Here is a 54,964-nt window from a genome sequence, read left to right as displayed (position 1 = left end):
CAGGGTCGGTGACGACCCAGCCTTGCACGACCCAGCTGCCACGGTCGGTCTTGTAGAGAGTCGGCGAGTTGTCGGGGATGGAGTCTGGGTCACCGGCGACCAGTGTCAGGCGCATGTCGGTCCTCCTTGGATCGATGATTGCGGTCGGTTGCCGCTGACTACCCTCCGCTTGCGAGTGATTGCGGTCAAGGGGTGTTGCGAGATGTTGCGAGACGAGTTCGAGCGCAGGTCAGCCTTTACATCTGATAGCGGGTTGCTCAGTCGCTCGCATCGTTTCGCAGCGCTGTCGGATTGCCAGTTCTTTGGATGCCTCGAGCGTTGAGCGTGCATGGCGGATGGGCGAGAGGTTCAGCGGGAGCGGCGCGAGTCGTGCGTTGGAGTGAAGATGCCGGAGCGGGTGCCGGTGCTTTATCCACAGGCTGCTCGGGTGCTTCGGCGGATTATCGCCCGGCTGGCGAGGTCGAGGCGTGGGTCCGCTCAGGGGTGCGAAGAAGAGGAGGAGTCGTCGTGAGTGATGGCGATGAGTGGGCGACTTTGGATGAGTTGCTGGGTATGGAGGCGTTGGCGGATCAGCCGGATGGTGGTGGGATCGGGCGGTTGGCGTTCTACGGGCGGTGTTCGACGGAGGACAACCAGGATCCGGCTACGTCGAAGGCGTGGCAGTTGGGGGAGGCTCAGCGGTTCGTGGAGCCGCTCGGGGGTGAGGTGGTCACGGAGTTCTTCGATATTGGGCAGTCTCGGTCGTTGCCTTGGGAGCGGCGGACGGAGGCCAACGAAGTGCTGCGCGCTTTGAAGAATCCGCAGCGCGGGTGGGACGGGTTGGTGGTTGGGGAGGCGACTCGTTGCTGGTTCAGCAATCAGTTCAGTCTGACGTGGCCGAAGTTTGATCGGTACGGCGTGTCCCTGTGGATACCGAGTCTGGGCGGACGGTTCGATCCGGAGAACACGGTGCATGACATGGCGATGACGATCACCGGTGGTTTGTCGAAGTCGGAGCGTCAGCATGTGCAGCGGCGGGTTCGGGCGGCGATGGCTGCGCAGGTGTTGATTGATGGGCGGTATCAGGGTGGGCGTCCGCCGTACGGGTATGTCGTGGTGGATGGCGGGCCGCACCCGCATCCGCGGAAAGCAGCTGAAGGGCAGCGGCTGCGGGTCCTGGCGATCGATGAGTTCGCGGCCACCGTCGTGCGGCGAATCTTCGACCTCTATCTGGATGGGTGGGGGAGGAAGGCGATCGTTGAGCAGCTGAACAGGGAAGGCGTGCCGTGTCCGTCGGCGCGTGCTCCACAGCAGAACCGGCATCGGTCGATGGACGGATGGCAGCACTCGACGGTTGTTGCCATACTCAACAACCCGCGGTACACCGGCTACGCCGTCTACGGGCGGTGGCAGAAGGTCGAAGAGCTTCTTGATCCGGATGATGTTGCCGCGGGCTACGTAGTGAGGTTCCGGCGGTCTCCGCAGGCGAAGATCGTGCGATCGAGGGAGCCCGCGCACCCGGCGATCATCTCGGTGGAGACCTTCACCGCGGCGCAGTTGCGGCGGCGGAAGCGGAAGTCCGATGGCATCCAGAAGTGGTCAGCGGTTGAGCGGCGCCGCACCTCGCCGAAGCGTGTGTACGCGCTGCGTGGCTTGATCAGGTGCGGACTCTGCTCGCGGAAGATGGAGGGGGCGGCTCGACGGCAAGACGTTGTCTACTACCGATGCAACGCGCGGACACTGGTTCCGGGGTCTGCGAGTGCGCAGGCCCATCCTCGGCAGATCTACCTGCGGGAGGACGTCGTGACGCCCGCCGTCAATCGCTGGATCGGATCCCTGTTCGACCCAGTGCATCGCTCCGCGACGATCGAGGCGCTGCTCGTCGAGGACGACGCCGGGGACCACCGGATCGAACATGTCGAGGACCTTCGGGGGCGTGTCCGTGCGGCAAAGATCACGATGGATCGGGTGCGGAAGGCGCTGGATGCCGGCTGGGATCCAGTCGAGCTGCGTGAGCAGTACAACGCGGCCGCGGCGGAGAAGCAGACGGCCGAAAGGCTGTTAGCTTCGCTGCCGACCCAGGTGACGATCACGCGGGCGCAGCTTGAGGCGTGGATCGATGAGCTAGGCGACATCGGGGCAGCTTTGAACGCGGCTAACCCCGAGGAGTTGAACCAGCTTTACGGCTCGCTACGACTCTCGCTGAAGTACCACCACGCCGACCAGATGGTTGACGTTGAGGTCGACCCAATGGGTGACCGTGTGGATAAGGTCTGTGTCCGAGGGGGGACTTGAACCCCCACGCCCTAAAACGGGCACTAGCACCTCAAGCTAGCGCGTCTGCCTATTCCGCCACCCGGACGAGTGGTCGTACCGCCTGGGCGGTGCCGACCGGAGAACAGTAGCAAACTCCAGGGGTGGAATTCACATCGGGGCTCCGGGGTGGTGACGGTGGCGTGTCGGGGGCGTAGTTTGAAATTCAAACAGTGGCCTCTGGGGTGGAGGTGAGGACGCCGTGGACGAGTGGAACGGCATGGCGTACGCGGGTAAGGAGACAATGCTCCGGGTGGTGCGGCAGGAGGCGGAGCTGTTCTTCGGGATGGCCGAGCGGGACGGGGTCTGGGAGGCGCCGACCGGGGCCGGGCACTGGGAAGTGCGGGACGTGGTGGCGCATCTCGCGGACACGACCGAGTCGTACTTCGTGGCGTTCGACGCGGCCCGGTCGCACGCCGAGGTGCCTGCGGCGTACGGGCTGCCGGGGATGGCCGAGCGGGTGGACAAGCAGGCGCTCGCGCTGCGCAGTGTGCCGCAGGACGAGCTGGTGGAGCGGTTGCGGACCGACTTCGACAAGATGATGGGGATGTTCGACGCGCTCGGGCCGGACGACTGGGGCGGGTTCACGGTGCCGCACTTCTACATGGGTCCGCTGCCGGCGTTCTTCTACCCGGCGTTCCAGTTGATGGACTACGGCGTCCACTCCTGGGACATCCGGCAGGGCACCGGCCGCGCGCACGGGCTGTCCGGCGAGGCCGCCGACCTGCTGGTCCCGTTCATGTTCGTGCTGTGGAAGTACACCACCGGCGCGAAGGATCCGTGCGAGCTCGGCATCCGGATCACCAGCGGACCGAACGCGGGCGACACGCGCGTGTCGGTCGGCCCGGACGGTATGGACTACGCGGCCGGCGACGTCGATGATCTGCCGGCGGTGATCGAGTTCGATCCGGGCAGTTTCGTCCTGACCGCGTTCGGTCGCAGCAACGCCGGTACGATCCGGGGCGACCGCGCCGTCGCCGACCGGTACCTGAACTTGTTCTTCCGGATCTGAGGGGGAGTGGATGACCGAGATCGACCTGTCCACGATCGAGGCCGAGCGGGACCGGATCAGGTCGGCGTACCTGAAGCCCGGTGGTACGTCGACGGCGCGCGGCCTGCATCACACGGCTCTGCTGAGTGCGGACGTCGAGCGGACGGTGCGGTTCTACCAGGACGTGCTCGGGTTCCCGCTGACCGAGATGGTCGGCAACCGGGACTACGAGGGGTCGACACACTTCTTCTTCGACATCGGCAACGGGAACCTGCTGGCGTTCTTCGACTTCCCCGGTCTTGACCTCGGGCCGTACGCCGAGGTGCTCGGCGGACTGCACCACCTGGCGATCTCGGTCGAGCCGGCGCAGTGGGAGCGGCTGAAGCAGAACCTGGACGAGGCGGGCGTGGAGTACCTGGAGGAGAGCGGTACGTCGATCTACTTCCGCGACCCCGACGGCGCCCGGATCGAACTGATCTCGGACCCGCTCGGCGAGATGTACGGCCTCAAGGTCCTCTGAGCAACCGCGCGGCCTGCCGGGCGCGCCGCAGCGGTTCGGGCGTCCGGCGGCCGGCGTTGCACAGGTTGATCACCCGCACGGCGGTGGCGAGGTCGGTCCGCCAGCCCGTATGGACGACCAGCGGACGAGCGCCCGGCTTCGTCCGGAGCCAGGTGGCGACCCGCTCGCCGTCGATCGCGAGCGCCGAGGTCGCGCCGGGCTCGTCGGCCGGCCACGGTCCGGTCGCGATCAACGGCCGGTGGGTGACGCCGATGGTGGGGAGATCCAGTACGGCGCCCAGGTGCGTGGCGAAGCCGGCCCGGCGCGGGTGATCCGCCCCGGTGGCGTCCAGCAGCAGGACATCGGGTGCGGGGGCGAGGCGGCGTACGACGTACTCGCACAGCGGCCCGAGGCGCAGCGCCAGCAGCCCAGGAAGATATGGGCCAGACGCACGGCCGCGACGCAACTCCTGCCCGACAACCTCGCGCCTGCGACGCGAGTTCTGGCCGACAACCTCGCCGCCGTCCTGAACCACCGCGGCCGCCCAAGCGGGATCGCCCGCAGCACCAGAACTCGTCAGGCCGCGCTGGAAGCAGATCCAGACGGCGCCGATCAGCAAGCGCTCCGGCGGATTCCACAGCGCTGGTCGCAGCTCGGCCAGCTCGAGCTGCCGCGCTATCAGCTCGTCCTGCTCGGTCGGCCAGGTCATCCGTGCAGGTGGGCCTGGAACCAGTTGCGGGCCAGGTCGGCCACTCGTTCGAGGGTGTCTGGTTCGGTGAAAAGGTGGGTGGCGTTGGGGACTACCTCCAGGTAGTTCGGGCAGTGGAGTTGTTGCTGGGCGTCGCGGTTGTGGCGCAATACGTCGAAGTCGAGTTCGCCGACGATCAGTAGCGTCGGGGCCGTGACGTCGGCCAGGTGGGTTGCGGCGAGGTCCACGCGTCCGCCGCGGGAGACGACGGCGTGTACGTCGGAGCCGCTGCCCGCCGACCAGAGGGCCGCAGCAGCGCCCGTGCTGGCGCCGAAGTAGCCGACCGAGAGGTCGAGCCGCCGTCCGGCCCATTCGTGCGTCGCCCGCAGCCGATCGGCCAGCGCGGGGATGTCGAACACGTTGCGCCGGTCCTGAGCCTCTGTCGGCGTCAGAAGGTCGAACAGCAGCGTGGCGAACCGTGCCCGGTTGAGGACGTGCGCGACGTACTTGTTCCGCGGGCTGTGGCGACTGCTGTCGCTGCCGTGCGCGAAGATCACCAGACCGGCGGCCGCTGCCGGCACTGCCAGCTCACCAGGCAGCTGTACGCCGCGGGCATCGACGACGACCTGTTCAACGTTCATCACGCGATCCGTCGGGGGACGGCTCGCCGGCCGGGTGTTCGACGAGGGCTACGACCCGGGCGGACAGGAAGCGGGCGGTGCGGATCGGCGTGCCGGAGCGGGTCACCTCGACGACCTCGGTGACGCTGCGGTTCGTGGTGACCTCGACGCGGCGGCCGGCCTTGGTGGCCGTGATCTCGTACGACGAGACGCCGTCGCCCGTGTCGACGACGATCTCGACCCGATCGCCCTTCATGGATCCAACGTACTCGTCCCAGCCGTTGACCGGGCCGCCGCGCCGGCGGGATCCTCGTGTCGGGGTGGGGGTGAGATGGGGCAGCGAAGTCCACTGGTGACACTGGCGGCGACCGCCGCGGGGCTGGTCGTCCTGCTCGTCGTGAACAGCACCCAGGCGAGCACCCCGACGAGCGCTCGAACCGGCACCCAAGCCATCAGTCCAACGAGCACGAGCCCACCGCAGACGACCGCCCCGCCGACCACACAAGCACCGGCAACCACCAAAGCACCGGCAACCACGAAGCCACCCGCCGCACGCACAGTCGTGTACGCCGGACGCACCCCGACCCGAGAAGCCGTGGCCCTAGCCGTCAAAGGCACCCGCGCCGTCAGCTACGTCTGCGACGGCCGCACTCTGGAAGCCTGGCTGACCGGAACCGTCGCGAACGACCGAGCCGTCCTCCGTTCGCGCACCGGCGACCACCTGACCGCCACCCTGAGCCCGACAGCTGCGACCGGAACGTTCACCCTGAACGGCCGCACGCTGCGCTTCACGATCCCCACAGCCGGTCCGCCGGCAGGCCTGTACCGAGCCCGCAACAGCACAAGAACGATCGGCTGGATCGTCCTCCCCAACGGCCAGCAGGTCGGCGTCGACGACGACGGTACGCCGGCACCCGCCCCGCCACTCGACCCGGCCAACCGCACATCGACGGTCGACGGCGTGTCCGTCACAGCCCTGACGATCACCGGCGACGAGACGTTCTGAGATGACCACAGCCACAGGCCCCAAGGCGAGCACAGTCGTCGTACCGTTCGCGGCCGGCGCCGCGGTGGCCGTCGCGCTGGGCGTCTACGGCCGCCTGCACGACCCGACCGGTGTCGCGATCGACATCGCCGGCTTCTCGAGCTTCCGGTCGGTGAAGGCCTGGCTGGCAACGGTCGCCGCGGTGCTGGGCCTGGTCCAGGTCCTGTCGGCGATCGCCCTGTACCGCGGCCGACCCGGCCTCGCACCGCTGCACCGCTGGTCCGGCCGGGCCGCCGTCGCCTTCACCCTGCCGGTCGTCGCCCATTGCCTTTACGCGTTGGGCTTCCAGTACGGCGAGCCGCGGGTATTGATCCACTCGCTGCTCGGCTGCTTCTTCTACGGCGCCTTCGTCGTGAAGATGCTGTCGCTCACCCGCACCGACGCACCGCGCTGGCTGCTGCCCGTCGCCGGTGGCGCGGTCTTCACGGGACTCGTCGGCCTGTGGCTGACGTCCTCGCTGTGGTTCTTCACCACGTTCGGCATCATCCGCTGAAGGGAGCAGATGTGGACGCACCAAGCCGCCGTACGATCCTGGCCGGAGCCGCCGCCGGGCTCGCGGGCCTCACGGGGTGCCAGAAGTACGGCGAACCCACGGCGACCCCGGCGCCCGCGCCGGCCAACACCGTCCTCGGCAAGATCGCCGACATCCCGGTCGGCGGCGGCAAGATCTTCGCGCCGAACCAGGTCGTGGTGACGCAGCCGGTCAAGGGCACGTTCAAGGCGTTCAGCTCGATCTGCACCCATCAGAGCTGCCCCGTCGCGAGCGTCTCCGGCGGCACCATCAACTGCGACTGCCACGGCAGCAAGTACGCCGTCGCGACCGGGGCCGTCGTCGCCGGACCGGCGCCGCGCCCACTGCCGCCGAAACAGATCACGATCACCGGCGACACCATCACGCTGACCTGACGCTGACCTGACTCGGCCCACGAACCAGGCGTGGGGGAGGATGGCCACATGACGACCTCCAGTGACCGTACGTCGTACGCCGCCGACGCCGAGGTGGTGGAGCTCTGCAGCGAGCTGATCCGGATCGACACCACGAACTACGGCAACGGCAAGAGCAACGGCGAGCGCGTGGCGGCGGAGTACGTCGCGGCCAAGCTGGACGAGGTCGGGATCGAGTCGACGATCTACGAGTCGGAGCCGGGCCGCGCGACGCTGGTCGCGCACTGGGACGGCGAGGACCGGAGTGCGGACCCGCTGCTCGTGCACGGGCACCTCGACGTCGTGCCGGCGGACCCGAAGGACTGGAAGGTCGACCCGTTCGCCGGGGAGATCTTCGACGGGTGCGTGTGGGGCCGCGGCGCGGTCGACATGAAGGACTTCGACGCGATGGTGCTGTCCGTCGTGCGGGCGCGGCAGCGGGCCGGCGTGAAGCCGCGGCGGCCGGTCCGGCTGGTGTTCACGGCCGACGAAGAGGCCGGCGGGGTGTACGGCGCCCAGTGGCTGATCAACAACCACCCGGACACGGTCGCCGACTGCACCGAGGGCATCGGCGAGGTGGGCGGCTTCTCGATCACGGTCAAGGACGACCTGCGGCTGTACCTGATCGAGACCGCCGAGAAGGGCATGAACTGGATGCGGCTCAAGGCCCGCGGCACGGCGGGCCACGGGTCGATGGTGAACACCGACAACGCGGTCACCAATCTGGTCGAGGCGGTCACCCGGATCGGCGCGCACGAGTGGCCGCTGCGCGTGACGCCGACCGTCCGCGAGTTCCTGAAGACGCTCGAGGACGTGCTCCAGGTCGAGCTCGACCCCGACGACATGACCGCGACGCTGGCCAAGCTGGGCAGCTTCAGCCGGATGTTCGGCGCCACGATCCGCAACACCGCGAACCCGACGATGCTGAACGCCGGCTACAAGGTGAACGTGATCCCGGGTGACGCCGAGGCGCATATCGACGGGCGGTTCCTGCCCGGGTACGAGGACGAGTTCTACGCCACCATCGACGAGTTGCTCGGCGACAAGGTGCAGCGCGAGACCGTCGTCACCGACATCGCGCTGGAGACCGAGTTCAGCGGCGGTCTGGTCGAGGCGATGAAGGCGTGCATCCAGGCCGAGGACGCGCAGAGCCGGTTCGCGCCGCTGCTGATGTCGGGCGGCACCGACGCCAAGTCGTGGAGCCGGCTGGGCGTGCGCTGCTTCGGGTTCGTGCCGCTGCAGCTGCCGCCGGACCTGGACTTCATGGGCATGTTCCACGGCATCGACGAGCGGGTGCCGACGTCCGCGCTGGAGTTCGGCTCGCGGGTCCTCGACCGCTTCCTCGATCAGGCCTGAGGCGTCACCCCTGCAGGTGACTCGGCCGGTGGGTCACCTGCTCGATGTTCTCGGCCGCCGCCAGCACGAGCTGGTGCGAGAGTTCGGACAGCGCCCGCGCCGCCGCCAGTTGGTCGCCGATCCGCGGCACCTCCCGGTCGTGCGGGTGCCGGTACGCCGTACCGCGTGCCGAGAACTGCTCCTCCTGATGGGTGTTCAGCCGCGCCTCGGCCCGTGTCACCCGTTCGTCGCCCTGCTCGTCGATCTCGATGTCCACGACCCAGTTCCGCACCGTTGACATCTCACTCACCTTCGTTCGCTCTGGTCCTTCTTCGAGCGTCGTACGACCACCGGCCGGTTGAGAAGACCTGAGTTCAAGAAGTCCGCTGCGTGCTCGATGTGTTGCAGATCGAAGCGGCGGCCGAACTCGGCTGTCACGTCGGCGGCCGCCTGCAGAAGGTGGCGGTCCGCCGAGAGCGCGTTGGCTGCCGTGTTGTGTACGTCGATGCGCAGGTCGTTCGTGCCCGGGCGCGCGGCGTCGGTGAGGTCGACCTCGTACGGCGGGGCCCAGAGCGAACCGCAGTGGACGTCGTTGAGCCAGATGTCGGCGGCGACGCCGATGGGCGAGGTGATGAGGGCGCGATAGGAGTTGGCCGGGAGGTAGGGCTCGCTGCCCGGCCCGACCGGCTCGCCCGGGCCGAAGTCGAGGAGCAGGTGGTCGGTGGTGTCCGGGAGTTCGAGCTCGGTGCGATAGGTGGCCGAGCCTGAGTGCGTCGCCAACGCCGGGTCGTCCTCCCACCGGTGCGGGAGCGAAACCGGACGTGTCTCACCACCGAAGGCCACCGACCAGTCGCCCTGCACTGCGCTGTCGAGGCGCTCACGCTGCTCCGGTACGTCATCCTCGAGCCCGGTCGGCGTCAGGACAGCCGCCTCGTACGGAGCGAGGATCGTCGTGCGGGTGACGGTCACCATGCCGGAGAGCGGGTTCCAGCGTTCCATTGGGTGCGGGAAGGTGAGGGTGCGGGGCTGAGTGCCGGTGTTGGCGACGAAGTAGAGGTCGCCGTCGGCCAGGCGGCGGTGGACGATGCCGATGTCCTGCTGCGGCTGGATCGGTGGCGGGGGAAGGTGGCCGGCGAGCGTGTTGACGTCGGTGACGACCTGTCCGCCGGACGCCTCGACGGCGGCGAGCCAGCGGCTGGTCTCCGGTGGGGTCGTGGTTCCTTCGGGTACGACGACCAGCGGCGCGTCGGACGGATCCAGCACGGCCAGCGCGTCGTCGTCGACCAGGTCGAAGTCGAGCCCGGCCTCGCGGATGATCCGGGGCACGCTCTCGGGGATCAGCTGCCGCACGACGCGGTACAGGTTGAGCGGCTCGGCGTGCCCGGCGCGTGCGGCGTACGCGTCGTACGTCGGGACGTAGATCTTCACCGGCCGGACCGGTACGCCCTGCTGGAGCACCCAGGAGAGGCGGTGCAGGGAACCGAACAAGGCAGTTGCCGTCGGCCACCAAGGGTTCCGGTCGTCGAGCGCGCCCGCGGCGTAGAAGATCCAGCCGAGGCCCGGTCCGCCGGACGGCGAGTACGGCCATCCGTGGCCGATCAGCTGGTTGACGCCGGAGAGGAAATGCTCGTGGGCCTCGCCCTGCAGGTCCAGCGGCGTGGCGCGGAACGACGGCGAGTGGACCCACGTCCAGACCTCGGCGGACACCACCGGCCGGCCGTGGATGTTCGCGGCCGACGACGCCCAGCGGGTCTCCGGAAGGCGTGTCCAGCCCCAGCCTTCGCCCTCGAACAGGTCCGCGTGGCGATAGCTGCTCATCGTCGCCGGCGGTTCGCCGTAGCTCTGGATCCGGAACGGTACGCCGTGCCCGGCCGCCCAGCGCTGGAAGACCTTCAGGAAGTTGTCCTCGTACAGCTCCGACAGGGTCCGCCCGAAGTCGATCCGCAGCTGCCGCGCGCCGTCGGTGCCGACGAGCAGTTCGTACAGCCGCGGCCGCAGGTCGTACCCGCGCCGCTTCGCGAACTCGTCGAGCATCGTCGCCGTCCAGTCGCCGCCGTACACCTCGAGGCTGTCGCAGAACACGGACCCGAGCAGCTCCGGCGTGGCGGCCTGCACCAGCGGCTCCGCCACCCGCCGGATGTGTTCTTCGGCCGCGGCCGCCGAGTAGTGGTCGAGCGTCAGCCCTTCGGCGCCCGCCGCGGCCCGCTTCACGTTCTGGCCGGTCACACGGGACGTCGCGATCAGCACCTCTCGCGGCTGACCGCCTGCCGGTACGCGGATGATCCCGTCCCGCACCGGCACCTCGACGTACGACGACGGCGCGCCCGCCGACCCGTCACCGACGTACGCGGCCACGAACTCGTCACCGGGCCAGGCATCCACGATCGGTACGTCGTACGCCGCGGCGCCGATCTCGCGGCGGTCCCAGTGCAGGTGCCGCGCAGCCAACGAGGGGCCGATATGCGGGCCGCCGTACGACCATCCGCTGCCGAGCGTCACGTCGAACCGCAGGCCGAGGCGGCGCGCGGTCCTGGCCGCGTGCCCGACGAGCTCGAGGAACTCCGGCGATCCGAACGGCGCGGTCACCGGCGCCATCGGGTAGACGAACGCGACTTCGGCGCCGCCGAGTCCCGCCGCGGCCATGGCTTCCAGCTCGCGGTCGATCTCGTCTCGCTCGACGGACGGACCGAACCACCACCAGCGCATCATCGGCCGCGCCTCGGGCGGCGGGTTCCGGAACTGTCGTCGGACGTCGTCGACGGTCGCCATGCTCTTCACCCCACCGCCGCGGGCGGCGCGCGGTCAACGCCGCTGACCAGTACCGGTCAGATCGTCCTGCGCAGTGGTGACACCTGGGCGTTCACAACAGGTTCAGCGTGGCGCGGAGCTGGGGGAGGTGCTTCATCAGAGGTTGCGGGGGCGAGGGAGTGGTGACGACCGAGAGCGTGAGGCGGTAGTGGAACGGCGCGGGGGTGAGGTGCTCGCCGGCGCGGAGTTCGGTGGCGAGGGCGCTGCGGGGGACCAGGGCCAGGTGCGAGCTGCGACGGGCCATGGCGACGGTGGTGCTGAGGGTGACGCCGCGGCGTGGGATCGCGCCCAGCGCCGCAAGCCGCGAGTGGATGTCCTCGGCACCCCGGTCGTACGTCGAGAACGCGATCTGGCGGTCCTTCAGCGGTCGGCGCCCCCGGCCGGGTGGGCGGGCGCCGGGCGGGACGAACAGGACGAGTTCGTCGCGGCCGAGGCGGCGGGACACAGTGCCGCGCGGCAGCGTCATCTGGTCGGCGATGGCGATGAACGCGGCGTCCATGGTGCCCTCGGCGACGCGCTCGACCAGGAAGTGACCGTGGTCGACCTGCTGCTGGATCTCCAGGTCGGGGAGGTCGGCGTCGAGGACCGGGAACAGGATCGGCGCGAGGCTGGCGAAGGTGCCGATCACGAGCCGCTCGGTGACCGCGGCCGCGCGGGTGGCGTCGTACACCTCCTCGAGGTGGCCGAGGATGTGGTCGGCGCGGCGGCTGAGCTCGGCCCCGGCCCGCGTGGGGCGGGCGCCGCGGGTGTCGCGCTCGAAGAGCTTGGTGCCGCAGAGCCGTTCGAGCCGGGCGAGCCGCTGGGAGGCGGACGGCTGCGAGATGCGCAACTCCCGTGCGGCGGTTCCCACGGCGCCGGTGCGGGTGACGGCCTGGACCAGCCGGAGGTCCTCGACCGATGGTAATGAGGCCATAGGCTGAGCCTATGGCAAGCGAGCAAGATCCGCCGGCTACCTGGGCGCCGCCCGAATGCCAAGAATGCAAGGTGTGAAGGCGCGATCCGAGGCATTGGTCCTGCTGGCCGGAAGTGGTACGGCGGACTTCGCGTTCCGGATTGCCCAGGTCGCGCTGCCGTTGGTGATCCTGCGTGAGACCGGGTCCGTCGCGGCGACCGGACTGGTCGCGGGCGCGGCCGGCGTACCGGTGGTGCTGTCACCGTGGTGGGCCAGGAGGGCGCGGCAGTGCGTCGACTCCGGCCCGCGGCTCGCGGTCGTGGCGCTTGTGTCCGCGATCGCGCTGGCATCGGTTCCCGCGGCCGCCGGATTGGGCAACTTGTCGCCGGAGTGGCTGATCCTGAGTGGCCTGCTGCTCGGGTGCGGCGATGCTTTGTCGAACCCGGGCCGGTCGGCGCTGCTCGCCGACACCGGTGACCGGTGGGGCGATGGCCGGGCGGTCCAATTGCTGACCTGGCAGGACGGGCTACGACGGTTCGGGATGCTGATCGGTCCGACCGTCGGAGCGCTCGCGATCTCCACCGGCTTGACGAACGGGTTGCTCTGGATCGAAGCCACAAGCGTCGCCGACGCCGGACTCCTGGCCTGCGCCGTCCGGTCCGAGCGGGCTCCAGCAGGTCTGGTGACGCCGTCGATCCGCGGCAGTCTGCGCGGGCGCACCGAGGTCGCCTACGGATGGGTGGTCCGCGGCACGGGATGCGTCACGTGGTTCGCGTTCACGCTCGGGCTGTCGGTCGTCGGTGAGGAACGCGGGCAGCCCGGCGTTTACCTGGCCGCGGGCATGACGGGGTACGGCGTGGGGTCGCTCGTCGGCACCGCGGTGTCGCTGGCGGTGGTCCGGCGTACCAGGCCGACAGTGGCCGCGTCGGTGGCCTGGGCCTGGAGCGGGCTGTGCTGGGTCGGGATGGGCGTGTGGACGACGCCGCCGGTGGTCGCCGTGATGGGCGCCTTGTCGGGAGTGACCGTGGTGATCGGAATCGCCGCGATCTCCGTCCTCATCACGCGCACGTCCGTCGGTGCCGAGCGGCGCGCGTTGCTGTCCGGGCAGAGCGTCGTCGTGAGCGCCGGCAGCGCGGCCGGGATGCTTGCCGGCGGGCCGATCATCGGCGCGGTCGGTGCGGAGCTCGCGCTGATCGGGTCGGGGCTCGTCACCGCGGCCGTCGCCCTGCTGGTCCTGGTTCGGTGCCAGACTGCGACGCATGCCCGAGATCACCACGCTGGCCGAGCGGCCTGAGTACCTGGAGCGGATGCACGACTTCGATCTCTAACGCGCGAGCCGTCCGAGCAGCGCCGAAGCTGCGCAGATGCCGGCGATGGCAGCGGCGATGAGGACGGTGAAGTCGAGCAGGTAGTTGGTGGGCTGGCCGATCAGCAGGCCGCGGAGGGCGCTGACCTCGTACGTGAGTGGATTGGCATGCGAGAGCGCGCGGAGCCAGCCGGGCATGATGTCGACCGGGTAGAGGGCGTTGGACGCGAAGAACAGCGGCATCGTGATCGCCTGGCCGATGCCCATCAGCCGGTCGCGGCGCAGCACCAGGCCGGCGATCGTCATCGACAGGCAGGAGAAGAACGCCGCCCCGAGCACGACGACCGCGAGCATCGCGAGCAGCTTCAGCGGGTTCCAGGTGAGGCTGACGCCGAGCAGCGCGGCGACGATGAGGACGACGATCGCCTGGGAGATCGTCCGGACCCCGGCCGCGAACGCCTTCCCGGCGACCAGCGCCGAGCGCGGCGACGGCGTGACCAGGAGCTTGGTGAGGATCCCGGCGTCGCGCTCCCAGATGATCTGGATCCCGTAGAAGATCGCGACGAACAGCGCCGACTGCGCGATGATGCCGGGCGCCAGGTAGTCGAGGTACGGGACGTCGCCGGTCGGGATCGCCCGGATCCGGCTGAACGTCTGGCCGAAGATGACCAGCCACAGGACCGGCTGGATCGCGCGGGTGATCAGCTCGGTCCGGTCGTGCCGCAGCTTCTGCAGCTCGACCAGGCAGAACGTCCCGATCCGGGAGAACAGCCGGAGCGCCGCGCGCGGGCGCGAATCAACCCAGGCGCTGGGCGGTGCGGCGGGTGCCACGGACATCGCGCAGACCTCCCTTCGCCTGACCCTCCAGGCTTTCCCCGGTGTGGTGCCGGAACACATCCTCGAGGCTCGCGCCGGGACCGAGCGCGGCCTTCAGCTCGCCCGGCGTACCGACGGCGCGGAGCCGGCCGAGGTGCAGCAGGGCGACCCGGTCACAGAGGATGTCCGCCTCCTCCATGTAGTGCGTGGTCAACAGCACGGTCATCCCGTACCGCTCCTGCATCTCCTGCACCCGCGCCCACACCGAATCCCTGGCCACCGGGTCGAGCCCGACCGTCGGCTCGTCCAGCACGAGCAGCGCCGGCCGGTTCACCAGCGCCTGCGCGAGCTCGAGCCGGCGCACCATCCCGCCGGAGTACGTCGACGCGAGCCGGTCGGCCGCGTCGGTCAGGTCGACGATCTCCAGGACCTCCGCCACCCGCGCGGCCCGCTCCCGCCGCGGTACGTCGAACAGGCGCGCGAACCAGGAGACGTTCTCGCGGCCGGTGAGCGCGCCCTCGATGGACAGCTGCTGCGGGACGTACCCGAGCATCCGGCGGACCCGCATCGCGTCGGTGCGGACGTCGAGGCCGAAGACCCGGACCGTGCCGGACTGCGGCGGGTAGAGCGTGTTCAGCACCCGTAGCGTCGTCGTCTTGCCGGCTCCGTTGGGACCGAGCAGGCCGAAGCATTCGCCGGGGGAGACGGTCAGGTCGAGGTCGTCGACCGCGAGCTGGTCACCGAACCGGTGACTCAGACCCGCCACCGACACCGCGGGTTCCGCACTCATACGCGCTCCTTCCTGAGCTGCTCCTCGGGATGCAGGCGCTCCGCGAGCCAGGTCAGCACCGGCAGCGCGGCGACCAGCGCGTCGCGCTCGTCCGGCGTCAGGTCGTCGAGCACACCGGACACCAGCGCCGTACGGCGGTCGCGCCAGGCCTCGACCTGTTCACGGGCCGGCTCGGTGAGCGTCAACCGGGCGACGCGCCGATCGGACGCGTCGGGCGTGCGCTGCAGCAGGCCGCGGTCGGTGAGCTGCCCGACGAGGGTCGACACCGTGTTCGCGACCAGGCCGAGCTCGGCGGCGGCCTCGGCGACCGAGATGCCGGGGTTGCGCCGCACGGTGCGGACCAGCTCGGCCTGGGAATCGGTGAGCGCGGACAAGGGGAACGGACGTCCCGCGGAGCGGCGCAGCCGCCGCCGTACGAGCCCGATCGCGGCGATCAGTTCCTCGGCCAGGAGTTCGCTCACGCCGTCCAGAATACCTCTGGGGCAGAGATATTGTGCGCGAGAACGGCCCGGACTTTCCGGGCCGGTCAGAGGGTCCGCATCACGCGGATGATGCGGCGGCGCAACCAGACGCGCCGCGATCCGTCCGGGTAGCGCCGGAGCCTGGCCAGCTCCCACCCGCCGTACTCCGCGTGCTCGGTGAGCAGCTTGCGCACCGCACCGCGCGACTCCGTCCTGGACACCTCGAACTGCTGCAGTTCGTATTCGGCCATCCGCACCTCCAGTACTACGCCCTCAGGAAACATCCTCCAGTGCCGCGACGATGGCGGGCGGCAATGTGAGCTCCTCCACACCCAGAACCGACTTCAGTTGCAGTGCCGTCCGGGCCCCGACTATCGCCGCCGACACCCCCGGCCGGTCCCGCACCCAGGTGAGCGCCACCTCGAGCGGGGTCCAGCCGAGCCCGTCGGCGGCTCGTGCGACCGCTTCCACGATGCCCGAAGCCCGGGCGTCGAGATAGGGGTCGACGAATCTGGACAGATGTTGGGACGCCGCGCGGGAGTCCGCCGGGATGCCCGTGCGATACTTCCCGGTCAGCACACCGCGGCCGAGCGGGGACCAGGCGAGGACCCCGATCCCGAGGCCGGCGGCGGCGCGCAGGGCGTCCACCTCGGCGTCGCGGGCGAGCAGCGAGTACTCGACCTGGTTGCTGACCGGCACCGCGCGCCCCGGCCAGGCCTGCTGCCAGGTGACCGCGCGGGCCGACTTCCAGCCGGCGTAGTTCGACACGCCGACATACCGCACCTTGCCGGAGCTGACGGCGTGATCGAGCGCCGACAGCGTCTCCTCCAGCGGCACGTCGTCGGACCAGGTGTGCAGCTGCCAGAGGTCGATGTGGTCGACCTTCATCCGCCGCAGCGAGCCCTCGAGATCGCGCAGCAGCGCGCCTCGGGAGGTGTCGGTGATCCGCTCGCCCCGGCGGACGCTGAACCCGGCCTTGGTCGCGATCACCAGGTCGTCGCGGTCCACCACGTCGCCGAGCAGCGACCCGATCAGCAGCTCGCTGTCGCCGTCGCCGTACGCCGCCGCGGTGTCGATCAGCGTGCCGCCCGCGGACACGAACGCGGCGAGCTGCTCGCGCGCCTCGTGCTCGTCGGTGTCCCGGCCCCACGACATGGTGCCCAGGCCGAGCCTGCTCACCGCCAGGCCACTGTGACCGAGATAGCGCTGCTGCATGCACCGAGCCTATTGCGAGCCACCGACAACGGCTCGCTAGGCTCGCCAGTCATGCGACTCGGACTGAACATCGGCTTCGTCTACGGCGGCGACGACCATCTGGACCACCTGAGGCTGGTGAAGGAGGCCGAGGCACTCGGATTCTCGGTCACCTGGGCCGCGGAGGCGTACGGCTCGGACGCCGCCACGCTGCTCAGCTGGATCGCCGCCCAGACCACCACGATCGACGTCGGCGCGGCCGTGTTCCAGATCCCGGCCCGGACGCCGGCGATGACCGCGATGACCGCGGCCACCCTCGACCGGCTGTCGAACGGCCGGTTCCGGCTCGGCCTCGGCGTGTCCGGGCCGCAGGTGTCGGAGGGCTGGCACGGCGTCCGGTTTTCTCAGCCTCTGCTCAGGACCCGTGAGTACGTTGACATCGTGAACGCGGCCCTGCGGCGCGAGACGGTGGTGTACGGGGGGAAGTACTTCACCCTCCCGCTGCCCGACGGGCCGGGCAAGGCGCTGAAACTGACCGTGCGGCCGATCCGCGACCACGTGCCGGTGTACCTGGCCGCGGTCGGCCCGAAGAACCTCGAGCTGGCCGGCGAGATCGCCGACGGCTGGCTCGGGATCCTCAACGACCCAGGCTTCCTTGGAGAGCAGTTGGCGCACATCAGGACGGGCCGTGCCGCCCGTCAGAACCGTCAGGAGGACCTCGACGGGTTCGACGTCGTGGTCACCACCCCGCTGATGACCGGGGACGACATCCAGGCCGCCGCCGACCCGGTCCGCGGGTACGCCGCGCTGTACGTCGGCGGCATGGGCAGCCGGGAGAAGAACTTCTACAACGCGCTCGCGGTGCGGATGGGGTACGCCGACGAGGCGAAGGAGATCCAGGACCTGTACCTGGCCAAGAAGCACCGCGAGGCGATGGCCGCCGTACCGTTCGGCTTCCTGGACTCGATCTCGCTGCTCGGCGGCAAGGAGCGGATCGCCGAGAAGCTCACGGCGTACGCCGAGGCGGGCGCGACGACCGTGTCGCTGACGCCGTTCGCGCCGACCGTCGAGCAGCGGATCGCCGACCTGCGGACCGCCGCGGAGGCGCTGGAACTGTCCGGAGCCGGCCACTGATGACGATCTGGGACTCCATCATCCTCGGCATCGTCGAGGGGCTGACCGAATTCCTCCCGGTCTCCAGCACCGGGCACCTGACCATCGTCGCGAAGATGCTCGGGCTGAAGATCGACGACCCGTCGATCACCGGGTTCACCGCGGTGATCCAGATCGGCGCGATCGCGGCCGTGGTGCTCTACTTCCTGCAGGACATCCGGCGGATCGCCGTCGCCTGGGTCCGCGGGTTGGTCAAGCCCGAACACCGCGGCGAGTTCGACCACCGGATGGGCTGGTACGTGATCGTCGGTTCGACGCCGATCGTGATCGTCGGCTTCCTGGGCCGGGACCTGATCTCGGGGCCGCTGCGCAGCCTCTGGTGGGTGGCCGGCGCACTGATCGGCTGGGCGATCGTGATGGTCGCGGCCGAGCGGCTCGGCTCCAAGTCGAGACCACTCACCCGGATCACGATGGTCGACGCGATCGTGATGGGTGTCGTCCAGTGCCTCGCGCTGATCCCCGGCGTGTCCCGCTCCGGGGCGACGATCTCGGCCGGCCTGTTCCGCGGCCTCGACCGGGTCGCCGCCACGCGGGTCTCCTTCCTGCTCGGCATTCCGGCCCTGGTCGGCGCGGGCATCTACGAGCTGAAGGACGCCCTCAGCGGCGACGTCGGCGCCGTCCCGCTGATCGTCGGCACGATCGTCAGCTTCGTCGTCGCCTACGCGTCGGTCGCCTGGCTGCTCCGCTTCGTCGCGAAACACTCGATCGAGGTCTTCGCCTTCTACCGCGTCCTCCTCGGCATCGTCCTGATCATCCTCCTGGCCACCAGCACGATCACCGCGACCTAGGCGCTAGCTAGAGCCAGCCGACCTTTCGGAAGAAGCGGTACATGGTGAAGCAGACGAGGGCCATCAGGAGGAGGACGGCGTAGTAGCCGAAGTGCCAGCGGAGTTCGGGCATGTTGTCGAAGTTCATGCCGTAGATGCCGGCCAGCATCGTCGGTACGGCGGCGATGGCGACCCAGGCGGAGATCTTGCGCATGTCGTCGTTCTGCTGGACCGAGACGCGGGCGAGGTGCGCGTTGAGGGCGGACGTGAGCAGGGTGTCGATCGCCTCGGCCTGGTCGGAGACCCGGCTGAGGTGGTCGGCGACGTCGCGGAAGAACGGGCCGGCCTTCGGACCGAGTCCGCCGCCGCCGTGCGCGAACTGCTCCATCGGCTCCCGCAGCGGGTCGATCGCGCGGCGCATCTCGAGCACCTCGCGCTTCAGCCGGTAGATCCGCTCCGCGTCGCTGGTGCGCTCGGGGGAGAACACCGAGCTCTCGATCTCGTCGACGTCGATCTCGACCTGCTCGGCGACCCGCTCGTAGTCGTCGACGATCGCGTCCGAGACCGCCCAGAGCACCGCGGCCGGGCCGTGCCCGAGCATCGAGGCCCGCTCCTCGAGCTCGTGCCGGGTGGTGGCCAGTTCGCCGCCTTTCCCGTGCCGCACGGTCACGACGTACCGCGGTCCGACGAAGGCGGTCACCTGCCCGGTCTCGACGGCGTCGCCCTCGTCGACGTACCAGAGCGTCCGCAGGACGACGAGCAGCGTGTCGCCGAACCGCTCGACCTTCGGGCGCTGGTGGAGCTGCAGCGCGTCCTCGACCGCGAGATCGTGCAGGCCGAACAGCCGCTGCACCCGCGCCATCTCGGCGTCCGACGGCTCGTGCAAGCCGATCCAGCCGAAGCTGCCGGCCCGGCCGTCGGTGTCCTTGATGGCGTCGGCAACGGTCTCGGGATCCTTGGGCAGGTCCTGCCGTTCCCCCTCGGCGTACACCCCGCAGTCCACGATCACGTCACCATCATGGCATCGGGTACGGCGTCAGGACTTGCGCGGACGGGATAACGTGCACTCCATGCCCACCGTGATCCTGGTTCGCCACGGTCGTAGCTCCGCGAACACGTCCGGCACGCTGGCGGGCCGGACGCCCGGCGTGAAGCTGGACGATACCGGCGTCCAGCAGGCCGCGGCGGTCGCGCAGCGGCTCGCCGAGCTGCCACTGGCCGCGATCGTCACCTCCCCGCTCGAGCGCTGCAAGCAGACCGCGGCCGCGATCGCGAAGCAGCACAACGGGTTGCGTCCGGCAACGGATCGCCGGCTGACCGAGTGCGGGTACGGCGACTGGACCGGACAGAAGATCGCGACGCTGGCGAAGGACCCGCTGTGGGCGGTCGTGCAGCAGCACCCGTCCGCGGTCACGTTCCCGGGCGGCGAGTCGATGCGGGCGATGCAGCAGCGTGCGGTCGACGCCGTCCGCGGGCACGACGCGGAGCTGGCCAAAAGCCACGGTGACAACGCGATCTGGGTCGCGGTCTCGCACGGCGACGTGATCAAGGCGATCGTCGCGGACGCGCTCGGTCAGCACCTGGACACGTTCCAGCGGATCGTCGTGGACACCGCGTCGACCACGATCATCACCTACACCAAGACCCGCCCGTTCCTGGTCCGGCTGAACGATTCCGGCAGTGAACTGGCTTCGCTGGTCCCTAAGCCGTCAGCGAAAGGCAAGCCCAAGAAGCAGTCCTCGGACGCTGTGGTCGGTGGACGGTAATAGGGTCTGGGTATGGCGCGAGTTGTGCACTCCTACGACGACCCCGAGCGGTTCGTCGCCGGCACCGTGGGCGAACCCGGTGCGAGGACGTTCTTCCTGCAGGCCCGGGCCGGGCACCGGCTCACCTCGGTGGCGTGCGAGAAGGAACAGGTGATGGCCCTCGCCGAGCGGCTGGACGTGATGCTGGACGAGGTTGCGCGGCGGTTCGACCGCGACCCGGTCACGCAGACCGCGGTCGACGACACCGCGCCGCTCGAGCAGCCGATCGAGGAGGAGTTCCGGGCCGGCACCATGACGCTGGCCTGGGAGGCCGACGCAGAGCGGGTCGTGATCGAGGTCTTCGCGGTCGTCACCGGCGACCAGGCGGACCTGGAGGAGACGGACCCGGTGGCCGCGGCGATGGAGTCCGAGGACGCCGAGGTGTTCGTCGTCCGGATCACCGAGGAGCAGGCCCGGGCGTTCGCCCGCCGGGCGGTCGCGCTGGTCGCGTCCGGGCGGCCGAGCTGCCCGTTCTGCGGGCGGCCGATCGACGCCGACGGTCACATCTGCCCGCGGGCCAACGGCTACCGCAGGCACCTGCCGGAATGACGCCACGATGAGCGCCGACCCGGAGCTGCTCGCCCTCGGGGAGCTGTCGTTGCACGGCCGCCTGGTCGCGGCCTCGAACGGCACCTACCAGGGCTCGGTCAGCCTGGCCGGCGACACCGCAACGGTGGTCTACAAGCCGGTTGAGGGGGAGCGGCCGCTGTGGGACTTCCCGGACGGCACGCTCGCCCAGCGCGAGTTCGCGGCGTACGTCGTGTCCGAGGCGCTCGGCTGGTCGATCGTGCCGCCGACGCTGCTGCGCGACGGGCCGCTAGGCGAAGGCATGGTCCAGCTGTGGATCGACGAGGCCGAGCTCGGCGCGGGGGAGACCGAGCTGGTCGACATCGTGCCGCAGGGCCGCGTCCCTGACGGCTGGGTGGGTGTCCTGGACGCGCTCGACGGCCGCCACAACCCGGTCACGCTCGTGCACGCCGACACCGACGCGTTGCGGCGGATGGCGGTGTTCGATGCCGTGGTCAACAATGCCGACCGCAAGGGCGGCCACGTGCTGAACCCGGGCGACGGGCGCGTGTTCGGCGTGGACCACGGCGTCACGTTCAACGCCGACGACAAGCTCCGTACGGTCCTTTGGGGCTGGGCCGGTGAGCCGATCCCGGCGGACGTGCTGGACGACGTCCGGCGGCTGGCGGATCAGCTGGCCGGCGGTCTCGGGCAGCAACTGTGCGAGCTCGTCACCGCCGTCGAGCTGACCGCGACCCGGGAGCGCTGCTCGACCCTGCTCAAGTCCGGAACTTTCCCGTACCCGAGCGAGGACTGGCCGGCGATCCCCTGGCCGGCCTTCTAGGACCGCGGCTGCACGCTGATGTTGCCGATCCGGCCGAGGTCGTCGAACTCGACCACGACCGGCCCGCCGTCCGGCGCCGTGCCGCGGATCGCGTCCGCGCTCTCGTCGTACCGCAGGCCGAAGTGCTGCAGGTAGCCGCGGACGATCTGGCGGTGGTCGGCGGGGAAGACGCTGACCGCGGTCATCAGCAGCCGCGGCGTGGCGATCGCGTCGAAGTCGGCCCGCGGCAGTTGCTCGTCGGCGACGTGCAGGTACACGTGCCCGCGACCCTCGTTGATCGCCGTCGACCAGACTCCGCGGCCGCCGAGCACCGACCCGGCGGCGATCGCCAGCGTGATCGCCGCCTGTGCGGGCTGCTCGAACCCGCCGAGGTCCGGGCTGTCGGTGGTGAACTCGGAGATCCCGTGCCGCTCGCCGAACTCGCGGATCGCGAGCGTCGGCGCGACCGCGGGCGCGTCCGGGCCGAACCCCGGGTTCGCCCAGCCCCACAGCCAGGTCCGGTCGAGCTCCGAGAAGCTCCCGAGCAGGGAGATCCCGCCCAGTACGCCGCGCTCGCTGCTGAGCGTGCGTGCGTCCAGGTCGGCCTCCAGCGAGTCCGGTCCGACCACGTCGTTGAACAGGTCCTGCTGCTGGATCGCGGCGGCGGCGATCCAGCCGCCGTACGCCTGGAGCTCGGGACTGAAGTCTGCACTCATCGTTCGGCGAGATTAGCGGCCGCCGGGGTGCACGTCGCCGTCCGGACCACGGAATGGAACCGTGTCGCGTCATTGAAAATCGGACTGGCATAAGCTCCGACACATGCAGGCGTGGACGAAACCAGACATCCCGGTCGTACCGGGCCCGGCCCGGCGGCTACGCCTCTACGACACCGCGTCGCGCGGCCTGGTCGAGGTCCCGCCGGGCGGCGGCGGGACGGCCCGGATGTACGTGTGCGGCATCACGCCGTACGACGCGACGCACATGGGCCACGCGGCGACGTACGTCACGTTCGACCTGATCAACCGGCTGTGGCGCGACGCCGGGTACGACGTCTCGTACACGCAGAACATCACCGACGTCGACGACCCGCTGCTGGAGCGCGCGACCGCGACCGGTGTCGAGTGGACCGACCTCGCGGCGCAGGAGATCCAGCTGTTCCGCGACGACATGACCGCGCTGCGGGTGATCCCGCCGCAGCACTACATCGGCGTGGTCGAGTCGATCGACCTGGTCGCGAGCGCGGTCGAGGACCTGCGCCGCGCGGACGCGGTCTACTCCGTCGACGGCGACCTGTACTTCGCGGTGAAGGCGGACCCGGCGTTCGGCAGTGTGTCGAACTACGACCGCGAGACGATGCGCGAGCTGTTCGCGGAGCGCGGCGGCGACCCGGACCGCGAGGGCAAGCAGGACCCGCTCGACAGCTTGCTGTGGCGGCACGAGCGGCCGGGGGAGCCGGCGTGGGACTCCGCGCTCGGCCGCGGCCGGCCGGGGTGGCACGTCGAGTGTTCGGCGATCGCGCTGAAGTACCTCGGCATGACGTTCGACGTCCAGGGCGGGGGGTCGGACCTGATCTTCCCGCACCACGAGATGTCCGCGAGCGGGGCGCAGGTCGCGACGCGGGAGTACCCGTTCGCGCGGGCGTACGTGCACCAGGCGATGGTCGGGCTGGACGGCGAGAAGATGTCGAAGTCCAAGGGCAATCTGGTGCTGGTGTCGAAGGAGCGGACGGCCGGCGCTGATCCGATGGCGATCCGGTTGGCGCTGCTGACGCACCACTACCGCACGGACTGGTTCTGGACCGCGTCGGATCTGACGGATGCGCAGGCGCGGCTGGACGTGTGGCGGGGGGCGATCGGGCGTGGCTCTGGGCCGGACGGGGCGGCTGCGGTTGACGCCGTACGGGAGGCGCTCACCAACGACTTGGACACCGCCGGTGCGTTGGCAGCTGTCGACGCATGGGCCGAGAGCGAGGGCGAGGACCATGAGGCCCCCGCCCTCATCGCTCAGGCCTGTGATGCCTTACTGGGCGTGAAGCTCTAGCCAAGGGGCTGCTGTCAGCCGGTGACCGGGTGGTGGGTCTTGACCGGTGTCGGGACGGGGGCCGCCGGCGGGGTGTTGACCTGCGCCGGGGCCTCGACCGGCGGGCTCGGCTTCGGGGTGGGCTTGGGCTTCGCGGCGGGCGTGGCGCAGGTGGCCGAGGCGAGCGTGATGACCTCGGTCCCGCCGCCGAGGTCGATGCTCAGGCCCGTCACCGTGAACGCGCCGTCGGAGTGCTTGCCCTGACTGTTGACCTTGATGGTCGCCAGCGGGTTCGACGGCAGCGACGCGCCCTGCTTGGTGCTCGGCGCCTTGATGGTGCGGCCGAGCAGCGTCAGCGAGCCGATGTCGACGCCGCCGGTGTCACCGGAGCACCAGACGTTCAGCGAGTCGATGCCGAGCAGCGACTTCGGCGGGTTCAGCAGCAGGTTGCACAGGTCCGGCAGGTTCTTCACCGGCAGGTCCTTGGTGCTCAGCTGCGGCAGCGGCAGGCCGAGGTCGGGCAGCGCGATGTCCGGGATCGGCAGGTTGTCGGCGCCGGTCGTCGGCAGCGATGTGCACTGGTTCTTCAGCTCCGCCGGGATGGTCACCTGGCTGAGGATGTCCGGGCCGACGACGATGTCGAACAGCTCGACCGAGGCCGAGTCGTTGCCCGCGGTCGCCGTACCGGCCCGGACCGAGAGCAGCGGGTTCTTCGGGAGCTCGAGCGCGGACGTCGTGTGCCGCTTGCCGTCGAGCGACTCGGCGTACGGCGTCTTCGGGATCGGCACCTGGCCTTCGGCGCTCACGGCGTACGCCGAGGACGGGCGGGCCGCCGCGTTGCCGACGGGGGCGCTCGCGACCAGGCTGAACGTCACGACGCCCGCCACGGCCGCGGCCGTCAGCACGGTCGGCGTCAGACGCCCCCTCAATGGTCGTCGCATCGGATCTCCTTATTTGCTGTCGATCAGGACGAGCGTCCCGAGCGGAACCTTCTGCAGATGGGCCAGTGCGGTGCGCGGCACCCGGACGCAGCCGGCGCTGATGGCGGCCCCAAACACCTGCGGATCGGGCCAGCCGTGGATCGCGACCGTACCAGGTCCGCCACCGAACGTGTCCAAGGTGGGACTGTGCGCACCCAGCGGCAGCACGATCGGCGAGGCGGAGCGTTTGTGGTCGATGATCGAGCCGAGCAGGAACGTCCGGCCGGGCGGCGTCGGCGTCTTCTGCGCGCCGACCCCGGCCTTCCAGCTGCCGAGGCTCTTGTCGTTCAGGAACAGTTCGAGCCTCCGCGAGCTGGTGTGCACGCGGATCAGGTACGACGAGGTGGCCCGGTCGAGGTCGTCGTCCCGGAGCCAGCCGGTGGACCGGTTCGGCTTGGAGGGGAGCAGGACGCGGACCCAGCCGTCGGTCTGCTCCACCACCGGCAGCCAGGTCGGCCCGAACTGGGTCGGGCCGATCTTGCCGAAAGCGTCCGCGTCCGGGGCGCTGTAGAGCGCGGCCTCGGTCCGCGGGTGCACGACCAGACCGGTGGTGCCGGCGTACGGCTCGCCGTCCAGGGGTGCGGTGGTGATGGTCGTGGCGGTCGTCGAAGCGGTCAGCGTGGTGAGGTCGACGGTCTCGTGCTTCTTGTTGCCGAGGATGCCGACGGTGGCGACCACGCCGAGGAGCACGAGCACGGCCAGCGCCGGGACCGAGCTACCGCCCCGCTCGTCGCGCCTGCGCATGTCGTTGCTCCCCGTGCTTGCGGTGACGGCGGACCGTCACCCCCCAGTTGTCCGGTCGAGAATAAACCCGTTGGTAACAACGGTCCACACCCCGCTGTGGTTACGCCGCCGCGTAGTGCGCGGCGATCTCGTCGCTGGTGGTCATCCAGACGTCGGGCTGCGCGGCGATGTACCGGAGCGCGAGGTCCAGGTACTTCGCCCGGAACGGCTGCCCGATGACGAACGGGTGCAGCGCGAGAGCCATCACCCGCCCGGTGTCCGCGGATTCGTCGCGCAGGACGTCGTACTGGTCCTTCACCATCTGCAGGAAGTCCGGGCCGCTGAGGCCGCGGAGGAACAGGCCGAGGTCGTTGAGCTCCACGGTGTACGGCACGCTGAGCATGCCGGGGACGTTGAGGCGGTACGGCTGGTCGTCGTTGGTCCAGTCGAGGACGTACTGGTAGCCGAGCTCGGAGAGCAGTTGCGGCGTGTTGTGCGTCTCGGTCAGGGCGGGGCCCATCCAGCCCTTGGGGCGCTGACCGGTGGCGGTCTCGATGGTGTCGGTGATCTCGGTGAGGACGCGTCGCTCCTCGTCGGCCTCGTATCCGGTGTGCAGGACCGTGTTGGTCCGGCCGTGGGCGAGCCAGGCCCAGTCGCGTTCGACGCCGGCCTTGACGATCTGCGGATTGTGCTCGGCGACGTCGGAGTTGACCAGGGCGCTCGCGCGGACGCCGTACCGGTCGAGGATGTCGATGGTGCGCCAGATCCCGACCCGGGCGCCGTACTCCCGCCAGCCGTGGTTGAGCGGATCGGGATCGAGGTCGAGCGGCCAGATGCTCGTGGACGGCTTGCCGGGGAGGAAGTGCTCGATGTTGAGGCCGACGTAAAATGCGACGCGCTTGCCGTCGGGCCAGATCAGGCGGGGCCGGGAGGGGAGCGGGCTGTAGTCGTAGAGCGTCATACCGGGACGGTAGAGTCTGACATCAGTGTCAGGTTCAAGTCCCGGAGGTGGCCGTGCGGATCGGGGAGCTGGCCGACCGGACCGGGGTGAGCGTGCGGTCGCTGCGGTACTACGAGGCGCAGGGGCTGCTCGTCTCGGAGCGGACGGCGGGCGGACAGCGTGAGTACGCCGAGCGCGCCGTCGACCGGGTGATCCTGATCCAGGAGCTGTTCGCGGCCGGGCTGCACAGCAAGAAGATCGCGCAGCTGTTGCCGTGTATGCGCGACCCCGACGGCGGCCCGAACGAGCGGGCCACGCCGGAGCTGGTCGTCGAGCTGACCGCCGAGCGGGATCGCATCGACCGGATGATCGCCGACCTGGCCACGTCCCGGGCCGTGCTCGACGACGTGATCGCCACCGCGGCCCGGGAGCTCTAGCCCGCTACTCGCCCGGCCGGTTCTTGTTGCGGCGCTTGAGGTAGCGCTCGAACTCGGCGGCGATCGCCTCGCCGGTGGCCTCCGGCAGGTCGGCGGTGTCGCGCTGCTCCTCGAGCGAGTGGACGTACTCCGCGACCTCGGGGTCCTCCTCGCTGAGCTCGTCCGCGCCGCGCTGCCAGGCCCGTGCGAGCTCGGGCAGCTCACCTTCGGGGATGGCCAGGTCCAGGAGCTCCTCGATCTTGCTGAGCAGCGCCAGCGACGCCTTCGGGCACGGCGTCCCCGCGATGTAGTGCGGGATCGCGGACCAGATCGACACCGCCGGGACGCCGAGCGTCGTACACAGGTCGGCGAACACGCCGGTGATCCCGGTCGGGCCCTCGTACGTCGACGGCTCCAGGCTCCAGGCCGCGGTCAGCTCCTCGTCGGACGAGGTCGCCGAGACCGGGATCGGCCGGGTGTGCGGGGAGTCCGCGAGCAGGGCGCCGAGCACGACGACGAGCTGCGCGTTCGACTCGTCGACGATCTCCAGCAGCTCCCGGGAGAACGCTCGCCAGCGCATGTTCGGCTCGACGCCGCGGATCAGCAGCACGTCGCGGCCGGTGTCCTCCGGACGGGCCAGGTAGATCCGCGTGGTCGGCCAGGTGAGCTGCCGGCCGCCGTCCTCGTCGATGCTGACCCGGGGCCGGTTCACCTGGTAGTCGTAGTAGTCCTCGGGGTCGATCGCCGTGACGAGCTCCGCGTCCCACTCGTCGATCAGGTGGTCGACCGCTCCGGTGGCCGCCTCGGCCGCGTCGTTCCAGCCCTCGAACGCGGCGATCACGACCGGGTCCCTCAGGTTCGCGAGGTCAACCACTCGCAGGCCCCCTGTCGTCTCTGTAGCCAATCGGACTGCCAGCCTACGTGCTCGGCCGCTCAGGTGTGCCCGGTTTCACCCCAGGCGGAACGTGTCGTGCCCGACCAGGGAGAATGGAGGGGACCTGATCGTGGAGACGACGTAGAGGAGCGGTAGTTGCCGGCCCTGCAAGCGGTGCTGTGGGACATGGACGGGACGTTGGTCGACTCCGAGAAGGTCTGGGCGGAGGTGCAGCTCGAGCTGCTGGCCGGGCTCGGCGCGACCTGGACGATCGAGGACTGCCTGACCTTGATCGGGAGCGACCTGCGGGACGCCGTCCAGGTGTGGATGGCGCGGATCCCGGAGGGGGTGATCACCGCCGACGAGCTGGCCGACCGGATGTTCTCGGAGGTGGTCGAGGCGCTCCGGCGGGAAGTCAGCTTCCAGCCGGGCGCCCTGGAGCTGCTGCAGGCGCTGCGCAAGGAAGAGGTGCCGTGCGCGCTGGTGTCGGCGTCGTACCGGAGCATGATCGACGCGGTCCTCGGCCACCTGCCGCCGGACCCGTTCGACGTGATCGTCGCGGGTGACGAGGTGACGCTGGGCAAGCCGCACCCGGAGCCGTACCTGACCGGTGCCGCCAGGCTCGGCGTGGACCCGGCGAACTGCGTGGTGATCGAGGACTCGATGACCGGCACGCAGGCCGGGACGGCGGCCGGCATGTACGTGGTCGCCGTGCCGCAGTGGGTGACGATCCCGGACGCGCCGCGCCGGCTCGTGGTCAAGTCGCTGGAGCCGCTGACTCCGGAATCCTTGCGGGCGCTGCTCCGTTGACCAGCTAACGTCACTTGAGCCCATCGGGGGCGTTGTTTCGGGTAACGGGCTGGGGAAAGGTGAGACGGTGAGCGAGTGGGTGCGCCGGGTGTCGGCGGCCGTGGCAGTGGGTGCCCTCGGGGTGTCCCTTGCTGCCTGCGGTGAGCCGGACGACAACGCCCCGCACCCGGGGGAGCCGACGCCGAAGCTGATGCTGCTCCGGCTCGCGACCACCGACACGATCGCGTCCCTGGACCCGGCGGGCCGGTACGACGTCGGCGCGCGGACCGTCCAGGCGAACCTGTACCAGACGCTGCTGACGATCCTGCCGGACAAGCCGACCCCGGTCCCGGACGCCGCCGACTGTCAGTTCGACTCCCCGACGACGTACACGTGCAGCCTGAAGGAGCACCTGACCTTCCCGAACGGGCACGAGCTGACGTCGTCGGACGTGAAGTTCAGCTTCGACCGGCTGGCCCGGCTGAAGACGCCCGGGGGAGCGGCCGCGCTGTTCTCCTCGGTGAAGTCGGTGAGTACGCCGGACGAGCTGACCGCGGTCTTCAACCTGACCAGCCCGGACGCCCGCCTGCCGTACCTGCTGACCACCACCGCCGCGTCGATCGTGGACGAGGAGACCTACCCGGCGAACAAGCTGCTCGACACCAAGGCGATGGGCAGCGGGCCGTACCAGCTGTCGAAGTACGCGCCGGGGACCGAGATCACGCTGACGAAGTTCGCCGGCTACCGCGGACCGCGGGCAGCGCAGAACGACGGCGTCACGATCAGCCTGCTGAAGGACTCGAACGCGCTGTACCAGGCGGTGACCACCGGGAAGACGGACCTAGCGTTCCACGGTTTCGGCCCCGGCCCGCTGGACAAGCTGCGCAAGTCCGACCAAGTGCAGATCGCCGACAAGGGCTCGGCGGAGATCCGGCTGTACGCGTTCCAGATGAAGTCGCTGCTGGCCCGCAAGCCGGCGGTCCGGCGGGCGGTCGCGCAGCTGATCGACCGCCAGGCGATCGCGAAGAAGGCGTACGGCGACCGCGTTTCGCCGCTGTACTCGGTGGTGCCGCCCGGTTACGGCGGGCAGGCCGACGCGTTCAAGACGCAGTACAAGCAGCCGAACAAGGCGGCCGCCGCGACGATCCTCAGAGAGGCGAACATCGCCGCGCCGGTGCCGCTGACCGTCGGCTGGACGCCGTCGCAGTACGGCGTCGGCGCGAAGGCCGAGGTGCTCGAGCTGAAGCGGCAACTCGAGGCGTCGGGGTTGTTCCGGGTGACGTTGCGCGGTGCGGAGTGGCCGCAGTACCAGCAGGCGACGAAAGCCGGGGCGTACGACCTGTACCAGACCGGGTGGACCCCGGCGTACCCGGACGCGGACGACTACCTGGCGCCGTTCGTCACCGACGTTCCGTTGCAGAACGGCTATCGGTCGGCGGCGGCCACGAAGCTGCTGCAGCAGGAACGCACCGAGCAGAACGGGCTGAAGCGCGACGATCTGATCGGGCAGCTACAAGGAGTGATCGCGCAGGACGTGCCGGTGATCCCGAGCTGGCAGGGCCTCGTCACGGTGGTCGCCGGCAAGGGCGTGGAGAACCTCGCGACAGCTCTCGACCCGTTGTCGTTCCTTTATCTTTCCGGTCTTCGACGGTGACTTCGGGCTGCCGCCCGGTGACACAAAAATGCCATGGCAGTAACGGTTCGCGAGGTCCTGGCGACCGTGGGTGCGACGCCGTGGTTTACTGCGGAAAGTCCACGATACGGGACGATTTCCTGACGATCACGATCGGGCAACGCAGCACTTTCCGCGTTTGACTCCGGGCTGTAATGGCGGCAGGTTAAGGCGGCAGCCATTCCGGATTTCGTTCCGGTTCATCCGAGCCAGGCAGGGGAACTCATCGCGTGAGCACGCCACTCGAGGTCGAGCCCGGTGCATCGTCGGCGCAGCCCGAGGCAATTCTCGAGGGTGCCGGGAAGATCGAGGGCCGGTCGCTCTGGCAGATCTCGTGGATGCGACTCAAGCGCGACAAGGTCGCGCTGGCCGGTGGCGCCTTCGTGCTGTTGCTGGTCGTGGTCGGCATCTTCGCGCCGCTGATCTGCAAGCTCGTCGGCGTCACGCCGAACGACTTCCACCAGGATCTGGTGGACCCGTCCCTGCAGACCCCGATCGGCAAGTTCGGCGGTATCAGCTGGGACCACCCGTTCGGGGTCGAGCCGGTGAACGGCCGGGACATCTTCGCGCGGATCGTGTACGGCGCCCGCATCTCGCTGCTGATCGCCTTCCTGGCGACCCTGGTGTCGGTGGTGATCGGCGTCGTGATGGGCGTCGTCGCGGGGTACTTCGGCGGCTGGGTGGACACGATCATCAGCCGGCTGATGGACATCTTCCTGGCCTTCCCGCTGGTGCTGTTCGCGCTGGCGCTGGTCGGCGCCATCCCGGACCAGCTGTTCGGGCTGAAGGGTGACACGCTGCGGGTCGCGCTGATCGTGTTCATCATCGGCTTCTTCAGCTGGCCGTACATCGGCCGGATCATCCGCGGCCAGACCCTGTCGCTGCGGGAACGGGAGTTCGTCGACGCGGCCCGCAGCCTCGGGGCCCGGCGTCCGTACATCCTGTTCACCGAACTGCTGCCGAACCTGATCGCGCCGATCCTGGTCTACGCGACCCTGCTGATCCCGACCAACGTCCTGTTCGAGGCCGCGCTGTCCTACCTGGGCGTCGGCGTCCGCCCGCCGACGGCGAGCTGGGGCGACATGCTCTCCGGCGCGGCGAACTGGTACCAGGTCGACCCGTGGTACATGATCCCGCCCGGTTTGGCGATCTTCGTCACCGTACTGGCGTTCAACCTGTTCGGCGACGGATTGCGAGACGCGCTCGACCCGCGGTCCCGGTAGGCGTTTCGCATCAACCAGGGAGCCTGGCTCTCGACAAATTAAGGGGTGCAACAAGAGATGAGATGGAATCGCATCACGACGGTTACCGCCGTCAGTGCGGCCGTCGCCTTGAGCCTGGTGGCCTGTGGGGGACCCAAGGCTTCCTCCGGAGGGTCTGGCGGCGGCAACAGCGCGGCGACGCCCGAATTCGACGCGGCGAACGGCAAGATCTTCAATCCGAGCGACAAAAAGGGCGGCACGCTCCGGATGGCGATCACCGAGAAGTGGGACTCCACGGACCCCGGTGACACCTACTACGGTCTGTCCTGGAACCTGGCCCGCAACTACGTCCGGCCGCTGATGGTCTTCAAGTCGGCGCCGGGCAAGGAGGGCGGCAAGGTCGTTCCGGACCTCGCCGAGGCCGCCGGGGTGCCGAGCGACAACGCCAAGACCTGGACCTACAAGATCCGCAAGGGCATCAAGTTCGAGGACGGCACCGAGGTCAAGGCCAAGGACGTCATGTACGGCGTCGCCCGGTCCCTCGACAAGGCGCTGCTGACGCAGGGCCCGACGTACTTCAACGACTTCCTGCTGGGCGTGCCGAAGGACTACAGCATCGCCAAGGACCCGCAGATGAAGCAGTTGGCGCAGGCGATGACGACGCCGGACGACTACACGATCGTCTTCCACCTGAACAAGACGTTCGCAGGCTTCGACTACTTCGCCCAGCTGCCGTCGACCGCGCCGGTCCCGCAGGCGAAGGACACCGGCACGAAGTACCAGCTGCACCCGATCGCGACCGGTCCGTACAAGTTCGAGTCGAACGACCCGAACAAGGGCTTCACGCTGGTCCGCAACGACCAGTACGACGCGTCGACCGACCCGGAGTCGGGCCGCAAGGCGCTGCCGGACAAGATCAACGTCGCCTACAACGTCAACGGCGCCGACATCGACAACCGGCTGATCGCCAACGACCTCGACGTCGACATCGCCGGTACCGGCGTGCAGGCCGAGACCCAGGCCAAGGTGCTGGCCGACCCGAAGCTGAAGGCGCACACCGACAGCGTGCTGTCGACCCGCCTGAACTTCACGGTGTTCAACAGCGACGTCAAGCCGTTCGACAACGTCAACTGCCGCAAGGCGGTCCTGTACGCCGCCGACCACGAGGGCTACCAGCGCGCGTACGGCGGTCCGTTCGGCGGTGACATCGCGACGAACCTGATGCCGCCGTCGGTCGCGGGCGCGGAGAAGTTCGACGACTACGGCTTCGAGCAGGACAAGAACGGCAACCCGGCGAAGGCGAAGGAAGCGCTGGCGGCGTGCGGCATGCCGAACGGCTTCAGCGCCAACATCACCTACCGTGCGGACCGGCCGAAGGAGAAGGCCGTTGCCGAGTCGCTGCAGCAGTCGCTCGCCAAGGTCGGCATCAAGCTGACGCCGAAGGGCTTCCCGACCGGTGACTACACCAAGCTGTACGCCGGCAAGCCGGACTACGCCAAGGCGAACAACCTCGGCATGATCGTCTACAGCTGGGGTGCTGACTGGCCGGACGGCTTCGGCTTCCTCAGCCAGATCGTGGACAGCCGTGTGATCCGGGCCTCCGGTGGTAACACCAACCTGGGCATCCGGATTCCGGAGGTCGACCAGCTGATCGACAAGGCGCTGGCGACCACCGACGACGCCGCGCGCAACAAGATCTGGGTGGACGTCGACAAGAAGGTCATGGAGCAGGCCGGCGTGCTGCCCGGTATCTGGGCCAAGGGCCTGCTGTACCGCCCGGACACGCTCGCGAACGTGTTCAGCAACGACGGTCAGAACATGTACGACTACGCGAGCATCGGTCTCGCGCAGAAGTAGTGCCGTAGTTGCCCTGACCAACAATCACCAAGCAGAGGTAGGTGAAGGCTGAGGGTGGTCGGTGATCCGCGATGATCACCGGCCACCACGCCGCGTACGGTGTTCGCATATCTTGTCCGCCGGGTGCTGGGAGCAGTGATCCTGCTCTTCGTCGTCACGGCCGTTACGTTCGCGATCTTCTTCCTGGTCCCGCGCATCGGCGGTGCCACCGCCGACGACCTGGCCGGCCGGTACGTCGGCAAGAGCGCCGGGCAGGAGCAGATCCACAACACGGCGGTCAAGCTCGGCTTCACCGATCCTCTCTACGTGCAGTACGGCCGCTTCGTGAAGGGCCTGGTGGTCGGCGCCGACTACAACTACGGCTCCGGAACCGAGCACTGCCCGGCGCCGTGCTTCGGCTACTCGTTCCTGACCCAGCAGCCGGTCTGGCCGGACCTGGTCGCGCGAATACCGGTGACGGCCTCGCTCGCGTTCGGGGCGGCCTTCATCTGGCTCGTCACCGGGGTCGGCACCGGCATCATCTCCGCCCTCAGACGGGGGTCGGTGCTGGACCGATCACTCATGTCGGTGGCGCTGGCCGGTGTTTCGCTGCCGATCTTCTTCACCGGCCTGCTGTCCCTGTCGATCTTCAGCTACGGACTCGGCTGGACCCAGCAGGGCGGTGTCAATCCACTCGACGAGACGAACCCGTTGTGGTGGGCGTACGACCTGATCCTGCCGTGGGTGACGTTGGCCTTCCTGTACGCCGCGGCGTACGCGCGACTCACCCGGGCCGGCATGCTCGAGACGATGAACGAGGACTTCGTCCGGACCGCCCGGGCCAAGGGCCTGACCGAACGGGACGTGGTGATGAAGCACGGCCTGCGGTCCGCGCTGACGCCGATCCTGACGATCTTCGGTCTGGACCTCGGGCTGCTGATGGGTGGTGCGATCCTCACCGAGACCACCTTCTCGCTGCCCGGTATCGGTCAGTACGCCGTCATCGCACTGCGCGCCAACGATCTGCCGAAGGTGCTCGGCGTGACGCTGGTCGCCGCGTTCTTCATCGTGCTGGCGAACCTGGTCGTTGACCTCCTGTACGCCGTCGTCGACCCGAGAGTGCGGATCTCGTGACCGAGCCGATCGAAGAAGTTCAAGACACAGCGCAGGACACCGTGCAGCGGGTGGAGCGCGGCGAGGCGTTCCTGGACGTCCGGGACCTGAAGGTGCACTTCCCGACCGACGACGGTCTGGTGAAGTCCGTGGACGGGATCTCGTTCAAGCTGGAGCGCGGCAAGACGCTCGGCATCGTCGGCGAGTCCGGCTCCGGCAAGAGCGTCACCAGCCTGTCGATCATGGGCCTGCACAAGCCGGGCGTCGCCAAGATCAGCGGGGAGATCTTCCTCGACGGCCAGGATCTGGTCTCGTCGAGCCGCGAAGAGGTCCGGCTGCTGCGCGGCAAGCGGATGGCGATGATCTTCCAGGACCCGCTGTCGGCGATGCACCCGTTCTACACGGTCGGCCACCAGATCGTGGAGGCGTACCGGGTGCACAACAAGGTCAGCAAGCAGGTCGCGCGCAAGCACGCGATCGAGATGCTCGACCGGGTCGGCATCCCGCAGCCCGACCGGCGCGTGGACGCGTACCCGCACCAGTTCTCCGGCGGCATGCGGCAGCGCGCGATGATCGCGATGGCGCTGTCCTGCGACCCGGACCTGCTGATCGCCGACGAGCCGACCACGGCGCTCGACGTGACCGTGCAGGCGCAGATCCTGGACCTGATCCGGGACCTGCAGCGTGAGTTCAACTCCGCCGTCGTCATCATCACCCACGACCTCGGCGTGGTCGCCGAGCTCGCCGACGACATCCAGGTGATGTACGCCGGGCGTGCGGTCGAGTACGGCACCGCCGAGGACATCTTCGACCGGCCGCAGCACCCGTACACCTGGGGTCTGCTCGGATCGATGCCGCGGATCGACCGGGAGCGCACCGAGCGGCTGATCCCGATCAAGGGCACGCCGCCGAGCCTGATCAACGTGCCGAAGGGCTGCGCGTTCAACCCGCGCTGCAACTACGCGCACCTGAACAACGGGCTCAGCGAGACCGAGCGGCCGGAGCTGCTCGACATCGGTGACGGCCACATGGTCGCCTGCCACCTCTCCCCGCAGAACCGCCGCAAGGCATGGGAGACCGACATCAAGCCGAAGCTGTGAACGGGACGACGACTGTGACTTCAACTGACGCCGAATCGACTCCTGCCGTCCCCAAGATGGGCGAGGAGCTGCTGCGGGTCGACGGCCTGGTCAAGCACTTCCCGATCCGCAAGGGCCTGCTGCAGCGCCAGGTCGGCGCCGTGCAGGCGGTCGACGGCCTGTCCTTCACCGTGACCCGCGGCGAGACGCTGTCGCTGGTCGGTGAGTCGGGCTGCGGCAAGACCACGACCGGCCGGCTGCTCACCCGGCTGGAGACGCCGACCGCGGGCAACATCGTGTTCGAGGGCCGCGACATCAGCAGCCTCGGCGAGGGGCGGATGCGTCCGCTGCGTCGCGACGTCCAGATGATCTTCCAGGACCCGTACGGTTCGCTGAACCCGAGGCACACGGTCGGCAAGATCGTCGGTGCGCCGTTCAAGCTGCAGAACGTGAAGACCGAGCACGGCGTGAAGAAGGCCGTGCAGGAGCTGCTCGAGCTGGTCGGCCTGAGCCCGGAGCACTACAACCGGTACCCGCACGAGTTTTCCGGCGGTCAGCGGCAGCGCATCGGGATCGCGCGCACGCTGGCGCTGCGGCCGAAGCTGATCGTCGCCGACGAGCCGGTGTCCGCGCTCGACGTGTCGATCCAGGCACAGGTGGTGAACCTGCTCGAGGACCTGCAGAACGAGTTCGACCTGACGTACGTGATGATCGCGCACGACCTGTCTGTCGTACGGCACGTGTCGGACCGGGTCGCGGTCATGTACCTCGGCAAGATCGTCGAGCTGGCCGACCGGGTCAGCCTGTACGAGAAGCCGATGCACCCGTACACGGTCGCACTGCTGTCCGCCGTGCCGGTGCCGGACACCAAGCGGAAGGGCAAGCAGGAGCGGATCCGGCTGCAGGGCGACGTGCCGAGCCCGATCAACCCGCCGCCGGCGTGCCGCTTCCACACCCGCTGCTGGAAGGCGCAGGAGATCTGCAAGACCGTCGAGCCGCCGCTGATCCAGCTCGGCCCGGGCCACCAGACCGCCTGCCACTTCCCGGAGAACGCCACCCCGGAGCAGGAGAAGACGGCGCAGGACGCCGCGAAGAGCTGAGCCTCGGCTCAGGCGAGGTCGATGATCGGTCGTCCGGTCGGCAGCGCGAACTCGGCTGTCCGCGGCGGGGTCGTCCGGAAGCCGTGCTCGGCGAAGCGGGACGCCACGACCTGCGCGGCGCCCGTTCGTGCATTGACGACGAGCAGGTCCACTGTGCCCATCCGCTCGCTGTGTTCGGCTGCGACGGTGCAGGTCTCGTTGTCGATCCATTGGCCGAAGTAGTAGCTGAAGTAGTTCGTGTTCGGCAGCTTGACCGGCTTGCCGGAGGTGGTGTCGACCAGGTTGAGGCCGGCCCACAAGGGCTGGATGCCTGGTCGTGCGTCGTCCGGCTGGGTGGCCAGGTACGCCGCTGTGGGCGACAGATACGCCTGCTGCCCGGTGAATCGGGCCGGCGCCTCGGCTGACACGGTCGCCGCGATTGCGAGGTTCACGGCGGGTGGCCGCTGGTCGATCGGTTGCTGGAACACGATCCGCCCGGCGACCACGTCGCGGACGACATTCGTCGGCACCCTCGCGAGCAGCTCACCCCGGTTCGCGCGGACGTCCCAGCGGTACGGGCCGTCGACCGTGTCGAAGTACGCCGTGGTGCCGTCGATCGCGATGACGCGTGAGCGGTGGACGAGGCTGGCGAACGCCGGGATCTTGTTGCCGGTCGGTGTGCGGACGAGTTCGCGGCCCGCGGCGACGTCGTACACGACCGTCTCGTTGTGGTCGTTGAACCCCTCGACCCAGCCGACCAGGCCGCCCTGGAAGTCCGCGGTGAGCTCCCAGCTGCTCTTGCCCAGACTCCTCACGCCGGCCCTGTCGGCCACGTGGATCGCGTTGGCCGCGTTCAGGAACACGAAACCGGTGTCGGTCTGGACGAACGCGGTGACCTTGTGCGGTGCCACCGAGATGATCTCGTCGCCGTAGTGGATGGTGTCGCCGAGCGCGTACGTCGCCCGGCGCTGTGTGAACGGCGCGGGCTTGGCCGGTTGGGGCTGGGTGTCGCGGGGACGGACGACGGTCGCGGTGCCGATCGTGACGGCGGCCGCGGCGACCGCGCCGCCGAGGGCGCCGAGTGCGCGCCGGCGGGTGATCCGATGGTTGCCTGCCGCCACGATGCCGTCCAGATCGAGCGGCGGTGGCGCACCGGCGTCGGCCCGTTCGTGGAGGGTGTCCCTGAGGAGGTCGTTCATTCGGTCATCCCTGCCTTCAGCACGACGTCGGAGCCCAGGCGGGTCCGGAGTTTCTTGAGCGCGTCGGAGACCTGGCTCTTCACGGTCCCGACGCTGCAGCCGAGGATCTCGGCGGTCTGTGGTTCGCTGAGGTCCTCGTAGTACCGCAGGACCAGGGCGGCTCGTTGCCGCGGCGGGAGGTTCTGCAGCTCCCGCCACAACCAGATCCGCGCGGTCGCGTCGTCCCCGGCCGTGGCGCGATCGGGTACGTCGTCGTTCGGCCGTTCCGCGCGCCAGGACTTCCGGCGCCACCAGCCGATCGCGGTGGTGGTGATCGCGCGGCGGGTGTAGGCCTCGGCGTTGCTCGGGTCGCGCAGGCGGTGCCAGCCGACGTACGTCTTGACCAGCGCTTCCTGGACGAGATCCTCGGCCAGGCCGCGGTCGCCGGTCAGCAGGTACGCGTACCGGAACAGCGCGCCATGCCTGCTGGTCGCGAACTCGGCGAACGCGTCGGCCATCTGGTTCCCCCTGGGTCTCTAACCTCCCTGACGTGGGGACGCGGGCAAAGGGTTGGGCGTTGCGGCCAGCAGAACCCGCGCGATCAGCGCATGACCGGTCGCGTCCGGATGATCGCCGTCGGAGGCGAGCAGCGCGGTGACGTCGGGGTTGTCCTCGAAGGGGGTGTAGATGTCGGCGTACGTCGCGTCGCCGGCGCGGGCCGCGGCGGCGATCGCGGCGTTCGTACGAACGGTGAGCTGGTCGCTGGCGATCCGGCCGCCCGGGGTGTACTGCCGTTCGGCCACCTCGCCGTCCTTGAAGACGTTCCAGTAGCCGGTCATCAGAACGGTGGTCGGCCGGCCGGCCCGGAGCGTGCGCACGCGGCTCAGGATCCGGCCGAGATTGGCGGTCAGCCGCTCGAACTCGTCCGCGACGCAGTCGCCCGCGCACTGTCCGCTGGTGACGTCGTCGTGGCGGTCGCCGAAGTCGTTCGCGCCGATCGTGAGGAGAACGACGTTCGCCGCGCCGACGGCCTGCGCGACACCGCGCTGGCCCAGTTGCTGCAGCAGCCCGGTGGAGTCGAGGCCGCCGACGCCGAGGTTGTCGACGGTCACCGCCGCGCCGGAGCGGTCCTCGAGCAGGTCGCCGTACAGCTGGGGGAACGGCGTGCAGTCGCAGTTGGAGCCGGACGTAACCGAGTCGCCGAGGGCAACCACCCGGACGTCGCCGCCGGTTCGCATCTCGCCGACCGTGTCCGCGCCGGAGATCACGCTGAGGAGCGCGACCACCAGCAGACCGGCGGCGAGCCGTCGCAGATTCTCGATCACGCCGGCCTCGGGTGGCTCCCTTCGTGCTGGGGGAGGGCGAGCTGGTTGACCAGCCACGGGTAGGCCGACGCGAAGGCCGGCGCGGCGAACTGCCAGACGTGGGTGCCGGGGGAGATCTCGACCCGCGACCAGATGCCGGCCTTGGCCGCGGCTCTGGACAGCTCCTCGGCCTCGTGCTGGTGGCGCAGCTCCTGGGTGCTGGTCAGGAACAGGCCGTCGACGTTCCTGTACTTGCCGTGGGCGCGCATCACGAGCAGCGGCTCGTTGGCCTTCTCGAGTGCCACGTTGCCGCCGTACAGGTCGTGCAGGCTGGCGGCCGGCGTGCTCGTGTACGGCGCGAGGTCGCCGGAGATGTCGACGAAGTGGTCGAAGACGTCGGGGTGCTCGACGACCAGGTCGATGGCGCAGGTACCGCCCATCGAGAACCCGGCGACCGCCCATCGCCGCGGATCACGGGACGCGCCGAACGTCTTCTCGACGTACCGCGGGATGTCCTGGTCCAGGTGGTCGGCGGAGTTCCCGCGCGGACCGTCCACGCATTCGGTGTCGTTGTCGAACCGCTCGGTCGCATCGGCGAACACCAGGATCGGCGCGTACCCGTGGTGGCGGTGCGCGTACGCGTCGGACACCTGGACGGCGTTGCCGAGCCGGACCCAGTCACCCGGGCCGCCCCGCTCGCCCCCGATCAGCTCGACGACCGGCAGCGCGGGCCGGTGCGCGCCGCGGAACCAGATCGGCGGCAGGTAGACCAGCTCCTGGCGGTGCTCGAAATGGCTGTACGTCGCCGGGATGTCCACCGCGACCAGCCGCCCCGCCGCCGGCATCTTGGTCGTACCGGCGTCCCGCGCGATCCCCGACATCGACACCTGACCCGGCAGCGGCGTGTTCGTCCAGTCGTTCACCGCGGAGTCGATCGTCGGGTAGTAGCCCACGAACTGGTTGATCCCGTTCGCACACACCACCCCCGCCAGCACCGCCGCCACCACCGCGGCCCCCCGCCGCCACCACCGCGCCGACCGCCACCCCGCCCCCAGCACGATCAAGGCCCCGACCGCGACCCCGAACCACAACCACACGACGAACGGCAACGGATCCGTCAGCCCCACCAGCTTCGCCCCCGGATAAGCCGCCACCAACGTCACCAACGCCGCCCCGACCCCCACCAATGGCACCACCCGCCGCCATCGCGAATCCCGCCACCCCACCGCAGCCACCACCACAACCCCGGCCACCACCTCCAGCACCACCGGAAACCATCCCCCGAGCAGCGACACACCCATCCGACCCTCCAACCGAGCAGACCCATCCCGCAGACGCCCGACCCCGGCGAATGGTTGGCACGCCCGCCGCCGGCTCTCTCAGCGGTCGCTCAGCTGCGAGCGACCTTTCGCAGCACCTCAACCAGAATGTCACCGGCTTCCAGTGCAACGGCCCGGCTCTCCAGGTAGAGCTTCAAGAGGGCATCGGCGTGCTCGGGCCAGGTCTCCACCAGGTGGAGCATGTCCTCGGGAGTGATGCTGGCGAGAATCTCCCCCTCGAGGCCGTGGAAGACGCTCAGAGCGCCGCGCTGGGCCGTCCAGTGGCTTGGCTGCTCGACGCGCAGATAGGTGACGAACTGCGGAGCGAAATAGGTGTGTGTGCAGGCGACCGGCGTCTGCGCCAGTCGGCGGTCGACCTCGAGCCGCATGTCCCGCAGTTGCTCGCGGAAGGCCCCGGCCGCATCCTTCTCGGCGTACCACAGCATGGCGACGACCGTCGGCGCGACCTCGGCCGGAACTGCGCAAATGTGGTCCCGGAGGCCGGGTATCGCGTCCAGCACACTCGGGTGGCTGATCGCAGTAGCTGCGAGTTCGACTTCGTAGCCGGTGAATGCGGGGGTCGGGTACGCATGGGTGAGCAGGCCGGCGACCTCTTCGGCGGACAGGTGGCCGGCTGCCCGGGAGAGCAGGACAAGGATTGCTCGCTTGACCTTGCTGTTCACGGAAGGTCGTCCGGACAGGATCGTCAGTAACCGCCGGTACCACGTGAGGTCGTAGGGGAGTGGATGATCGAAACCCGGTGTGCCCGAGCTCGCGAAGTGAATGACCGCTATCTGCTCGATCGCCGCCAGATCATGCTGCTGCCACGGATCCCCTGGATCGTCAGCGACCTGGGCCCCAAGAGCTCCGACCATCAACCTCGCCTTGAGCGTCAGGTCGCCCAGCAGTTCAGCTTCGTTGATCATGACGTCGGTCGTCGAGTCGATCCTGGAGCAGAGCCGCAGCTCCCACCAGGGCGATGGTTCCGCCAGGGGCTCCACGCCGAGTGCGGTCATGACGCTGAACCAGCCCGCGGGGTCGATACCGGCATGCCACAGATGCACCAGGGGGCGCCAGCGCTCGGCCGCGTCGGGCCCGACGAGCTCCTGTACCGGGACCGAGTTGTCGTCGATCAGGACGCGGAGAAGAGTGAGATTGGCGGTGTAGCAGGCGCGGCGGCGCACCGGGTCGTACTGCGTGGGGTGGTAAAGCTGGTCGCCCGCGTCAGGGCGGTTCAGTTCGCGGCGTAGCAACGCACTGATGGTGGCCTGGAGCGACTCGAGGTGATGGTCGGGGAGTCGCTCCGCCAGTTCGGCGATGAAGAGCCGGACGGGGCCGCGGCTGCTGAGCGGCTGGTGGCCGAGGAGCCGGCGCAGGAGCTCGTCGTTGAGGCCGCTCGGCTGCGGCGCCAGTTCGGTGGCTTCCAGTTCGCGGTGGCGCATGAGTTGGACGAGCAGTTCGAGGACGAGTTCCGCGACCAGGAACTCGCCGAAGGTGGCGTGGAGGAACTCGTAGGCGCTGCGTTGTTCGCGGTCGGCTCGGGGGTTGTGGACGAACATGAACTCGCCGAGGACCCGGTCGGCTGCGCTCAGGGGCTGGATGGCGGCCGAGGCGGCGGCGGGTGGGTCGAGTGCGGCGAGGTCGGCGTTCAGTTCGCTGTCGGTGATGTGCTGGCGGCCACGGTTGAACATGCCGATGGCGGCGTACTGGAGTTGCCGGCGTCGCTGACGCTGCAGCAACTTCTGCTCGGCCTCCGAAGCGCCGGGCGCGGTCTTCTCGGTGATCTGGCGGGTGATGAAGCGGTCCAGGATCCGCTGGTACAGCTCGCTCTGCGTCAGATCGGCGCCGCCCAGCTGGTTCGTGCCGAGCTCGGCCAGATAGACCGCGAGCATCAGCAACAGCAACGGCTGGCCGGTCAGCTCGGCGATCTCGTCCGAGGCCGTCATCTCGTCGATCTCGAGCGGGACGAACGACGCGATCCCGGCATGGGCGGCGTTCCACGCTCCGAGCCACCGCTCGATCCGCGCCCGGTCGAACTCGCGGAGCTTGATCATCGGCGTGTCGGTCGCGATCTCGGCGCGGTCGGCGACGACGGTTCGGGACGTGACGATCACCGACGTCGGCGTACCCAGGGTTCGGGCCCGCTTCTGGAACTCCTCGACCTTCGACAGGTACGCCGATTGCGTCACGCCGGTCGCCTGCACGAGCTCGTCGAAGCCGTCCAGGAGGACCACGAGGTGGCAGCGATGCGGACAGCTGCCCGGATCCGAGCACGACCCGCAGGCGCCGCACTCCTGGCGCAGCTCGTCCAGATCGGCGTTCGGTCGTTGAAGGGCGCGCTGCAGTTCCTTGGTGACCTGAAGCGTCAGATCGTCGTCCGGATTGACCGAGCGCAGTGGTACGCGGACGACCGCGAACGCGTCTTCGGGCAGCTGGGCAGCAAGCACCTCGGTCAGCAACGACTTGCCGGCGCCCGGATGGCCGAGCAGGAGAAGCGGGCGGCGCGCGCCGTCCGGGCCGGCCAGGTAGCTTGCGAGGTACTCGACCAGCGACGAGTGCTCCGGCTGCTCCGACCACCAGCCCTCGTCGGACGGTCGCGACCGATCGTCGGCGACGGCGTAGTGGAAGGACGGTTCGACGAACCCGTCCCGGACCGTGGGTGAAGCGATCGACTGGGTACGGGACCGCAGCAGCGGCTCGTCGAGCACTTCCCGGGCCGCGAGCGCCAGCTTCTCGCGGTAGCCGTTCCGGGGCGCGGGAGTACCGGGCATCACCATCGAGAGCATCGTCGTGAGCTCACCCAGCGCCGCGGTCTGCGCCCGGATCAGCTCGCGGGTGCCCGCGAACTCGTTCAGTGTCACCCACAGACCGAACGGCGCGGACGCGCTGAGCTCCAGCATCCGGCTGCGGTACAGGAATGCGGCCCGTTCGACGATCGCGTCGAGGAGCCCGGCCACCGGCACCGGTTCGAGCCGGCTCCACGCCTCCAGTCCGGTGAAGAAGTCGAGGCACCGGCGTCCGAGGGCCTCGTAGTACGGCTCGAGGTTGCGTTGGAGGTTCGCCTCGAGGCCGAGCTCCGGCGACGACAGGGGTACGACGACATCGAACAGCTCGTCGTGCTCGCTTCCGGGGACGGCGAGGAGTCGGCGCCGCTCGCTGTCGGTGAGGCCGAGGTCGCGGTAGTTCGGGCCGATGATGTGCGGCAGCGCGTCGAAGAACGAGGCGACGGCGGTGATGGTGTGAGCGGCCACGACGAGCTCGAGCTGGGTTTTGTCCTTCGTGCCGCGCAGCCTCTTGGACACCTTGCTGACGAGGGCGTCCAGCAGACTCACGGCTTCGTTCTTCGGGTCGATCAGCGACAGCCAGGCGGCGGCGGTGAGCCCGGCGACCGGTCCGCCCGCAAGCGTCGCGGTGGCGGCGCCGGCGAACACCGCCGTACCGAAGAACCGCTCGAGCGCCGATCGGTTCCGGTCGTCGATGTCGAGGACGGACAGCGCACCTCGAAAGGTGTACGGCGACAGAGCCATAGGCGGAGCTCCCGGAGGCGGATCGGACGCGGAAGAACAACCTAGCGTCGTACGGTCGACTCATGACGGAAGCCCCGCTGGACCCGAACCCGGGCCGGGTGGCCTCTACCGCTGCCTGTGAGCAATCACGCGCTTACTGAGTGTCGTAGCTGGGCGGTCGGTGGGCATCGTTCGACAATGTCGAACGGCGGGCGTTGTACCGAGGGGGGTTGGCTCTTACATTCCAGCCAGCCGTGGTCGTCACGGCTTGAAGGGAGGCCAAGCATGGCTACGACCGAAGCGGTCAAACAAAGAACCCTTCTGGGGGAGTGTTCGGCGGAATTCGCCGGAACGTTCATCCTGATCCTGTTCGGTGTCGGGGTGGTCGCCCAAGTGGTGGCGGGCGGCATCGGGAATCACGACTCCATCGCGTGGGCCTGGGGTATCGGCGTGATCATGGGCGTCTACGTTTCCGCCCGGCTCAGCGGTGGCCACATCAATCCCGCGGTGACGATCGCCCTGGCGGTCTTCCGCGGGTTCGCCTGGCGGAAGGTGCTGCCGTACATCGGGGCACAGTTCCTGGGCGCGTTCGCGGCGGCGCTGGTGGTCCGCTGGAACTACTCGAAGGTGCTGCACCACTTCGACCCCGGACTGACGATCAAGAGCCAGGGTGTGTTCTCCACCCTCCCGGGCAACGGCAACACCGAGCTCGGGGCCGGCATGTGGAGCGGCTTCCTGGACCAGATCATCGGCACCGCGATCCTGATGCTGGTCATCCTGGCCATCGTCGACCTGCGCAACACCGCGCCGGCGGCGAACCTCGGCCCGTTCATCATCGGCCTGCTGGTCGTCGGCATCGGGATGGCCTGGGGCACCCTGGCCGGCTACGCGATCAACCCCGCGCGTGACTTCGGCCCGCGGCTGGCCTCCTACCTGACCGGTTACGGAGGAGCCTTCAAGGACCAGTTCGGGGATCCCTATTTCTGGGTCCCGATCGTGGGACCGATCATCGGTGCGCTCATCGGCGGTCTGCTCTACGACCTGCTGGTCGGCCGGTATCTGCCGGTCAGCGACGTGGACGAGGAGCCGGGCCGGGTTCCGACGCCCGAGGGGGAGACGGCGGCATGATGCAACGCACTACAGCGCACTGTGAGGAGAGGACTTTCCATGGCTGACTTCGTCGGCGCCGTCGACCAGGGCACCACGAGCACCCGTTTCATGATCTTCGACCATTCGGGCAACGAGGTGGGCATCCACCAGTTGGAGCACGAGCAGATCCTGCCGCAGGCGGGCTGGGTCGAGCACAACCCGGTGGAGATCTGGGAGCGCACCAGTTCGGTGATCCGGACCGCGATGAACGCACAAGGCCTGCAGTCGAGCGACCTGGCCGCGCTCGGCATCACCAACCAGCGCGAGACCGCGGTGGTGTGGAACCGCCGGACCGGCCGGCCGTACTACAACGCGATCGTCTGGCAGGACACCCGGACCGACCGGATCGCGTCCGCCCTCGAGCGCGAGGGCAAGGGCGACGTGATCCGCCAGAAGGCCGGTCTGCCGCCGGCGACGTACTTCTCGGCCGGCAAGGTGCAGTGGATCCTGGAGAACGTCGACGGGGTCCGGGAGGCGGCCGAGGCCGGGGACGCGGTGTTCGGCAACACCGACACCTGGCTGCTGTGGAACCTGACCGGCGGGACGGACGGCGGCGTGCACGTCACCGACGTCACGAACGCCAGCCGCACGATGCTGATGAACCTCGAGACCCTCGACTGGGACGACGAGCTGATCAGCTTCTTCAACATCCCGCGGCAGATGCTGCCCGAGATCCGTCCGTCGTCGGACCCGAACAAGTACGGCGAGACGCTCGCCAACGGTCCGCTCGGCGGCGTCGTACCGCTCACCGGCGACCTCGGTGACCAGCAGGCCGCGACCGTCGGCCAGGTCTGCTTCAACCCGGGCGAGGCGAAGAACACCTACGGCACCGGCAACTTCATGCTGCTGAACACCGGCACCGAGCTGGTCCGCTCGAAGGCAGGCCTGCTCAGCACGATGTGCTACAAGTTCGGCGACGAGGCCCCGGTGTACGCGCTCGAGGGCTCGATCGCGGTCACCGGCTCGGCGGTGCAGTGGCTGCGTGACCAGCTCGGCATCATCTCCGGTGCGAGCGAGACCGAGACCCTGGCCCGTCAGGTCGCGGACAACGGCGGGGTGTACTTCGTCCCGGCGTTCTCCGGCCTGTTCGCGCCGTACTGGCGCTCGGACGCCCGCGGCGCGATCGTCGGCCTGTCCCGCTTCAACACCAACGCACATCTGGCGCGCGCAACACTGGAAGCGATCTGCTACCAGAGCAAGGACGTCGCGGACGCGATGGAGAAGGACTCCGGCGTGAAGCTCGACGTACTGAAGGTGGACGGCGGTGTCACGGCGAACGAGCTCTGCATGCAGATGCAGGCCGACATCCTCGGCGTACCGGTGAGCAAGCCGGTCGTCGCGGAGACCACCGCGCTCGGCGCGGCGTACGCGGCCGGGCTCGCCGTGGGCTTCTGGAAGTCCAAGGACGAGCTGGTGCAGAACTGGAACGAGGCCAAGCGGTGGGAGCCGCAGTGGAACGACGAACAGCGCACTCAGGGGTACGCCGGCTGGCAGAAGGCCGTCCAGCGCACCCTTGACTGGGTCGACGTCGACTGATTGAGCACGACCAACGAAATCGGAAGGACGAACACAGTGGCTGTAGTGGCTCTGTCACCGCAAGCAAGGGCCGACGCGATCGACGCGCTGGCCGACGGACGGGAACTGGACGTCCTGGTGATCGGTGGCGGGGTGGTCGGCACCGGCTCGGCGCTCGACGCCGCCACCCGCGGCCTGACCACCGGACTGCTGGAGGCCCGCGACTTCGCGAGCGGCACCTCCAGCAGGTCCAGCAAGCTGATCCACGGCGGCCTGCGCTACCTGGAGATGCTCGACTTCCGGCTCGTGCACGAGGCGCTGCAGGAGCGCGGTCTGCTCCTGCAGCGCCTGGCGCCGCACCTGGTGAAGCCGGTTCCGTTCCTGTACCCGCTGCAGCACCGCTGGTGGGAGCGGTTCTACGCCGGCGCCGGCGTCGCGCTGTACGACGGGATGGCGGTCAGCTCCGGTCTCGGGGCCGGGCTGCCGATCCACCGGCACCTGACCCGGCGCGGCGCGATGCGGCTCGTCCCGTCGCTGAAGAAGTCCGCGCTGGTCGGCGCGTTGCAGTACTACGACGCGCAGGTCGACGACGCGCGGCACACGATGGAGCTCGCCCGGACCGCGGCGTCGTACGGCGCGCTGGTCGCGAACCGGGTGAAGGTGACCGGTTTCCTGCGGCAGGGCGAGCGGGTGACCGGCGTCCAGGCGAAGGACCTGGAGAGCGGCCGTGAGTTCGAGGTCCGGGCGAAGCAGGTCGTGAACGCGACCGGCGTCTGGACCGACGACACGCAGGCGATGGTGGGGGAGCGCGGGCAGTACCACGTCCGCGCCTCGAAGGGCATCCACCTGGTCGTACCGAAGGACCGGATCCAGTCCAGCACCGGGATGATCCTGCGCACCGAGAAGTCCGTGCTGTTCATCATCCCGTGGGGCCGGCATTGGCTGATCGGCACCACGGACACCGACTGGCACCTGGACAAGGCGCACCCGGCGGCGACCAGCAAGGACATCGAGTATCTGCTGGACCACGTGAACGCGGTGCTCACCACGCCGCTGACCCGCGAGGACGTGGAGGGCGTGTACGCCGGTCTGCGGCCGCTGCTCGCGGGCGAGTCGGAGAGTACGTCGAAGCTGTCCCGCGAGCACGTCGTCGCGCACGCGGCGCCGGGGCTCGTGGTGGTTGCCGGTGGCAAGTACACGACGTACCGGGTGATGGCCAAGGACGCGATCGACGCGGCCGCGGACGCGCTCGACGGGCGGGTGCCGCGCAGTGTCACGAAGAACATCCCGCTGGTCGGCGCCGACGGCTACCAGGCGCTGTGGAACCAGCGGCAGCTGATCGCGCACCGGTCCGGGTTGCACGTGGCCCGGATCGAGCACCTGCTGAACCGGTACGGCGCCCTGATCGACGAGGTGCTCGAACTGGTCGCCGAGGACCCGTCGCTCGGCGAACAACTGCCGGGCACCCAGGACTACCTGAAGGCCGAGATCGTGTACGGCGCCAAGGCCGAGGGGGCGCGTCATCTCGACGACATCCTGGCCCGGCGGACCCGGATCTCGATCGAGGCCTGGGACCGCGGGGTCGGCGCCGCCGAGGCCGCCGCCCGGCTGGTCGCGCCGATCCTCGGCTGGGACGAGGCGACGATCGACCGCGAGGTGTCGTTCTACCTCAAGCGTGTCCAGTCCGAGCGTGACTCGCAGGACCAGCCCGACGACGAGTCCGCCGACAAGGTCCGCCTCGAGGCCCCGGACATCGTCTCGCCCGCCTGACGTCTGGACGCCGTCGTCCCTCCCGTGCCTTACTCGGAGCGGGAGGGACGACACATGAGGGAGACGGCACAGCTGCGCGGTCCCTGGCGGACGATGTCGGTGACCGGCGCAGCGAGCGGCCTGGCCGGCCTGGTCCTGGTCGGTACGAGCCAGGCGCTGGTGCAGGTCGGCGGGGGCGAGCCGGCGTTCGACGCGTCCGGCGACGAGATCCTGCGGTTCTTCGAGGCGCGGCACGACACGCTCTACGCGATCGGGACGTATCTGGGCCTGCTCGCCGTCCTGGCGCTGGCCTGCTTCGTCTCGGTGCTGTGGGTGGTCCTTCGTGAAGCGGAGGGGCAGCCGGCCTGGCGATCGGCGATCGCGCTCACGTCGGGCGTCGCCTTCGTCGTCCTGCTGATCAGCCCGGGCTGGGAGCTGGCCGCGTACCGGACCGGCGAGGGCGTTGACCCGCAGATCGCCCGGTACGCGTTCGACATGGGCAATCTGGGGTTCGCCAACTCCTGGGTGGCGCTGGCCGTGTTCCTGGCCGCGGCCGGCTGGATCATGCTCGGCACGCCGTCCCTTCCGAGCTGGCTCGGCTGGGTCGCGATCGCCGCCGCCGTCGGGTTCCTGGTCGGCCGCGCGGTGTGGACCACACCGGTGTGGCTGATCCCGTACGCGATCTTCTGGATCTGGGTCGTTGCTGTCAGCATCCAGCTGTTCCGCGGCCGGCTGCCGGAGAGGGCCGGCTGACGCTCCTCGGCCGTGCCCGAAGGGGCTGCTACAGCTCGTGGTCCTCGGTGCGGATCCAGTTGAAGGTGCGCTGGACGGCGGCCTGCCAGTTCGCGTACTCCGTCGCGCGGCGGGCCGGATCCATGTGCGGCACCCACTGGCCCGCGCGGTGCCAGTTGCTGCGCAGCCCCTCCAGATCGGGCCAGTACCCGACCGCGAGCCCGGCGGCGTACGCCGCTCCCAGCGACACCGTCTCGGTCACCATCGGCCGGACCACGCGGACGTCGAGCAGGTCGGCCAGGAACTGCATCAGCAGGTTGTTGGCCGTCATCCCGCCGTCGACCTTCAACGCGGTCAGAGCGATCCCGGAGTCCGCGTTCATCGCGTCGACCACCTCGAGCGTCTGGAACCCGGTCGCCTCGAGGACCGCCCGGGCCAGATGCCCCTTGGTGATGTAGCCCGTCAGCCCGGCGATCACCCCGCGCGCCTCGCTGCGCCAGTGCGGTGCGAACAGCCCGGAGAACGCGGGCACGATGTACGCGCCGCCGTTGTCCTCGACCGTGCGCGCCAGCGTCTCGATCTCGGCCGCGGTGTGGATCATGCCGAGCCCGTCGCGGAACCACTGCACGAGCGACCCGGTGACCGCCATCGAGCCCTCGAGCGCGTACGACGCGGGCTGGTCGCCGATCCGGTACGCCACGGTCGTCAGCATCCCGTGCTTGGACCGGACGATCTCCTGCCCGGTGTTCATCAGCAGGAAGGACCCCGTGCCGTACGTGCATTTCGCCTCGCCGGCGCTGAAGCAGGTCTGACCGAACAGCGCCGCCTGCTGGTCGCCGAGCGCGGCGCCGATCCGGACCCCGGGCAGGACTTCGGTCGCGGTCGCGAGCACCCCGGACGACGGGCGGATCTCGGGCAGGATCGCCCGCGGTACGTCGAACGCCTCGAGCAGCTGGTCGTCCCAGTCGAGGGTCTCGATGTTCATCAGCATCGTGCGGCTGGCGTTGGTGACGTCGGTGACGTGCTGGGCGTCGCCGTCCGCGCCGCCGGTGAAGTTCCAGATCAGCCAGGTCTCCATGGTGCCGAACAGGATCTCGCCGCGCTCGGCCCGCTGCCGCAGCCCGGGGGTGTGGTCGAGCATCCAGCGGATCCGCGGGGCGGAGAAGTACGTCGTCAACGGCAGGCCGCACAGGTCCGCGAACCGGTCCGGGCCCTCCTCGCCCGCCAGTTCCGTGACGAGCCGGTCGGTGCGGGTGTCCTGCCAGACCACGGCGTGACCGATCGGCTGCCCGGTCCGGCGGTCCCAGAGCAGGCTGGTCTCGCGCTGGTTGGTGATGCCGATGGCAACGACCTGGGACGGCGCCGCGCCGATCTGCCGGATCGCCGCCGGCACCACGCGGGTCACGTTCCGCCAGATCTCCTCGGCGTCGTGCTCGACCCATCCCGGCCGCGGGAACAGCTGTCGGTGTTCCCGCTGCGCCACCGACACCAACCGCCCGCGCCGGTCGAACAGGATGCACCGGCTCGAGTTCGTCCCCTGATCCACTGCCGCCACGTATTGCTCAGCCATCCCCCCACCCCTCATTCACCCGGCCGCCCCCGGTCATGTGTCGTCGCGGAGATCGCGGGCGATCGCGTCGGCGGTGGCGCGGACCATGCTGATCAGGTCGCCGCGGTGCCGCAGCCGGCTGTCGCAGATCCGTTCCACCCGGCCGGCCAGGCCGACGGCGCCGACGACCAGCCCGCCAAAACCCCGGATCGGCGCCGCGATACTCGCCAGCTCGACGGTGTGCTCCTCGAACTCGGTCGCCCAGCCACGCGCCCGGACCGTCGCGAGCTCCTCGGCCAGCCGCGCCGGATCGGTGATCGTCCGGGTGGTGAACGCCTCGAGTTTCCGCGGCCGTGCCGCGCCGCTCGCGTCGAAGGCCAGCACCGCCTTCCCGAGCGCGGTCGCGTGCGGCGGCAGCGTCGTACCGACGTCGAGGTCCTGGTCGCTGTCGTCGGGGCGGAACACGTGGTGCACGACCTCGACCTTGCCCTCGACGAGGCGGCCGACCCGGACCACCTCACCGCTGCGCGACGCCAGCGAATCGGCCCAGTTGATCGCGCGGCTGCGCAGCTCGTTCGGGTCCAGGTAGCTCTCACCGAGGCGCCCGAAGGCGTCGCTCAGGTGGTAGTGCGCGCCGCTGTGGTCCTGGTCGACGAAGCCGACCTGGTGCAGCGTCCGCAGAATCCCGTGCACGGTCGGCTTCGCGAGCCCGAGCGCGTTGCCCAGATCGGCGACCCCCAGCCCGTCGGGCGCGGCGGCGAGCAGTCGCAGCACCGCCGCGGCCCGCTCGATCGACTGTACGGTCCCCGGCACACCGGCAGGCTACCTGTGAATCACTGGTCTGGCTCCACCTCAGGCGTCACGCCACGTGCCATCCTGCGATCATTCCGACGCGATGGCCCGCAGGACGTCGAGGCGCGCAGCACGGCGTGACGGCCAGACAGCGGCGAGTACGCCGAACACCATCGCGACCGCGGCCGCGATCACGAGCTGCAGCACCGGGATGTCGCGGACGGCGAGCCCGTCGTCGACCATCGCCGCCTGCACCGAGGCCGCGAACGTCACGCCGATCGCCAGCCCGAGCAGCGCCCCGAACAGCGTGATCGCGATCGACTCGACCCGGAGCATCCGGCCGAGCTGCGGCCGGTCCATCCCGATCGCGCGCAGCAGCCCGATCTCCCGGGTCCGCTCGACGACGCCGAGCGCGAGCGTGTTCACGATGCCGAGCAGCGCGATCAGGATCGCCATCGCGAGCAGGAACCCGACCGCGGCCAGGACGCCGTTCACGGGCTCCCGCGCGACCGCGGCGTACGCCTGCTGGTCGCGGACCTGGAGCGCCGGGTAGTCCGTCCGCAGCTGGTCGAGGATCGCGGTCCGGACCTGCGCCACCTGATTGCCGTCGGCAACCCCGACGTACAGCAGGTTGTCGCTCGGCGAGCCGCCGAGCGTCTCGTACGTGGACAGTGACACGACGACCGCGTTCAGTTGCCGGTTCGGCGCCAGGATGCCGCCGACGGTCAGGGTGTGGGTGCCGCTCGTGGTCTTCAGGGCGAAGGTCTTGCCCACCGTGAGCGTGAGGGTCTTGGCGAGGTTGCGGGGGAGGAGTACCTGGCCGGAATCGAGCGCCGCGGCCGAGCCGGCGTCGAAGTGCGTGGTGACGGGCCCGGCCAGCGTCCCGTCGCTGACCCCGCTGATCCGGACGCTCGCCTTGCCGACCTCGCCCGTCTGCTGGCGGACACGGTGTACGGAGCTGACCCCCGGGACCTTCGCGGCCCGATCGCCGACCTCGGTGCTGAAGCTGGGCGCGCCGTCGTTGCTGATCAGGATGTCGGCGGAGCCGAGCGCCTCGACGATGCTCCGGTCGATCGAGGCCTTCACCGAGGCCCCTATCACCAGCAGGCCGGAGATCAGCGAGACCGAGATCATCAGCGCCGCCGCGGTCGCCGACGTACGGCGCGGGTTCCGCTCGGCGTTGCGGCGCCCGAGCGTGATCGGCGCCTTCCGGCCGAACGGGGACATCAGCGCGCGGACGACGTACCGGCTGACCAGCGGGCTGAGCATCACGATCGCGAGCACCGCGGTGCCGGTGCCGAGCGTGATCAGGACGGCTCCGGGGACGCCGCCGGCGTTCACGCCGATGGCGTAGAACATGACGGCCATCAGGAGCATGAACGCGCCGATCAGCACCCGGACGAGCAGCGAGCGCTCCGGGACCCGGACGTCGTCGCGCATCGCCGCGACCGGCGGCAGCTTGCCCGCCCGGCGCGCGGCCGGAGCGGCGGCGGCCATCGTGACCCCGATGCCGATCACGTAACAGGCGATGATCGTGGTCGGGCTGACCTGCAGCGCCGCCGTCGGGATCCGCAGCTCGAGCCGCTCGTAGAAGAACCGGATCCCGACCGCCACGCCGATCCCGATCAGCAGTCCGAGCGTGGCGCCGACGAACCCGATGACGGCGCTCTCGGCCAGGATCGTGCCGGTGATCTGGCCGCGGGACGCGCCGATCGCGCGCAGCATCGCGAGCTCCCGGGAGCGCTGCGCGACCACCATCGCGAACGTGTTGACGATCAGGAACGTGCCGACGAACAGCGCGAGGAAGGCGAACAGCAGCAGCACCGTGCCGAACCCGCCGAAGGTATTGTCGAGGTCGTGCTCGCCGTCGGCGGTGACCTGCTTGGCCGTCCGGACCTGCACCGAGTCGCCGACGGCCTTGGCGATCGCGCGGCTGACCGTGCCGGGGTCGGTCCCGGGCTGGACCGAGACAGTGACCGACGTCCAGCCCGGCCTCCCGAGCAGCAGGAGCTGGGCCGTCGCGCCGTCGAAGCTGACCAGCGGGGCACCGGCCGCCGCGCCGGCCTGGGCCGGCGTGGTGGTCGCGGTGAGCGTCGCGGTGACGGCCCGGGTCGGCGTGACGATCCGGACCTGGTCGCCGAGCGAATAGCCCGCGCGGTCCGCGGTGGACTCGTCGAGTGCGAGCTGGCCGCTGCCGGACGGCGGTACGCCGGTGAGCACCTTGAACGGCGCGTTCTGCGGGTCCCGCGGCCAGTTCGCGCCGAAGGACGACAGGCCGTAGTTCTGCAGCAGCTTGCCGTCCGGGCCGAGGATCTGGACGTTGCTGATCATCAGCTGCGGGGCCGCGTCCTGGACCCCGGGAACGGTACGGACGCGGTCGACGACGTCGGACTGGAAGATCGCGGGGCGGTCCGTGCCGGTCTCGATCGGCGACGCGGGCGTGACGGTGATGTCCGCCGTACTGACCTGGAAGTTCTTCTTCAGCGCCGTCGAGAGGGTGTCGGTGAACACCATCGCGCCGCCCGCGAACGCGACGCCGAGCGTGACGGCGAGCGTGCACAACACGAACCGGAGCCGGTGCGCGAGGACCGAGCGGAGGCCGAGCTTGAACATCAGCCGGCCAGCTCGCCCGCGGCGCTGCCGGCCCTGTCCCGGTGTTCCTGCTCGAGGTCGAGTTCCTTCATGGTGTCGAGCACGGACTCCGCGGTCGGGTCGACCAGCTCGGACCGCAGCCGGCCGTCGGCCAGGAACAGCACGCGATCGGCGTACGACGCCGCGGTCGGGTCGTGGGTGACCATCACGACGGTCTGCTGGAAGTCCCGCACGGAGCGGTGCAGGAACCCGAGGACGTCACCGGACGCCCGCGAGTCGAGGTTGCCGGTCGGCTCGTCCGCGAACACCACGTCCGGCCGGGAGACGAGCGCGCGGGCGCAGGCGACCCGCTGCTGCTGACCCCCGGACAGCTCCGACGGCTTGTGCCGGAGGCGGTCCATCAGACCGACCGTGTCGACGACCGTGGTCAGCCAGTCCTGGTCGGGTTTGCGACCGGCGAGATCGAGGGGGAGCGTGATGTTCTCCAGCGCGGACAGCGTCGGGACCAGGTTGAACGCCTGGAACACGAACCCGATCCGGTCGCGGCGTAGATGGGTGAGCTGCTTCTCCGGCAGCGTGGTCAGGTCGACGTCACCGAGGAACACCTTCCCGTCGGTGGGCTTGTCGAGGCCGGCCAGACAGTGCAGCAGGGTCGACTTGCCGGAGCCGGACGGTCCCATGATCGCGGTGAACCGGCCCTTCCCGAAGTCCGCGCTCACACCGGCCAGTGCGTCCACCTGCGTCAAGCCACCGCCGTACCGCTTCCAGACGTCCGCCGCCCGCACTGCCACATCACCCACGCTCATGCCACGAACCGTATCCACCCAGGGTTCCTCCGCCCGGGTGCAGGTGCTGCCTAGGCCCTCTCTGGCAATCCATCGCCTACTGCGGGGCACTCGGCACGGCACCTCGCCGCACTGGAGCAAAGACCACGATGGATCCGCATCGAGGCCTTCGCTCCAGCACGCCGAGGCACCGCACCGAGCACCTCCTCGCGACGGCGCTGGATCACCAGACAGGACCTAGCCTCGATCTTTCGTGTGGCTGGTTGATGAGTGGTTGTGGGTTGGGGTTTTGAGGGGGGATCGGGCTGGGCAGGGCGGGGCTCCGGCGCTGTGTTC

General features: G+C 69.5%; 53 protein-coding genes and 1 tRNA gene (1 of these 54 cut by a window edge). 26 read left to right on the top strand and 28 right to left on the bottom strand.

The window, feature by feature from the left end:
• A protein-coding gene (locus AB0L64_RS06010) for a hypothetical protein (protein WP_363708222.1) crosses the window boundary here: on the bottom strand, positions 1–115 show its 5' portion. The gene continues 80 nt to the left of window position 1, outside the view; the window shows 115 of its 195 coding nt (coding positions 1–115); it begins with the start codon at positions 113–115; its stop codon lies beyond the left edge, outside the window.
• A 392-nt stretch (positions 116–507) separates the two neighbouring features.
• On the opposite strand from AB0L64_RS06010, the gene AB0L64_RS06005 reads away from it, so the two are divergent.
• Positions 508–2,274, top strand: a complete 1,767-nt coding sequence (locus AB0L64_RS06005) for a recombinase family protein (RefSeq protein ID WP_363708220.1) — start codon at positions 508–510, stop codon at positions 2,272–2,274.
• Here the strand turns inward: AB0L64_RS06005 and AB0L64_RS06000 are convergent.
• Positions 2,256–2,341: transfer RNA gene (locus AB0L64_RS06000), tRNA-Leu, on the bottom strand. The genes AB0L64_RS06005 and AB0L64_RS06000 overlap by 19 nt on opposite strands.
• Before the next feature lie 153 nt (positions 2,342–2,494).
• On the opposite strand from AB0L64_RS06000, the gene AB0L64_RS05995 reads away from it, so the two are divergent.
• Positions 2,495–3,304: a maleylpyruvate isomerase family mycothiol-dependent enzyme gene (locus AB0L64_RS05995; RefSeq protein WP_363708218.1), complete on the top strand. Its 810-nt coding sequence runs from the start codon at positions 2,495–2,497 to the stop codon at positions 3,302–3,304.
• A gap of 10 nt (positions 3,305–3,314) precedes the next feature.
• Positions 3,315–3,803 (top strand): VOC family protein, encoded by a 489-nt coding sequence (locus tag AB0L64_RS05990; protein WP_363708216.1) that lies wholly within the window; start codon positions 3,315–3,317, stop codon positions 3,801–3,803.
• Here the strand turns inward: AB0L64_RS05990 and AB0L64_RS05985 are convergent.
• From AB0L64_RS05985 to AB0L64_RS05975, 3 genes are read right to left on the bottom strand one after another with little or no spacing between them, the layout of a single operon-like run.
• The gene (locus tag AB0L64_RS05985) at positions 3,790–4,491 is read right to left on the bottom strand and encodes an endonuclease V (RefSeq protein ID WP_363708214.1); all 702 of its coding nucleotides are present in this window, start codon (positions 4,489–4,491) and stop codon (positions 3,790–3,792) included. The genes AB0L64_RS05990 and AB0L64_RS05985 overlap by 14 nt on opposite strands.
• Positions 4,488–5,111, bottom strand: coding sequence for a hydrolase (locus tag AB0L64_RS05980; RefSeq protein WP_363708212.1), 624 nt, complete (start codon positions 5,109–5,111; stop codon positions 4,488–4,490). The genes AB0L64_RS05985 and AB0L64_RS05980 overlap by 4 nt, the downstream gene beginning before the upstream one ends.
• Positions 5,101–5,346: a hypothetical protein gene (locus tag AB0L64_RS05975; protein WP_363708210.1), complete on the bottom strand. Its 246-nt coding sequence runs from the start codon at positions 5,344–5,346 to the stop codon at positions 5,101–5,103. The genes AB0L64_RS05980 and AB0L64_RS05975 overlap by 11 nt, the downstream gene beginning before the upstream one ends.
• A gap of 75 nt (positions 5,347–5,421) precedes the next feature.
• Here AB0L64_RS05975 and AB0L64_RS05970 point away from each other — a divergent pair, with 75 nt between their 5' ends.
• From AB0L64_RS05970 to AB0L64_RS05955, 4 genes are read left to right on the top strand one after another with little or no spacing between them, the layout of a single operon-like run.
• Positions 5,422–6,096, top strand: a complete 675-nt coding sequence (locus AB0L64_RS05970; RefSeq protein ID WP_363708208.1) for a hypothetical protein — start codon at positions 5,422–5,424, stop codon at positions 6,094–6,096.
• 1 nt (position 6,097) lies between these two features.
• Positions 6,098–6,628 carry a DUF6529 family protein gene (locus AB0L64_RS05965; RefSeq protein ID WP_363708206.1) on the top strand — a complete coding sequence of 177 codons (531 nt, stop codon included), beginning with the start codon at positions 6,098–6,100 and terminating at the stop codon, positions 6,626–6,628.
• An 11-nt stretch (positions 6,629–6,639) separates the two neighbouring features.
• Positions 6,640–7,041 (top strand): Rieske (2Fe-2S) protein, encoded by a 402-nt coding sequence (locus AB0L64_RS05960; protein ID WP_359924840.1) that lies wholly within the window; start codon positions 6,640–6,642, stop codon positions 7,039–7,041.
• Between the two features lie 48 nt (positions 7,042–7,089).
• A complete protein-coding gene (locus tag AB0L64_RS05955) occupies positions 7,090–8,415 on the top strand; it encodes a M20/M25/M40 family metallo-hydrolase (RefSeq protein ID WP_363708204.1) in 1,326 nt (441 codons plus the stop codon).
• 4 nt (positions 8,416–8,419) lie between these two features.
• Here AB0L64_RS05955 and AB0L64_RS05950 read toward each other — a convergent pair whose 3' ends face one another.
• The 3 genes from AB0L64_RS05950 to AB0L64_RS05940 form a co-directional block, all read right to left on the bottom strand.
• Positions 8,420–8,695, bottom strand: coding sequence for a DUF1876 domain-containing protein (locus AB0L64_RS05950; RefSeq protein ID WP_363708202.1), 276 nt, complete (start codon positions 8,693–8,695; stop codon positions 8,420–8,422).
• 5 nt (positions 8,696–8,700) lie between these two features.
• Positions 8,701–11,163, bottom strand: coding sequence for a glycosyl hydrolase (locus tag AB0L64_RS05945; RefSeq protein ID WP_363708200.1), 2,463 nt, complete (start codon positions 11,161–11,163; stop codon positions 8,701–8,703).
• Positions 11,164–11,254: 91 nt separating this feature from the next.
• Positions 11,255–12,115, bottom strand: coding sequence for a LysR family transcriptional regulator (locus AB0L64_RS05940; protein ID WP_363708198.1), 861 nt, complete (start codon positions 12,113–12,115; stop codon positions 11,255–11,257).
• A 73-nt stretch (positions 12,116–12,188) separates the two neighbouring features.
• On the opposite strand from AB0L64_RS05940, the gene AB0L64_RS05935 reads away from it, so the two are divergent.
• Complete coding sequence (locus tag AB0L64_RS05935) at positions 12,189–13,388, top strand: MFS transporter (RefSeq protein WP_363708196.1); 1,200 nt, start codon at positions 12,189–12,191, stop codon at positions 13,386–13,388.
• Positions 13,389–13,418: 30 nt separating this feature from the next.
• On the opposite strand, the gene AB0L64_RS05930 is transcribed toward AB0L64_RS05935, so the two are convergent.
• The 5 genes from AB0L64_RS05930 to AB0L64_RS05910 form a co-directional block, all read right to left on the bottom strand.
• Positions 13,419–14,237, bottom strand: a complete 819-nt coding sequence (locus AB0L64_RS05930; RefSeq protein WP_363708194.1) for an ABC transporter permease — start codon at positions 14,235–14,237, stop codon at positions 13,419–13,421.
• Positions 14,197–15,006, bottom strand: coding sequence for an ATP-binding cassette domain-containing protein (locus AB0L64_RS05925; protein WP_363708192.1), 810 nt, complete (start codon positions 15,004–15,006; stop codon positions 14,197–14,199). Before AB0L64_RS05925 ends, AB0L64_RS05930 begins: the two co-directional genes overlap by 41 nt.
• The gene (locus AB0L64_RS05920) at positions 15,003–15,467 is read right to left on the bottom strand and encodes a MarR family transcriptional regulator (RefSeq protein WP_363708190.1); all 465 of its coding nucleotides are present in this window, start codon (positions 15,465–15,467) and stop codon (positions 15,003–15,005) included. Before AB0L64_RS05920 ends, AB0L64_RS05925 begins: the two co-directional genes overlap by 4 nt.
• Positions 15,468–15,532: 65 nt before the next feature.
• Entirely contained in the window at positions 15,533–15,718 is a 186-nt protein-coding gene (locus AB0L64_RS05915) for a DUF5703 family protein (protein WP_130385444.1), read from the bottom strand.
• 22 nt (positions 15,719–15,740) lie between these two features.
• Entirely contained in the window at positions 15,741–16,682 is a 942-nt protein-coding gene (locus tag AB0L64_RS05910) for an aldo/keto reductase (RefSeq protein WP_355480620.1), read from the bottom strand.
• A gap of 51 nt (positions 16,683–16,733) precedes the next feature.
• On the opposite strand from AB0L64_RS05910, the gene AB0L64_RS05905 reads away from it, so the two are divergent.
• Both AB0L64_RS05905 and AB0L64_RS05900 read left to right on the top strand, forming a co-directional pair.
• On the top strand, positions 16,734–17,795 hold the full coding sequence (locus AB0L64_RS05905; RefSeq protein ID WP_363708187.1) for an LLM class F420-dependent oxidoreductase: 1,062 nt from the start codon (positions 16,734–16,736) through the stop codon (positions 17,793–17,795).
• Positions 17,795–18,622, top strand: a complete 828-nt coding sequence (locus tag AB0L64_RS05900; RefSeq protein ID WP_363708185.1) for an undecaprenyl-diphosphate phosphatase — start codon at positions 17,795–17,797, stop codon at positions 18,620–18,622. Before AB0L64_RS05905 ends, AB0L64_RS05900 begins: the two co-directional genes overlap by 1 nt.
• Before the next feature lie 7 nt (positions 18,623–18,629).
• Here the strand turns inward: AB0L64_RS05900 and AB0L64_RS05895 are convergent, their stop codons facing one another.
• A complete protein-coding gene (locus AB0L64_RS05895) occupies positions 18,630–19,610 on the bottom strand; it encodes a magnesium and cobalt transport protein CorA (RefSeq protein WP_363708183.1) in 981 nt (326 codons plus the stop codon).
• 61 nt (positions 19,611–19,671) lie between these two features.
• Between AB0L64_RS05895 and AB0L64_RS05890 the strand changes: the two genes are divergently transcribed.
• From AB0L64_RS05890 to AB0L64_RS05880, 3 genes are read left to right on the top strand one after another with little or no spacing between them, the layout of a single operon-like run.
• Complete coding sequence (locus tag AB0L64_RS05890) at positions 19,672–20,367, top strand: histidine phosphatase family protein (protein WP_363708181.1); 696 nt, start codon at positions 19,672–19,674, stop codon at positions 20,365–20,367.
• Between the two features lie 12 nt (positions 20,368–20,379).
• Positions 20,380–20,955, top strand: a complete 576-nt coding sequence (locus AB0L64_RS05885; RefSeq protein WP_363708179.1) for a DUF3090 family protein — start codon at positions 20,380–20,382, stop codon at positions 20,953–20,955.
• 7 nt (positions 20,956–20,962) lie between these two features.
• A complete protein-coding gene (locus AB0L64_RS05880; RefSeq protein WP_363708177.1) occupies positions 20,963–21,757 on the top strand; it encodes an SCO1664 family protein in 795 nt (264 codons plus the stop codon).
• On the opposite strand, the gene AB0L64_RS05875 is transcribed toward AB0L64_RS05880, so the two are convergent.
• Positions 21,754–22,452, bottom strand: coding sequence for a DUF6882 domain-containing protein (locus AB0L64_RS05875; protein ID WP_363708175.1), 699 nt, complete (start codon positions 22,450–22,452; stop codon positions 21,754–21,756). The genes AB0L64_RS05880 and AB0L64_RS05875 overlap by 4 nt on opposite strands.
• 103 nt (positions 22,453–22,555) lie before the next feature.
• Between AB0L64_RS05875 and mshC the strand changes: the two genes are divergently transcribed.
• Positions 22,556–23,776 (top strand): cysteine--1-D-myo-inosityl 2-amino-2-deoxy-alpha-D-glucopyranoside ligase, encoded by a 1,221-nt coding sequence (gene mshC, locus AB0L64_RS05870; protein ID WP_363708173.1) that lies wholly within the window; start codon positions 22,556–22,558, stop codon positions 23,774–23,776.
• A 14-nt stretch (positions 23,777–23,790) separates the two neighbouring features.
• Here mshC and AB0L64_RS05865 read toward each other — a convergent pair whose 3' ends face one another.
• The 3 genes from AB0L64_RS05865 to AB0L64_RS05855 all read right to left on the bottom strand — a co-directional run bounded on the left by AB0L64_RS05865 (position 23,791) and on the right by AB0L64_RS05855 (position 26,419).
• Complete coding sequence (locus AB0L64_RS05865) at positions 23,791–24,696, bottom strand: hypothetical protein (RefSeq protein ID WP_363708171.1); 906 nt, start codon at positions 24,694–24,696, stop codon at positions 23,791–23,793.
• 9 nt (positions 24,697–24,705) lie between these two features.
• The gene (locus tag AB0L64_RS05860; protein ID WP_363708169.1) at positions 24,706–25,479 is read right to left on the bottom strand and encodes a L,D-transpeptidase; all 774 of its coding nucleotides are present in this window, start codon (positions 25,477–25,479) and stop codon (positions 24,706–24,708) included.
• Between the two features lie 100 nt (positions 25,480–25,579).
• On the bottom strand, positions 25,580–26,419 hold the full coding sequence (locus tag AB0L64_RS05855; protein ID WP_363708167.1) for a polysaccharide deacetylase family protein: 840 nt from the start codon (positions 26,417–26,419) through the stop codon (positions 25,580–25,582).
• Positions 26,420–26,472: 53 nt separating this feature from the next.
• Here AB0L64_RS05855 and AB0L64_RS05850 point away from each other — a divergent pair, with 53 nt between their 5' ends.
• Complete coding sequence (locus tag AB0L64_RS05850) at positions 26,473–26,835, top strand: MerR family transcriptional regulator (protein WP_355692412.1); 363 nt, start codon at positions 26,473–26,475, stop codon at positions 26,833–26,835.
• A 4-nt stretch (positions 26,836–26,839) separates the two neighbouring features.
• On the opposite strand, the gene AB0L64_RS05845 is transcribed toward AB0L64_RS05850, so the two are convergent.
• Complete coding sequence (locus AB0L64_RS05845) at positions 26,840–27,688, bottom strand: PAC2 family protein (protein ID WP_363708164.1); 849 nt, start codon at positions 27,686–27,688, stop codon at positions 26,840–26,842.
• A gap of 156 nt (positions 27,689–27,844) precedes the next feature.
• Here AB0L64_RS05845 and AB0L64_RS05840 point away from each other — a divergent pair, with 156 nt between their 5' ends.
• The 7 genes from AB0L64_RS05840 to AB0L64_RS05810 all read left to right on the top strand — a co-directional run bounded on the left by AB0L64_RS05840 (position 27,845) and on the right by AB0L64_RS05810 (position 36,479).
• Positions 27,845–28,498, top strand: a complete 654-nt coding sequence (locus AB0L64_RS05840; RefSeq protein WP_363708162.1) for an HAD family phosphatase — start codon at positions 27,845–27,847, stop codon at positions 28,496–28,498.
• A gap of 67 nt (positions 28,499–28,565) precedes the next feature.
• Positions 28,566–30,131: an ABC transporter substrate-binding protein gene (locus AB0L64_RS05835; protein ID WP_363708160.1), complete on the top strand. Its 1,566-nt coding sequence runs from the start codon at positions 28,566–28,568 to the stop codon at positions 30,129–30,131.
• A gap of 248 nt (positions 30,132–30,379) precedes the next feature.
• Complete coding sequence (locus tag AB0L64_RS05830) at positions 30,380–31,372, top strand: ABC transporter permease (protein ID WP_363708158.1); 993 nt, start codon at positions 30,380–30,382, stop codon at positions 31,370–31,372.
• A gap of 57 nt (positions 31,373–31,429) precedes the next feature.
• Positions 31,430–33,208: an ABC transporter substrate-binding protein gene (locus AB0L64_RS05825; RefSeq protein WP_363708156.1), complete on the top strand. Its 1,779-nt coding sequence runs from the start codon at positions 31,430–31,432 to the stop codon at positions 33,206–33,208.
• A 99-nt stretch (positions 33,209–33,307) separates the two neighbouring features.
• The gene (locus tag AB0L64_RS05820; protein ID WP_363708154.1) at positions 33,308–34,321 is read left to right on the top strand and encodes an ABC transporter permease; all 1,014 of its coding nucleotides are present in this window, start codon (positions 33,308–33,310) and stop codon (positions 34,319–34,321) included.
• Positions 34,322–34,371: 50 nt separating this feature from the next.
• Complete coding sequence (locus AB0L64_RS05815) at positions 34,372–35,400, top strand: ABC transporter ATP-binding protein (RefSeq protein WP_363709793.1); 1,029 nt, start codon at positions 34,372–34,374, stop codon at positions 35,398–35,400.
• Between the two features lie 56 nt (positions 35,401–35,456).
• Positions 35,457–36,479: a dipeptide ABC transporter ATP-binding protein gene (locus AB0L64_RS05810; protein ID WP_363708152.1), complete on the top strand. Its 1,023-nt coding sequence runs from the start codon at positions 35,457–35,459 to the stop codon at positions 36,477–36,479.
• Between the two features lie 8 nt (positions 36,480–36,487).
• Here the strand turns inward: AB0L64_RS05810 and AB0L64_RS05805 are convergent, their stop codons facing one another.
• From AB0L64_RS05805 to AB0L64_RS05785, 5 genes are all read right to left on the bottom strand, one after another.
• The gene (locus AB0L64_RS05805; protein ID WP_363708150.1) at positions 36,488–37,657 is read right to left on the bottom strand and encodes a hypothetical protein; all 1,170 of its coding nucleotides are present in this window, start codon (positions 37,655–37,657) and stop codon (positions 36,488–36,490) included.
• Positions 37,654–38,154, bottom strand: a complete 501-nt coding sequence (locus tag AB0L64_RS05800) for a SigE family RNA polymerase sigma factor (RefSeq protein ID WP_363708148.1) — start codon at positions 38,152–38,154, stop codon at positions 37,654–37,656. Before AB0L64_RS05800 ends, AB0L64_RS05805 begins: the two co-directional genes overlap by 4 nt.
• A gap of 18 nt (positions 38,155–38,172) precedes the next feature.
• Positions 38,173–38,961, bottom strand: a complete 789-nt coding sequence (locus AB0L64_RS05795) for an SGNH/GDSL hydrolase family protein (RefSeq protein WP_363708146.1) — start codon at positions 38,959–38,961, stop codon at positions 38,173–38,175.
• The gene (locus AB0L64_RS05790; RefSeq protein WP_363708144.1) at positions 38,958–40,241 is read right to left on the bottom strand and encodes an alpha/beta hydrolase-fold protein; all 1,284 of its coding nucleotides are present in this window, start codon (positions 40,239–40,241) and stop codon (positions 38,958–38,960) included. The genes AB0L64_RS05795 and AB0L64_RS05790 overlap by 4 nt, the downstream gene beginning before the upstream one ends.
• 89 nt (positions 40,242–40,330) lie before the next feature.
• Positions 40,331–43,786: a hypothetical protein gene (locus tag AB0L64_RS05785; RefSeq protein ID WP_363708142.1), complete on the bottom strand. Its 3,456-nt coding sequence runs from the start codon at positions 43,784–43,786 to the stop codon at positions 40,331–40,333.
• Between the two features lie 264 nt (positions 43,787–44,050).
• On the opposite strand from AB0L64_RS05785, the gene AB0L64_RS05780 reads away from it, so the two are divergent.
• The 4 genes from AB0L64_RS05780 to AB0L64_RS05765 are packed head-to-tail and all read left to right on the top strand — an operon-like array spanning position 44,051 to position 48,931.
• Positions 44,051–44,893, top strand: a complete 843-nt coding sequence (locus AB0L64_RS05780) for an MIP/aquaporin family protein (protein WP_363708140.1) — start codon at positions 44,051–44,053, stop codon at positions 44,891–44,893.
• Positions 44,894–44,932: 39 nt separating this feature from the next.
• Complete coding sequence (gene glpK, locus AB0L64_RS05775) at positions 44,933–46,450, top strand: glycerol kinase GlpK (RefSeq protein ID WP_363708138.1); 1,518 nt, start codon at positions 44,933–44,935, stop codon at positions 46,448–46,450.
• A gap of 36 nt (positions 46,451–46,486) precedes the next feature.
• Positions 46,487–48,199, top strand: coding sequence for a glycerol-3-phosphate dehydrogenase/oxidase (locus AB0L64_RS05770; protein ID WP_363708136.1), 1,713 nt, complete (start codon positions 46,487–46,489; stop codon positions 48,197–48,199).
• A gap of 54 nt (positions 48,200–48,253) precedes the next feature.
• A complete protein-coding gene (locus AB0L64_RS05765) occupies positions 48,254–48,931 on the top strand; it encodes a hypothetical protein (protein WP_363708134.1) in 678 nt (225 codons plus the stop codon).
• Positions 48,932–48,959: 28 nt separating this feature from the next.
• Here the strand turns inward: AB0L64_RS05765 and glpK (AB0L64_RS05760) are convergent, their stop codons facing one another.
• From glpK (AB0L64_RS05760) to AB0L64_RS05745, 4 genes are all read right to left on the bottom strand, one after another.
• A complete protein-coding gene (glpK, locus tag AB0L64_RS05760) occupies positions 48,960–50,480 on the bottom strand; it encodes a glycerol kinase GlpK (protein WP_363708132.1) in 1,521 nt (506 codons plus the stop codon).
• A 33-nt stretch (positions 50,481–50,513) separates the two neighbouring features.
• On the bottom strand, positions 50,514–51,272 hold the full coding sequence (locus AB0L64_RS05755; protein WP_363708130.1) for an IclR family transcriptional regulator: 759 nt from the start codon (positions 51,270–51,272) through the stop codon (positions 50,514–50,516).
• 69 nt (positions 51,273–51,341) lie between these two features.
• Positions 51,342–53,864, bottom strand: a complete 2,523-nt coding sequence (locus AB0L64_RS05750; RefSeq protein WP_363708128.1) for an FtsX-like permease family protein — start codon at positions 53,862–53,864, stop codon at positions 51,342–51,344.
• The gene (locus tag AB0L64_RS05745; RefSeq protein ID WP_363708126.1) at positions 53,864–54,649 is read right to left on the bottom strand and encodes an ABC transporter ATP-binding protein; all 786 of its coding nucleotides are present in this window, start codon (positions 54,647–54,649) and stop codon (positions 53,864–53,866) included. The genes AB0L64_RS05750 and AB0L64_RS05745 overlap by 1 nt, the downstream gene beginning before the upstream one ends.
• Positions 54,650–54,964 lie beyond the last annotated feature (315 nt).

This window comes from Kribbella sp. NPDC051936, assembly GCF_040680955.1.
Taxonomy (GTDB): Bacteria; Actinomycetota; Actinomycetes; order Propionibacteriales; family Kribbellaceae; genus Kribbella.
Note: the sequence above shows the minus strand (reverse complement) of the source record. Positions and strands in the feature narration are given on the sequence as shown.

What these genes read in the sequence shown, in the direction of transcription:
- AB0L64_RS05990 (WP_363708216.1), top strand. Translation starts at nt 3,315, where the DNA reads ATGACCGAGATCGACCTGTCCACGATCGAGGCCGAGCGGGACCGGATC.
- AB0L64_RS05985 (WP_363708214.1), bottom strand. Translation starts at nt 4,491, where the DNA reads ATGACCTGGCCGACCGAGCAGGACGAGCTGATAGCGCGGCAGCTCGAG.
- AB0L64_RS05980 (WP_363708212.1), bottom strand. Translation starts at nt 5,111, where the DNA reads ATGAACGTTGAACAGGTCGTCGTCGATGCCCGCGGCGTACAGCTGCCT.
- AB0L64_RS05975 (WP_363708210.1), bottom strand. Translation starts at nt 5,346, where the DNA reads ATGAAGGGCGATCGGGTCGAGATCGTCGTCGACACGGGCGACGGCGTC.
- AB0L64_RS05970 (WP_363708208.1), top strand. Translation starts at nt 5,422, where the DNA reads ATGGGGCAGCGAAGTCCACTGGTGACACTGGCGGCGACCGCCGCGGGG.
- AB0L64_RS05965 (WP_363708206.1), top strand. Translation starts at nt 6,098, where the DNA reads ATGACCACAGCCACAGGCCCCAAGGCGAGCACAGTCGTCGTACCGTTC.
- AB0L64_RS05955 (WP_363708204.1), top strand. Translation starts at nt 7,090, where the DNA reads ATGACGACCTCCAGTGACCGTACGTCGTACGCCGCCGACGCCGAGGTG.
- AB0L64_RS05950 (WP_363708202.1), bottom strand. Translation starts at nt 8,695, where the DNA reads ATGTCAACGGTGCGGAACTGGGTCGTGGACATCGAGATCGACGAGCAG.
- AB0L64_RS05945 (WP_363708200.1), bottom strand. Translation starts at nt 11,163, where the DNA reads ATGGCGACCGTCGACGACGTCCGACGACAGTTCCGGAACCCGCCGCCC.
- AB0L64_RS05940 (WP_363708198.1), bottom strand. Translation starts at nt 12,115, where the DNA reads ATGGCCTCATTACCATCGGTCGAGGACCTCCGGCTGGTCCAGGCCGTC.
- AB0L64_RS05930 (WP_363708194.1), bottom strand. Translation starts at nt 14,237, where the DNA reads ATGTCCGTGGCACCCGCCGCACCGCCCAGCGCCTGGGTTGATTCGCGC.
- AB0L64_RS05925 (WP_363708192.1), bottom strand. Translation starts at nt 15,006, where the DNA reads ATGAGTGCGGAACCCGCGGTGTCGGTGGCGGGTCTGAGTCACCGGTTC.
- AB0L64_RS05915 (WP_130385444.1), bottom strand. Translation starts at nt 15,718, where the DNA reads ATGGCCGAATACGAACTGCAGCAGTTCGAGGTGTCCAGGACGGAGTCG.
- AB0L64_RS05910 (WP_355480620.1), bottom strand. Translation starts at nt 16,682, where the DNA reads ATGCAGCAGCGCTATCTCGGTCACAGTGGCCTGGCGGTGAGCAGGCTC.
- AB0L64_RS05905 (WP_363708187.1), top strand. Translation starts at nt 16,734, where the DNA reads ATGCGACTCGGACTGAACATCGGCTTCGTCTACGGCGGCGACGACCAT.
- AB0L64_RS05900 (WP_363708185.1), top strand. Translation starts at nt 17,795, where the DNA reads ATGACGATCTGGGACTCCATCATCCTCGGCATCGTCGAGGGGCTGACC.
- AB0L64_RS05890 (WP_363708181.1), top strand. Translation starts at nt 19,672, where the DNA reads ATGCCCACCGTGATCCTGGTTCGCCACGGTCGTAGCTCCGCGAACACG.
- AB0L64_RS05885 (WP_363708179.1), top strand. Translation starts at nt 20,380, where the DNA reads ATGGCGCGAGTTGTGCACTCCTACGACGACCCCGAGCGGTTCGTCGCC.
- AB0L64_RS05880 (WP_363708177.1), top strand. Translation starts at nt 20,963, where the DNA reads ATGAGCGCCGACCCGGAGCTGCTCGCCCTCGGGGAGCTGTCGTTGCAC.
- AB0L64_RS05875 (WP_363708175.1), bottom strand. Translation starts at nt 22,452, where the DNA reads ATGAGTGCAGACTTCAGTCCCGAGCTCCAGGCGTACGGCGGCTGGATC.
- mshC (WP_363708173.1), top strand. Translation starts at nt 22,556, where the DNA reads ATGCAGGCGTGGACGAAACCAGACATCCCGGTCGTACCGGGCCCGGCC.
- AB0L64_RS05865 (WP_363708171.1), bottom strand. Translation starts at nt 24,696, where the DNA reads ATGCGACGACCATTGAGGGGGCGTCTGACGCCGACCGTGCTGACGGCC.
- AB0L64_RS05860 (WP_363708169.1), bottom strand. Translation starts at nt 25,479, where the DNA reads ATGCGCAGGCGCGACGAGCGGGGCGGTAGCTCGGTCCCGGCGCTGGCC.
- AB0L64_RS05855 (WP_363708167.1), bottom strand. Translation starts at nt 26,419, where the DNA reads ATGACGCTCTACGACTACAGCCCGCTCCCCTCCCGGCCCCGCCTGATC.
- AB0L64_RS05825 (WP_363708156.1), top strand. Translation starts at nt 31,430, where the DNA reads ATGAGATGGAATCGCATCACGACGGTTACCGCCGTCAGTGCGGCCGTC.
- AB0L64_RS05810 (WP_363708152.1), top strand. Translation starts at nt 35,457, where the DNA reads ATGGGCGAGGAGCTGCTGCGGGTCGACGGCCTGGTCAAGCACTTCCCG.
- AB0L64_RS05805 (WP_363708150.1), bottom strand. Translation starts at nt 37,657, where the DNA reads ATGAACGACCTCCTCAGGGACACCCTCCACGAACGGGCCGACGCCGGT.
- AB0L64_RS05800 (WP_363708148.1), bottom strand. Translation starts at nt 38,154, where the DNA reads ATGGCCGACGCGTTCGCCGAGTTCGCGACCAGCAGGCATGGCGCGCTG.
- AB0L64_RS05790 (WP_363708144.1), bottom strand. Translation starts at nt 40,241, where the DNA reads ATGGGTGTGTCGCTGCTCGGGGGATGGTTTCCGGTGGTGCTGGAGGTG.
- AB0L64_RS05785 (WP_363708142.1), bottom strand. Translation starts at nt 43,786, where the DNA reads ATGGCTCTGTCGCCGTACACCTTTCGAGGTGCGCTGTCCGTCCTCGAC.
- AB0L64_RS05780 (WP_363708140.1), top strand. Translation starts at nt 44,051, where the DNA reads ATGGCTACGACCGAAGCGGTCAAACAAAGAACCCTTCTGGGGGAGTGT.
- glpK (WP_363708138.1), top strand. Translation starts at nt 44,933, where the DNA reads ATGGCTGACTTCGTCGGCGCCGTCGACCAGGGCACCACGAGCACCCGT.
- AB0L64_RS05765 (WP_363708134.1), top strand. Translation starts at nt 48,254, where the DNA reads ATGAGGGAGACGGCACAGCTGCGCGGTCCCTGGCGGACGATGTCGGTG.
- glpK (WP_363708132.1), bottom strand. Translation starts at nt 50,480, where the DNA reads ATGGCTGAGCAATACGTGGCGGCAGTGGATCAGGGGACGAACTCGAGC.
- AB0L64_RS05750 (WP_363708128.1), bottom strand. Translation starts at nt 53,864, where the DNA reads ATGTTCAAGCTCGGCCTCCGCTCGGTCCTCGCGCACCGGCTCCGGTTC.
- AB0L64_RS05745 (WP_363708126.1), bottom strand. Translation starts at nt 54,649, where the DNA reads ATGAGCGTGGGTGATGTGGCAGTGCGGGCGGCGGACGTCTGGAAGCGG.